The following is a 57,532-nucleotide window of genomic DNA, read 5'->3' as shown; positions in this document are numbered from 1 at the left end:
GGCCGGAGCCATCTTGCCTCGGCGCAAGAAGACTCGTGGGAAGAAGACATCACACAGTGCGGTCAGCGACGTGAAGTCGAGAGCGCGTGCCGGTTGATCGCGCACCCAGAGTGTCGTGGTCGAGTCGGGATGCTCGCCCGACTCCAGATCGGGGATTGCACCTTCGACAAAGCGCATCTCGTAGTTCTGTGCCCAGGCGATGAACTCGGGGAACGGCAGCAGCGCAACGTCTTCGGCCGACGGAACCTTCGGCATCGTGATCTCGGTCGACGACCAGGTTTCACGCCTGGTACCGAACACTGCCGTCGCGGTAGTGGCGACGGTCCCGTCCTGAGACAGTTCGATGGACCAGTGCTGCGTCGAGCGGTTGGTACGCACCGGCCGGGCGGAGATCTCGAAGGCGCCCTCGGTGATCGGACCGGCAAAGTTGACGGTCAACGACAGCGGATCGCCGAGGCGTTCGGGGTGCTTCAGTACAGATTCGAGCAACGTGGCAGCGGTGACGCCGCCGAACGGCCCGACCATGTTGTTGTACGCCGGATTGGTTTCGCCGGTCGACAAGCCGGCCGTGAGTGGCGTCAATCCGACAGCGGTGTCGAACGGATGGGGTGGTGCAACGGTCTCGGTCATCGCAGAACTCCTGGTGGTGGAATCAATTCGGCTCTATGTATGACAACATACATAGAGCCGAATTCGTCGCGACGATCAGGATCCTGCACGTGCGAGGATTGCCTCGGCCAACTCTTCGGCTCGCTCCTCCGGAATCCAGTGACTTCCGCCGTCGAGCACGACGAACTTGTAGGGAGCGTCCACGAATTCACCACAGCGTTCTGCGCCTGCGCGGCCGAGCGCTGTGTCGCCGGTGCTCCAGACATACGTGGTCGGCACTGTGGTGCGATCGATGTCGCCGAAGTCGCGAGTCATCGCGCGGTACCAGTTCAAGGCGCCGGTGAGCGCGCCCTCCCCGCTCAGGACACGAATGTGCTCGTCGGCGAATTCAGGATCGATCTGGCCGTCGAACATGGCGCGCAGCCGGCGGAAGTTGTCCTCCGACAACACTTCCTCGGCTTTGCCCTCCTGTCGGAGAAGTCCGATGTACGACGAGCGTTGCTTCTGGTCCTCGTCCTCGCGGAGTGCCCAACCGAAGGCGGTGGGGTGGGGGACCGAGATCGCCGTCAGGCTGCGGATCCGGTTCGGATGGCGACCGGCGACCTGCCAGGCGACCGCCGAACCCCAGTCGTGGCCGACCAGATGCGCGTCGGACAGGCCGAGTGCGTCGAGCAATCCGACGACGTCGGCTACCAGATGCTCGATCTTGTAGGCATCCACCCCTTCGGGGCGCGCGCCGGCGGAGTATCCGCGCTGATTCGGTGCGATCACACGGTATCCCGCCGCGGTGAGCAGTGGTGTGACCTTGCCCCAGGATGCGGCGCTCTCCGGGAAGCCGTGCAGCGCTACCAGCGGAATGCCGTCGTCCGGGCCCGAGATCAGTACGTCGAAGGTGAGGTCGCCAACGGGGATTTCGTATGTACTCGTGGAAGACATGACTCTCACCGTACGTCGAAAAGGTGAACCCGAGGTCAGTTTCGAGGTGGATTCCAGGTGGCCATTCCGAGCATGATGACTCGCAGTTGCTTCTCGGCTCGTGTGATGACGGCGGCTTCGTCGCGATACCCGGCCGTCCCGGCGTCCAGCAGTTCGACGACAGCGCTGAACATCGTCGAGACGATCAGGTCGGCAGCCATTTCCAGATCGTCCGACGACCAGCTTTCCAGTCCGGCAATTCTGGAGAGGTCGATGGTCAGTTCGCTGACGAACAACCGCATTTCAGTGGCTATCGCACGTCGTACCTCACTGACGCCGCTGTAGCGTTCGCGGCAGAGGAACCGAAACTGTCGCTCGTGTGTATGCACTTGTCGCACAAGGATGCCCAGTGACGTAGCGGCGTCCTTGGTGCTGGGATTACGCCTTGCGTCGCGCAGCATCTGGCGCAACATGCGCATGCTCTCTTCGACGAGGACGACACCGACGTCCTCCAGTGAAGCGAAGTGGCGGTAGAACGCCGTCGGAACGATCCCGGCTTCCCTGGCTACCTCTCGCAAGCTGATTCCGGCGAAGCCGCGATCGGCCGAGAGGTCCATGGCAGTGTCCAGGAGCGCTTGGCGTGTGCGTTCCTTCTTTGCGGCACGACTTTCCGGCTCCCTGTTGTCGGGTTCCCTGCGCTCTGGGTTCACCGGTCCGGCCTTCGTCACGACGTCGAGTGTAGGTACAGGCATTCCGGCTCCTTTCGGCAACTCGTGTAACTCGGATCACATTCTTGTTGACATGTACTTGTGTGCACCTGTCACACTATCTTCGGTGAACATTTGTACACTGAATTCACGCAGTCGGGGGAAGCTAGCCCAGCAATCGGTACACCCGGCAATCGAAGTACGAGGAGGGTCATGACAATCGCATCTGCTCCTGAGAACACGACACCGAAGTCCACACCTCGGCGCGGACTGTCCTTGGTGGGACTGATCGAAGCCATGGCTGCTCCACATCAGATCGATCGGTACCTCGAGTTGGTCAACCCGATGGCGACCGTTCGTGACATCCGCGCGCAGGTTGTCGCCGTCGACCATCCGACCGCTGACTCCGTCACTCTGACGCTGCGCCCGACTCGCCAGTGGCGCGGTTTTCAGGCGGGCCAGTTCGTGCAGTTGGGCGTGGTGATCGACGGTGTTCGTCACACTCGCTGCTACTCGCCGGCCGGCGGCGCGTCTACGCGCAACGGGCTGATCGAGCTCACCGTGAAAGCGCATCCCGGTGGCCTGGTGTCGCAGTATCTGTACGCCAACGCGGCGCCCGGACTCGTTGTCAGCCTCTCGCAGGCAGACGGTGTGTTCTCCCTTCCCGTCGACCGCCCGCGTCGGGTGTTGTTGATCAGTGGCGGCAGTGGAATCACCCCGGTCATGTCGATGCTTCGGACGCTGGTGGAGGAGGAGCACTCGGGCGAGATCGTGTTCGTGCACTACGCGAACACCGATGCCGACGTGGCATACACGCGCGCGCTGAAGACAATCGCCGAGCAGAACCCGAACGTGAAACTGGTACTCGTGTACACCGAAAGCGGTGGAGGTGACCTCGAAGGTTTCTTCGATCGCGGGCACCTCGACGCCGTGGCTCCGTGGATCGCCGATCCGGACACGATCGACGCCCAGGCTTATCTCTGCGGGCCTCCCGGTCTGATGCGGGGAGTGCGTGAGGTGTTCCGTGAGGTCGACGTCGAGCACTTGCTCAATACCGAGGAGTTCGCGCCGGCGGTGGCCGAGCCGGGTGAGGCCGGCGGCGAGGTGTCATTCACCAAAAGTGGGGTGGCGGCCGAGAACTCCGGCGAAACACTTCTCGAACAAGCAGAAGCTGCGGGCCTCAATCCCGAATACGGATGCCGGATGGGAATCTGCTTCTCCTGCACCTCCGTCAAGAAGGCGGGTCGTACCCGAAACGTGCGCACCGGTGAGACAGACGACGAGCCGGACAAGAAGATCCAGCTGTGCGTCAGCGCTCCCGTCGGCGACGTCACCGTCGACATCTGAAGTCCCATTTTTCACACGACTGTCTGGAGACCGACATGTTTGGACTTTCACTTCCCACCCTCCCGTTCCTCGGCAACGGTTCCGATGCGAAGGACGACGCTCCCGTCGTCCTGACGTACGAGCAGGTCGAGGAGATCGGCCGCGAGTTGGACGCATTGCGTGATCGCACCGTCGCTTCGCTTGGGGCCGAAGACCGGGAGTACATCTACAAGATCATCAAGGCTCAGCGCGGGTTCGAGGTCGCAGGTCGCGGCTTGATGTACCTCGGATTCCTACCGCCGGTGTGGCTCGCGGCAGTCGGTGCGCTGAGTGTGTCGAAGATTCTCGACAACATGGAGATCGGCCACAACGTCATGCACGGTCAATATGACTGGATGCGGGAACCCGGGCTCAATTCCGAAGTCTTCGAATGGGATACGGTGTGCCCGGCCGACCAGTGGCGACACTCGCACAACTACATGCATCACACGTACACCAATATTCTCGGCAAAGACCGTGACATCGGATACGGCATCCTGCGTATCGACGACGCGCAGAAGTGGAACCCCTATTACCTCGGTAATCCGGTCTGGGCCTTTGCCTTGATGATGCTCTTCGAGTGGGGTGTGATGATGCACGATCTCGAGATCGAGAACGTCATCCAGGGCAAACGCAAGTGGCACGACGTCAAGCCGCTTCTGAAGGGCTGGTGGAACAAGGTGGGCAAGCAGGTCCTCAAGGACTACGTCATCTTCCCGGTTCTGACGGGGCCGCTGTTCGTGACCACTCTCGCGGGGAACGTCACCGCCAACCTGGTCCGAAACGTGTGGACGTACTCGATCATCTTCTGTGGCCATTTCCCCACCGGCGTACAGAGCTTCACCGAGGACGAGACGGCCGACGAGACTCGTGGTCAGTGGTACGTGCGTCAGATGCTCGGCAGCGCCAACATCGAGGGAAGCCCGCTCTTCCACATCATGTCCGGCAACCTCTCGCACCAGATCGAGCACCATCTGTTCCCGGACCTGCCTGCGCATCGTTATCCGGAACTCGCTCCCCAGGTGAAAGAATTGTGTGGGAAGTACGGTTTGCCGTACAACACCGGTGGGTTCTTCAAGCAGATCGGTTCGGTATGGGGCAAGATCTTCAAGCTCGCTCTTCCGCCCGGTTTGGTCAAGTCGAAGACCCCTCCCGGTGTTATCGTCGAGCGCCAGCGAACTGCAGCCTGAGAGGCACACACTGATGGTCGGGAAATTCGAACGCCGCAAGGACACGGTCCAGGAACTGACCGAAAGTGCAGCCAACCACGTGGGCTCCATCGCGATGATCATCGCCGGGGCTGTTCGAGACGTGACGCGCGAGATCGGTGACTGGGTGTCCGACGGAATCGAGATGCGTGAAGCAGCGAAAAAGGCTGCGGCTGACGATCGTTCGGAGTCCGTGACCATCGAGCACGACGAGACCGATCCACCGGAAGATTGGCGTTGATTCCAACTCTTCGATCGCCGAGACAGTAAGGCCGACGGCCGGATCGCCCAACCGCGAGCCGTTTCGCCTGAACGACCACGTTGCCCTCCGTCACAGATGACGGAGGGCAACGTGGGTTTCGTGGACTGTTTCGGCGGCCGAAGACGCGGATCGAACACCGATCACGAGTGAGGTCCTAAGCAGCGCTTCCGAGGCTCGCCGAGTCGAAGCTGCCGAGCCCGGTGCTACCGAGACCGCTGCTACCGACCCCGCCCAATGCGAGCGCATTGCTGCTACCCGCGCTCAGTAGCTGGACGATGATGTTGATGACGATGGGGTCGCCGGTGAGCGGAATTGTAGGCACAGGGGGACCTGCTTTCTGTTTCGAGATGTGGTGAGCAAGGTGAGCGGCGACGGGTTCGTCGACGTGGTCAGGCGGGCTGTTTCAGCCACTTCCGGTGCTGCCGAGCGACACGATAGAGCCGTTGCCGAAGCCGAGTGCTCGGGAGAGTGAGCCGAAGTCGATGACCAGGCTGCCCAGGGTGTGCTGGTTTATCACAGTGGTTCCTGTCTGTGCCGCGACTTTGTGATGCGAGCGGGTAAGTCGATCAGGGAGCAGGCGTCGTGGGAGTTTCGCCGCCGCCGCCGCCAATCGGAGAGTTGTTGGTGTAGAGGAAACTGCTGCCGGCGTTGAACATCTGTAGGACGGTGTTCATGACGACGGCCAAAGCGCCTGTGGTTGGTGCGGCGATCATGTGCTTGCTCCTGGTTTCAGCGGTGGCGACGCTCTCGCACAGGGCCCGAGATTCGTCCTAGGAGACGCCGCCGCCATCCGTCGAGCCCGTGCCGGTGCTGCCCGCGTTGAAGAGCTGCAGGATGGTGTCGAAGAAGGCACCGAGGAGAGCGTTATCCTGGCCGTTGATCATGTGTTTCCCCTTAATTGTTACTGGTTTGCGCGGTGATTCGCACCACACTTTTATAGCCCGGTTCGAAGCGGAAAAGTGGGGTCCAGGCGCCACACGTGGACAGCTAATAGCGAGGATGTGAGTGTTCACATTTTCGCTGGACGATTGTCCACATCAGTGCTTGCGAAAGTCAGAGAGATCATGGCAGCGCGCAGTTTGAGCAGTTCAGAGGGCAGGGCCGGATCCAATCCGGTCAGGGTTGCGATGCGCTTGATTCGATTGTCGACGGTGTTGGTGTGCAGGCCGAGCGCCGACGCGGTGCGCTGACGATGCTGGCCGTTGGCGAGGTGTATGGACAATGTCTGCAGCAGTTCCGGATTGCCGTCGAGTGGCCTTAGAAGATTGATCAAGCTGTCGCGGCCTGCGCCACCCCGAGTGAGTTGATACTCGAGCGCGAGGTCTTCCATTCGGTACGACCGCGCCGGCAGTCGCAGGCGCCGCACGAGTTGCGCCAATTCGTGAGTGGTTGCTTGGGCGGCGGCGATATCTCGTACCGCGGCGTTCTCGGCGATTGCTGTGATCTCCACCCCGACCGTTGCGCGTGCACGTTGGATGACCTCGCACACTGTTCCCCAGTCGGGTGTGCCCTCGATCAGGACCAGACCACGTTGCGGTGCAGGAGCTTCGAGCAGCGCCGACCCGAAGTGGGCCGCGATTTTCGATTGAGCGACGGAGAGGTCACGGTAGGCCTGTATGCGCTGGTGGTTGCCGTTGCGTGCTCCCGGGCGGATGGGCGGCAAGTTCACCAGGAGCCGCAGGACGAGATAGCGGGGTGCGAGTTCAACGCCCATCTGCAACGCAAGCTGGGTGGGATCGTCGCCGTCCAGCATGGCTTTCACGAGAGCGCCGGCGGAGTATTCCCCGAGTTGGGAGCCAGCTGGGAGAGCCGAGAGATAGCTGATCGAGATGAACGAGTGAAGCCGCTGCGCGAGTGCGAACAAGAACTCGTTGAGATCCCCGAGATTGGCGGAGTCCTCGGCGTCGGCCCGGCTGAGGATGAGGGTGCGAAAAGTGCTGATGCCCTCGTTGGTCAAGTTGAGGATCGCGCTGAGTGGCACGCCTTTCAATGCTTGTTGGACGGTCATCGTGTGAATGCCGTCCAACTCTTGGTCGGTGGGAAGTTTGCGGTGATCCAGCAGCTGGATCCCCACTTGGAGCCCCTGCACGATCACCGCAATCAGTTCCCGACGAACTGCCTCCGTTTGGAGGGAAGTCAACGTCGGGTTGGCACGGGACAGGTGATCTACGAGATCGCTTGCCAGTGGGATGACGTCGTAGACCGCTGTGGAGGCGGGCTTGCCTCCCAACATGAGCGGTCCCGGGTTGTTCAGCAGCGCTGGGGACATGGGTGGCCTCCTCTAGACAGGTGCGTCGCCTGGCACAGGCACCCGGAGGCTCGGCGCGTTACGAAGCGGGGTACACGCTGAGGCTTTGTTCGGGGGCATACTCGCCGCTGAAATTTGCGGATCGAATTGCGCCAGGCGTTGTGATTTCTACCACATGAACGATCGTCCAACTGTGAAATGGACAAATGTGAAGATAAGTCCATATGCCCCACGCGCTGCGGACCTAAACAATCGTCCACTTACGGTGTTTTTCGACGTCAGAGCGGAAAACGGATTCGGAGGACACCACGAGTTCCGTCTGGGATCATTGCCGGCGCCTACGGTGCTCGTCGCGGGCGATTTGCTCAGATCAAGCTCGAGGGCCCTGGGTCCCCGAGGACCCAGGGCCCTCGAGGCCTAGGTATTGATTCGACCGGTCCGATGTACGGGAACCGGTTCAGGGTGAAATCACCCCTTTTTGTACTGCTGTCTGTATTGCGGAAATCTCTAGATGACGCCCAGCGAAATCATGGCGTCGGCCACCTTCACGAAGCCGGCAATGTTCGCGCCGTGCACGTAGTCGCCCGGCTTTCCGTACTCGGCAGCGGTGTTGATGGTGCGCTTGTGAATGCCGCGCATGATTCCGGCGAGACGCTCGTCGGTGTACTCGAAGCTCCAGGAATCACGCGAAGCATTCTGCTGCATTTCGAGGGCGGAGGTTGCGACGCCACCGGCGTTGGCCGCCTTGCCGGGCGCGAAGGCTACGTTCGCGTCACGGAAGAGCTGGATGCCGCCGGGGGTGGTGGGCATGTTCGCGCCTTCGGCAACGGCCTGAACGCCGTTGGCGATCAAGGTCTTTGCGGCATCTTCGTCGAGCTCGTTCTGAGTCGCGCAGGGGAGTGCGACGTCGCACGGCACGTCCCAGATGGAACCATCGGCGATGAACTCGGCATGCGGAACTGCGTCGGCGTACTCGCTGATGCGGCCGCGGCGAACTTCCTTGATCTCCTTGAGGAGGTCGAGATCGATGCCCTTCTTGTCCACGATGTATCCCGAGGAATCCGAGCAGGCGATCGCGACGCCGCCGAGCTGGTGGATCTTCTGGATTGCGTAGATGGCGACATTGCCGGATCCGGAGATCACGACGTTCTTGCCTTCGAGGCCTTCACCCTTTGCCTTGAGCATTTCGGCGACGAAGTACGCGACGCCGTAGCCGGTGGCCTCGGTGCGAACCTGCGATCCGCCCCAGGTGATGCCCTTGCCGGTGAGGACGCCCGACTCGTACGTGTTGGTCAGCCGCTTGTACTGACCGAACAGGTAGCCGATCTCGCGACCGCCGACGCCGATGTCGCCAGCCGGAACGTCGGTGTATTCACCGATGTGACGCTGCAGTTCGGTCATGAAGGACTGACAGAAGCGCATGACCTCTGCGTCGGAGCGGCCCTTGGGATCGAAGTCCGAGCCACCCTTGCCGCCGCCGATGGGCAGGCCGGTGAGTGAGTTCTTGAAGATCTGCTCGAAGCCGAGGAACTTCACGATGCCCAGGTTGACGCTGGGGTGGAAGCGCAGGCCGCCCTTGTAGGGGCCGAGTGCACTGTTGTACTGCACGCGGAAGCCACGGTTGACGTGAACGTTGCCCTGGTCGTCGGTCCACGGCACGCGGAAGATGATCTGGCGTTCCGGCTCGCAAAGCCGCTCGATGAGTCCGGCGTCGGCGTAGCGGGGGTGGCGTTCGAGCACTACGTGAAGAGACTCGAAGACCTCTGCGGCGGCCTGATGGAACTCGGGCTCTCCTGCATTGCGAACCAAAACCTGATCGTAAATCTGCGCTACGCGGTCACGTACGGACACCGCTCACCTACCTCGTTGTGAGAACTCTTTTACATTTCCGTTACATACTAGGCGCCTTTATTGCTGTATCGGACAACTGTCCTGTGAAGGTGAAATCGGACACAGCTGTCACTTGTGTCAGTTGAAAGGGCGATTTATAACAATTTGCTCAGCTTTCACTCTCTTAACACAGTCCAAATGGTTTGCTTCTGCGGTCGGGGATCACTGTGCCTGTGGTCCGAACGGGAGTCGAAATGATCAGAGGGGCTGCACGTGCGTAAAAAACACTCCATGTCGGCGATGTTGTCGATAGGCGTCGTCACGATTGCCGCGACGATTGCCGCAGCACCGTCTGCGTCGGCGATCGGCGGACCGTGTGGGTCGGGAGGAAGTGGTTCCGCCGGATCGATGACGGGTTCGCTCGGTTCGCTGACCGGATCACTTGGCAGTGGTTCCGCCGGTACCGGCTCCCTCGCCAACGCGTTGCCGTGGATCACCGGCGCGCCCAACGGTGCTCTGCCGGTGTTGACCGGCCGCACAAAAGCGATCGAAATGGTCACTGGCCCAGGCAGTCCCAACAACACTATCGAGCGGTTCAACGTGTCGGGAACCGACCTCGGAATCATGTGGGACAACGGTCTTTCGGGGCCGGATCACGACGTACTGATGGCATTCGGCGATACGGTTGGCGACTGCGACACCCCGGGTGACGACTGGCGCAGCAACGTGTTGTTCCGCAGCAACGACACCGCCATTGCCGACGGGATGAAGATCGACAGTTCTCCTTTGGACGGCCCCAATCATTCCAAGGAGATCATTCCGGGATTCGGCATTCCGGGTGAGTTCACCACCATCCCGACCGCTGGAATCTCTTACGGTGGTGTGCAGTACATCAGATTCATGTCCGTTCGGTCGTGGGACGAACCCGGAGCCTGGACCACCAACTACTCGGCTCTGGCTTTCTCCACGGACAACGGTGAGAACTGGGAACTCGATCCGGCGACAGTTCGCGCCAATACCGAAGGACTTGGCATTCCGGGGATTCCGGCAGTATCGCCGATCAATTCCAACTTCCAGCAGAGCGCCTTCCTCGACGGTCGGGACGGCTACATTTACGAATACGGAACTCCCTCAGGTCGTTTCGGTAAGGCGGTCCTGGCGCGAGTGGCCGGCGCCGACATCAGAAACCTCGGCGCCTACGAATACTGGGACGGCTCCGGTTGGAGTCCGCGAGATACCGATGCCGTTCAGGTCATCAAGGCACCGGTCAGTGAACTTGCCGTGCAGTGGAACGACTACCTGAACAAGTACGTTGCCATGTACACCAGTGCCGAGGGCAACCTGGTGATCCGTCAGGCCGACCAACCGCAAGGCCCGTGGAGTGGTACGCAGACCCTGTTGAGTGGAATCACGTTGCCCGCGTTGTACGGCGGATTCATGCACCCGTGGGCGAGCGGACAGTTCCTCGAATTCGTCGCCACCACGTGGGACCGTTACAACGTCATCTACATGCGGACCGATTTGAACGGACTCCAGATGGCGTCATCGGATTCGCGCGATCGTCCTGACCCCGCGACCACCGGTGAGGCTCGCGTCCTCGAAGTCACGATGCCGGAAGACCGCTAGCCCGAGCAAGATTCGACAACTGTGGCCTGCAACTCGATCGAGTTGCAGGCCACAGTTTTGTGAGCGTTGATTTCGGTGATGCTCAGAGAATGAAGAGCATTTCCTGATACGTCGGGAGTGGCCAGTGATCGTCGGCGACGATGGTTTCGAGGAAGTCGGCCGCTGCACGTACCTCTGCCATTGCGGGCAGGAGTGCGTCCTGTGCGTGCTTGGCCTGATCGAATGGCGACTCGCCGGCGTCGGTGTCGATTGCTGCGCGCAGGGCCGCGAGCGCTGTGCGCAGAGCCGCAACGGGCGCCGACACTTCTTCGAGCGGAGCTGAATCCGGTTCGAGGCCGGCGGACTTCAGTGCGACGAAGTTCTGCGCAACTTCCGTCTGGTGGCGCACTGCAGCCGGAAGGATCAGCGTCGTACCGATTTCGGCGGCCAGGCGTGCCTCGACGCCGATGCTCAGTGCGTACTGTTCGAGGCCGACCTCGTAGCGACTGTGCATCTCTCGGTGGTTGAAGACCTTGTACTTCTCGAAGAGTTCCATCGAGGACTCGGTGATCAGTTCAGGAAGGGCGTCCAGCGTCGTGCGAAGGTTCGGCAGACCGCGAGACTCGGCCTCGATCTGCCAGTTCTCCGAGTAGCCGTCGCCGTTGAAGACAACCGCACCGTGGTTGGTGATGATCTCGGTGAGCAGATTCTGGACGGCGGTGTCGAAATCGGCGCCGTCGGCGACCGCGGCCTCCAGTTCGGTGGCCATGTAGTCCAAGGCCTCGGCCATGATCGTGTTGATGGTGACCATCGGGCCGTTGACTGTTTGCAGCGATCCTGGTGCGCGGAACTCGAAACGGTTGCCGGTGAAGGCAAATGGGCTCGTGCGGTTGCGGTCGCCCGGATCGGTCGGCAGGACGGGAAGGGTGTCGGCTCCGATCATCATGGTGCCCTTGTCCTTCGACGATATTGCCGCGCCCTTGGCGATCTGCTCGAAGACGTCGGCCAGTTGATCGCCGAGGAAGATCGAGATGATTGCCGGGGGAGCCTCGTTGGCACCGAGACGGTGATCGTTGGTTGCCGATGCGACCGACGCGCGCAGGAGGCCGGCGTATTTGTGGACGGCCCGGATGACTGCGGCGCAGAATACGAGGAACTGGGCGTTGTCATGCGGATTGTCGCCGGGGACAAGCAAACTGCCGAGTTCGGAGTTGCCCAGCGAGAAGTTGACGTGCTTGCCGGAGCCGTTGACACCGTCGAACGGCTTCTCGTGGAACAGACATTCCATGCCGTGCTTCTTGGCGATGGTCTTGAAGGTGGTCATCAGCAACTGCTGGTGGTCGGCGGCGATGTTGCCTCGCTCGAACATCGGGGCGATTTCGAACTGGCCGGGGGCAACCTCGTTGTGCCGTGTCTTGGCGGGGATCCCGAGTTTGAACAGTTCCCGCTCGGTGTCCATCATGAATCCGAGCACACGTTCCGGGATCGCCCCGAAGTAGTGGTCGTCGAACTCCTGGCCCTTGGGCGGCTTTGCGCCGAAGAGTGTTCGGCCGGCGTTGAGGAGGTCGGGGCGTGCGAGGAAGAAGTGTCGATCGATCAGGAAGTACTCCTGCTCGGGACCGCAGAACGACACGATGTGCTCGGGGTCGTCGTGGCCGAACAACTTCAGGATTCGTTCGGCGTGGAAACCCATTGCCTGTTGTGAACGCAGCAGGGGAGTCTTGTGGTCGAGCGCTTCGCCGGTCATCGAAACGAACACGGTCGGGATACACAGTGTGTTGCCGTTGGGGTTTTCGAGAACGTAGGCCGGGCTCGTGACATCCCAGCCGGTGTATCCGCGAGCCTCGAATGTGTTGCGCAGCCCGCCGTTCGGGAAACTCGAAGCGTCGGGTTCACCTTGGATCAAGGTCTTGCCGGCGAACTCCGCCAATGCACTGCCGTCGCCGACCGGCTCGAGGAAGCTGTCGTGCTTCTCGGCCGTCAACCCGGTCAGTGGATAGAAGACGTGGGCGTAGTGGGTTGCGCCTTTCTCCAACGCCCAGTCCTTCATCGCCGACGCGACCGCATCGGCGACCATGGGATCAAGCGGTTTGCCTTGCTCGATCGTCGCCATCACCGACTTGTAGACGAGCTTGGGCAGTCGCTTCTGCATGACCACCTTGTTGAAGACGTTGGCACCGAACACCTCGCCGGGTGTCTCGTCGGTGGTGAAACTGACCACCGGAGGTGTGTAGGCCTCGACGTCCTTGATCGCTTGCAAGCGAACTGCATTTCCACTCATGTGCTTACCCCTCGCCCGGGCCCAGGGCTGCGCTGCTGATTGCGAGCCCGACTTCGGCAAACCCTACGAACCTCCGGTATCGGGGGTGTTTCGTAGATATTGCGCCTGTCCGCAAACTTCGAGTCACAACGGAAATGTCGATCTGTCGGAGGTCTACGGCAGACTTCGAGCCGACGGGCTATTGCAGGACAGTCGAATCGGAGAGTCTTTGTGATCAGGGTGTTGGTGCCAACAACGGTGGAGCAGGGCGATCTCGCGGAAGTGCTTCGGTTGTATGACGAACTTGTCACCGAGACCCGAAAAGAGGTCGGCTGCATCAATTACGAGTTACTGCAGCGCACCGACAATCCCTGCGAGCTCGTGTTGGCGGAGGAATGGGAATCGCAGGAGCACCTCGACGCCCACACTCATACCGAGCACTTCGTCAGGTTGGTTGAGGCGCTGGACAAGCTCGAGACGGCAGCGCCGGCGCAGATCTTCACGAAGGTTCTGTAGCGGCGGAGTCCGGTCTCAGTGCTCGCTCAGGCGTCGAACGAACATTCCGGAGAGCCTCGAGCGTCAACTAGGCGAGCCGTTCCGACACACGCGGAAACTGGTTTGCATCGACACGCCAGAATCATCGTAGGTCCGTCGAGTCCGATGTAGGACAGCGCCTTCGGGCTCCAGCCGGGCCTTGTGCCGGTGTCGGCCGACCTGCACGGGCGCTCTATACGGTCACGTCGGAGTAGGGCATATGCTCTGACACCCAAGGAAATACGACTTCCATGAGTAGCAGCACCACCGCGACCAAGAGAACGATCGCCAGCAGGGCCTTCACTGGTCGGGGGCCGGGGAGCGCGCCCCAGAGGTAGCCGTACATTCATTGCTCCTGGAATGCCGCGGGAATGGTGCCCGAAGTCTTCGAGATTGTTTCGACGAGAACCGCGTGGACGATCAAGCGTTCGCTGTTCGAGTAGAGCGGATGGCACGTGGTCAGTGTCAACATACTTTCCAGCGTGGCGTCGGGCTCGGCCCAAGGGCTTCCGGGCAGCGGGTTGACGACCGCAACATCCCCGGGCACGGTGATGTGCCGCCCGAGGAGATGGGCGTAGTCGCCTTCGGAAACCCGATCGGCTTGCTCGGGATTCAAGCAGGCTTTCGCCGCAGCGCGACGTTCGGGCGAGGCCTGGTCGAGTGGGAGTAACCGGTACGTCATCCACTGGGACTCGGTCTCCACGACGACGGCATCGCATGCATCGAGTCGATCCAGGTGTTGGAAGACTGCGCCGGAACCATTGCGGTGCCCGGCGAGCGCGAAGTTTCCGGCTTCGCCGGGCATCTGCGAGTCCGGGTAGTGGCCGGGGCCGGCCCGCAGGTCCTCGTTGCGTGTGCCCTCGACGATTGCGTACGCGGCGCCGAGTGTGGGGAAATGCACGCGCGCGAATCCCTCGCCGAGCACAGGGATCAGCGGGGACACCGGCTGACCGTCGATCGCTCCTGGGGCTTCGGGGTCTTCGGCCCAGGATTCCTCCAGACTGTTGTTGAGCTCGTCCTGGAGCCGCCCTGAGACGATATTGGTCCAGAACGCCTCATAGATGACGAACAGCAGGACGACGACCCCGGCCGTGAGGAGCAGTTCGCCGATTACCTGGCCTGTGCCCGGCCGCCGATGCCCTCGAACTTTGGTATCGCTCACGGACCGGGGTCTCCTCTTCACAGATCTACCGAGCTAGCTGATGTGTCGAATTGGTGCCGTATCGAACTAGCTGCCCGCGTTGATCGTGGCGCTTCCGGTACCGCCGAGGAGATCGTAAAGGAGTACGGACAGGCGACCGAGGCCGTCGATCGCGGCAGAACCAGTGGTCTCGATGCCTTCGATGACGATCGGGAACGGGAGGAATGACATGGTGTTTCTCCTTCGAGGGGTGGGCCACGGGGGCGGCCGCGAGATAGATACGTCGTGACGGTGAAACAGGGCGGGGGCGACCAGGCGTAGGTCGCCACCCGCCCTGTTTCGGTATTCCTGGTTGGGAGTTACTCCCGGCCGGGTGCACGCTTGCGGTTACGCAGGGTGAGCCATGCGCCACCGCCGATCAGCGCCAGCGCCAGACCGGCGAGCCAGATGACGTTCGCGCCGGTTACCGGCAGGGACGATGACTGGTCCGGTTTGGCCTGAGCAGGATTTCCCGGAGCAGGCGTGCCCGGAGCACCGTTGTGTCCACCACCGTTATTGCCGGGAGTGTTGTTGCCGGGAGTCGACACGTCGGTGCCTGGTCCTCCGGGTACCTCAGAGCCCGGCCACGTCGGGATTTCCCCCGGCGGCAGCGGGATCGGGATCGGGATGATGATCAGCCCATTGCTGCTGGTTTTGTTCTCGAGTCCCAGGACCACCGACTTGTTTGCTTCGCCGGTGAGCTTGACGGAAGTTGCGGTCGGGTCGCCGTCGATATTCGAGACGTCCGCCTTGCCTTCCTTGACGCCCCAGATCACTTCACCCCACTTGACGTTGGTGACGTCAGTGTGAGCACCGGTTTCTGTGAAAGTGATGTCGGTGTTCAGCGGGAACTGGACCCGGCCGTCGATGACGGCTGCGTCGCACTGGGCGGTCGGAGTGACCGAAGCGCCCGGTCTGACATCGAGAACACAAGACCGCGCCTCATTGTCGATGTCCGTCCACGTAGCCGTGACCTGGAAGATCGTGGATCCGTCCTTTGCCACCTGGCCGCCCTTGGGGCCGGTCACGATCTTGTCGATATCCACCTCGGTGGTCGGGATCGGGCGGTTGTGGATCTCCACCACAGCCTTCTCACCGGCTACCGCCTTGACGGTGTCGCGGTATTCGGCGTCACCGGCATCCGCGGACACGTAGTAATACGGCCGCGCCCAGTCGATACCGGCCAGGGGCTTGGGGTCGACCTCGGAGAAGGTGATCACGGTGTTCCGCGGCACAACCTCGTCGGACGTCCAGCTCCAGTCGTTTCCGGCATCGAGGGTGATGGTCTGGCCCACTGCCGGGAAATCGGTTCCGGCGGGGAGCGCCGGATCGATTCTGTCGATACGGACTTCGAACTTCGTGCTGTCAGGCAGGTCGGCCTCGGGGGCGCGGACGGGGTTGCCGTCAGCGTCGAGGATGAACTTCGTGAATTCGACCGATCCGAATTTCCACAGCGCCTCGTTCGACAGCGTGATCAGTCGACCGTCGGTCGGGTCGTCGGAGACTATGCCCGTCGCGGTGCCGTCGAGGTTCGAATGCAGCCACGATTCGCCTTCCGGGCTGGTTCCCCAGGAGATGGTGCCCCACTCGACTCCGTCGACATCGGGACGGCCGGTCTCGGTGAAGGTCACCTCGGTGCCGACGGGGAGGTCGACGCCGAGCGGTGTGGTCTGTCCCTGCTTGACGCTCAGCACCTGGGTGCGGTACTCCACACCGTCGCGCCAACGCGCCTCGACCGTGAACTCCACGTCGTCGCCGATGGCCTCGGCGGCCTCACCGCCGACCTGCTTTGCGATGCGCAGAGTGCCGTCGTTGACGTCGACGAAGTTCGACACCTCGATCTTGCGCAGATCCTTGCCGATGGTCACCACGGCTGCGTTGTCCGGATTGATCCTGACATTCCCGGAGTATGCGGGCACGCCATAGGCGAGACCGTCACCGTTTGCCGGAACCAGCTCTGTCAGTGTGACTTCGGTGCCACCGGGCAGGTTCTCGCCGAACGGAACCGCCGTGCCGTCGGACGGAAGAGACAGTGTCTTGCTCTGCGGTTTGTCGTCCGTATCGAGCCAGGTGGCAATCACGTCGAAGCTCGCCGGTACGGCCTTGTCGAACGCCTTCGGGCCCGTGAGTTTCTTGCTCACTTCGAAGGTGCCTTGCGTGATCTTGGCCTCGTTGGTGACGGAGACCGTGTTCGCCGACGCATCGGCGCCGATGGTGAGCATTTTCGGGTTGATCACCGGCTCCGACCAGGTCACGAGGTCGGTGTTCATCGGTTGTACCTCGGTGAAGGTGACTTTCGCTCCGATGGGCAATTTGCCCAGGTCGTAGTGCTGACCGTCCTTCAGAGTGAATTGACGCAACTCGTTGCCGGCGGCGTCGTCACCAAAGGCGATCTCTGCGTTGACGACGAAAGCCTCGAGTCCCGTGCGCGCTCCGTCACCGATGACGGACTTGGTGATCCGCGCCGATCCCAGACTCGCTTTGTTGAGCAGTGTGACACCGACATTGCTCTTCGGTGTGATGGTCACCAGCGCCTCGGTGCGGTCCCCGTTGAGCGTCACACCCTCTGACGGGCGGAACGTCCCTCTCTCGAAATACACACCGTCAACGGTGGGGAGGTTGATCTCGGACAGTCGGATCTGCCAGCCGGTTCCGCGGGGGTTGATCCCACTGACCGGTGTCCCGTCAGCCTTCACCTTGATCTCGTAGGAGCTCACCGGGGCGTCGGTCGCTGGGATTTGCCCGGGGGCGAACTCCTCGACTTTCACGGTGAACTCGGTGTCTTGCGGGAATTTCTCGGAGAAGGGAGCGATCTCCTTCAGCAGCGAGAACGAGCCCCGCGACACACCTTGACCGGTGCCGCCACCGCCCCATTCCTGCTTGACGCTCTGCGACAGCGTCTGCTTGCCGGCATAGGTGAGGGTGTTGGCGTATTCCGTGTCGCGCTGGTCGAGTCCGCCGCTGCTGGTGCACAGGGTGTAGCTGACGAGGTACTTCGTCTGACGGCTGTAACCGTCCGCGTCACGCGGGAGAGTGAGATCGAAACCGCCGTCGGCGCGCGCCACCGAGGTGGCATCGGTGATATCGCGTTTCTTGTTGCCGTCGAAGAAGTCTTGCGCGACGACCTTGAGATTGAGGTTGCTCTTGAGATCGCCGCCGATTTCACACACCGTCATGTTCGGAGAGAACCTGTCGTTGATGACCGCCGGTTCCGTAAGGCCCTCGAGATCGTGTCCGGAGATTTCCACGGTCCAATTGAGGGTGGTGCCTGCCGGCTGCTCCACGCCGCCGACAGTCTGCGACGTGGTGTTGATCGCGCCGTTCTTGCCGCTCGTGAACCCAGGCCCCTCAGTCTTTCCCGTGATCGACGTCTTGTTGACGACCGCCGAGTTGGTGAGATGGTCCTCGGAGTCTGGCACCTCGGTGGTGGTCAGGCAGGTCCGGTACGTGACGTAGTAATACTGCTCTTCGTTGAACGTGTCCGGGTTATCCACAGTGATCGCCGCGGTGAAGGTACTCGCGCCGACTACTGCGTCGATGGGAGCAATGGTGAATCCTGCGGCAGGAGTGCGGTAGTTGGGTTCGTTCTCCCGACCTGGGAGGTAGTCAGACTTCTCGATGACTACCTGCACGCCCGAGGCACAGACCGCATGGGGGCCGCCGAAGGTGTCGGTGATGTCGATCTTGTGGTTGTTGGCGGCAATGTCGGTGCCCGGAACCACAATCGTCCAGACGGCTTCCATATTGCGCTTACCGCCGTCGAGGTAGCCACCCTTCCAGGGCTCGGTCTGCGGCGCATAGTCCTGTCCCACGCCATCCGAAGCCACCGTGTTGTCACCGATCGTCACGGAGTTGGTGTACTGAGTCCCCTTGAGATCCACCACGCCGCTGGTCGTGCATGAGGTGTACTCGATGCGGTAGAGCTTGTTGCCCTCGAAGGGCGCGCCGTTGTTGATGTTGATGGTGACCTGATCACCCGCGTCGGCTTGAGCGACGGTGACGCCGCCGGGGGTCTCTTTGAGATCGCCCGGGCGACCGGACCACAGCTTCGCGTTGAGCAGGCTGCCTGCACACACCTTCATGTTGTCGGAGAGCTCGTCGCTCAGGGTCACCGAACCGGTGTTGCCTGCGTCCAACTTGGCCAGATCGGCGCCGGGGATGTCGATGGTCCACCGCACTGACTGCTTGTTGTCCTGGAGTTTGCCGGACTTCGTCGACTCGCCGATTACGCGGCCGTCGGTGATGCCGCCCGTGCCGGGCAGGTCGACCGGCGTGACCTTGTTGTTGATCGTGAAATCCACAGTCTCTGACGTGGTGTACTCGACTGCCTTCGTGTAGACGAAGAAATCGCCCTTCACCTCGTCCGGCCGATCCGCCACAGCGTCGGAGAGCACGCAGGTCATGAGATTGGTGGAAGCAGCCAGATCGCATGTGCCCCAAACCGTCCCATCGTCGCCCTCCAGCGCGATCGTCGGGTTGGACTGAAGCTTCAGCTCGCCAGGGAATTCAATGGTGAACTGGTCGCCCGGCTGCGGACTCGCGCTTGACGCGTCCCAAGTGCCCTTCACGGTGACGGAGTCCCCGACCGTAATCTGCTGGTCGTTCTTTCCCTCGACCTGGACGTCGGTGATTTTCACATCGATGCCGGGATTGACTCCGGGTGCGGCCAGTCGCTGCGCCGCCACAGAAGTCGTAGACGGGGGCGCCGTGGATGTGATCGGCGGTTTCGCAGAAGTGGGTGACTCCGACGTGGAAGTAGGCGGCGCCGTCGTTTTCAGTGGCGCCTCCGTCGTAGTCGCGGGCGGCTTCGTTGTGGTCGGAACTGTGGTGGTCGGAACTGTGGTGGTCGGAACTGTGGTGGTCGAGGTCCCGATGTCATCTGCCGAGGCAACTTGGACGAATGAGAACGACGATATGACCAGCGCCAGGACCGCAACAATCATCCCCAACGCCGCCCACCGAGACACCACCCCCTCCCCGGCACGACGCGGGAAGACACGGTTACGCATGACGAACACCTTTCGTTCAGAACACATGATTTAGGCCCCGTTTCCGGGGCCGGCGAATAGCGAAACGGGACCTTGGAGCAGCTCTGGAGCCTGAATGCGAGCGTTGGTGATTCTCAGGCGACCTACTGCGGAGCCGAACAGTTGGTAATCGGGCCTCGGCTGGCGCAAAGGCAGACTGACGACCCACTGCGGGTGGGGCCGGGAAATTCCAACTGAATTCGGCCGCCGGCATTCCCTAACGCGACGACTTACGGGGCTCTAAAGGCCGCGGCTGAGGTTTTTTCCTGCGCAATTCATCGCAGTCCGGGTATGAGCGCCATCCCGGATAGCAATAGCACCAGCGCGATGGCTCCGAAGGGGAGTCTTCGTACTGCGTACAACGCGGCCGTGACGGTTTTCATGAAATTCCTTTCTCTGACAAAATTTGAAGAAACTTGCCCGGGGCGGTTCGCGAGAATGTGCAAAAGACGAGCAAACTACGCAGAAGGCGCAAACCGGACGATGCGCAATCAGGAACCTAACATGATCAAATCGCGTAGCTGGACATGCCCTGGACGTCCGTCCATGCACGAAAAACTCCATGTACCTGGCTATATATGGTTAATTCGAAATCTTCCCAAGTTAACTGGCTGGTTCGTCACAATTCGATATCAACCATCAGTTGCATGCCCGTCCTGGCCCTCGTCGACGACCGATGAGCGACCGAGTCGGTTCGGTGCTGCTGTACCGATTGAGCCTTTATGCAGTTCACTGGCCTTTATCTGCTGTCGCAACGACGGGTTGTTCAGCGAATTATCTGTGCGCACACAGTCGGCATAAATGCAAATCTTTTTTCTTCTGGTAGTGCGAGGGTGAATTAGGGGGTGAATTTAGTTGCGAGTCATCGAAACCTGGAATCCCTGAAAGGATCCAGAGATGGGGGTCACATTAGATTCGTTTTTCTTAGCAGATTGGATTCCGGCCTGAGTTAACCGTCGATAATGCTTCGGGGGCCGACATGGCATTTCGAGACAAAGAATCGCCCAGCTTTTCGTAGAAAGCCTTCGGTACGGTTACCTCAGTCCAGCTGATCACGCGCCGCAGCGACTTTTGGCGACGCTCTTGTGCGCACGGATGAGGCACTGCCTGGGATGTGTGTGGATCTCGGAAAATGCCACGTCGGAGGCTTCTTCGAAGATCTGGAGACCTCGCAAGTTCAGGTCGTTCTCGCGCATTTCGGCACGATGGAATGGCTTACTTTTCAAGCGCTTTCGATGCCCGGAGTCAAATGGTGACGGTCGTTGCGTAGTCGCTGACGGCGGATGCGGCCGGTTCGGTCGGTGCGCAGTCGCCACATCCGAGCAACCGCACCGAGTAGCCGCGAGGTCCCAGAGCCGGCGCCTCTCGGGGCTCCCTGGAAACTTCGCGAAATTAGAACTTCGAATCGAGTTCTCGCTCAACCATTCTGACGCAGCTTGTGTCAATGGTGCTACGCCCACGGCCGCCAGCAAGGTCCGACTACTCCGGCTGCTGTTACGCCCTGGGATCCGGAGCCCAGAGATTCTGTGACACTGTGCGGCGGCTCTGCTTAGCGTGTTGCATGCGACTCAGTTGGCAGTGGTGGATTCTTGGCTACCGGCTCGTTGTCGTAGAACTTCGTGAGACGACCTTGTCGCAGGGGAAGGGCTACAACGATTGGTCGGGTCCGGTCAACGAGGCGGGACCGGTAGTCGGTTGGTGTGCGCCGGTGAACCGCTCGACGACGGATACAACGACGATTGCGAGTGCCAGGATTCCAACGGTCCGGGCGAGTGACTTCAGGGTCTTCGGAAGTGCCTTCTTCATGCGAGGCAGATTACTGCGGACGGCACGTAATTTGTGGGCTAGGTTTCGGTCCGTATCGGACTGCTCTGCCCAGTGGCCGCTCGTCCACGCAGTGTGACTATCCGTGAATCAAATCTTGTGGTGCCCCCGGCAGGATTCGAACCTGCGACCAAGAGATTAGAAGGCTCTTGCTCTATCCCCTGAGCTACGGAGGCGCGTGGAACATCATACTCGAGGGTTCGGGATGTGACGCGCGCCGCCCAACTCCGACGCGTTGTCGTAGTCGGTTCGCGAAGGTCCTACCCTTGAGGTATGGCTACACCCGACCTCGCGCCGACAGATTCCCCACCGGAGTCCACACAGCACAGCGGTGCACCCGCTTCTTCGACCGCGATATTCGTGGTCAGTGGACTCATCGCAGGGCTCACCGCAGCCATCGTGGTGGGATTCTCCGCGTCGCAGGCACTGACTCTTCTGGGTATCCCGGATCCAGGCCCGATCACCACGTACGGCCTGCCCGCGATGCGCGCACTGGGGGAGATCGCCGCAGTCATCGCGATCGGGTCACTGCTTCTGGCCGCGTTCTTCGTGCCGCCGCAGAAGTCGGGTGTCCTCGACGTCGACGGCTATCGGGCAGTCCGAACTGCATCGCACGCCGCGATCGTGTGGGCGATCTGTTCGTTCATGATGGTGCCTCTGACGCTCTCTGACACGTCGGGTCAGCCGTTTGCCGAAGCGATCAAACCGGCGAACCTGTGGTCGGGACTCGATCAGGTCGAGATCGCCGGCGCTTGGCGTTGGACGGCGATCATCGCGGTTGTTCTGGCGATCCTGGCCCGACTGACACTGCGCTGGTGGTGGACTCCGCTCCTGCTGCTGGTCGGTCTCCTCGGACTGATGCCGCTTGCTCTCACCGGTCACTCGTCTTCGGGCGGCTCGCATGACATCGCTACCAATAGTCTGATCCTGCACCTCGTGGCGGCTTCGCTCTGGGCCGGCGGGTTGTTCGCGCTACTGGCACACGCGCGCCGCGGCGGCGATTACACCGACGTAGCAGCCCGACGCTTTTCGACGGTCGCATCCATCTGCTTCGTCGTCATGGGATTCAGCGGCGTCATCAATGCGATTGTCCGTCTGCCTCTCGACGACGTGTTCACCACGACCTACGGACGATTGATCGTCGCCAAAACAGTTGCACTGATCATCCTCGGGTTCTTCGGTTGGGCTCAGCGGAGTCGGGCGCTACCGGCGCTGGCGGAGAACCCGAAGAGTCGCTCTGCCCTGATTCGATTTGCCGGCGCCGAAACGATCGTGATGGCGGCGACCATCGGTCTCGCGATCGGCCTCGGTCGTACCCCGCCGCCTCCGCCGCTGTCGATTCCCTCGATCCCCGAGGTCGAACTCGGTTACAACCTTCCGGACCCGCCGTCGTTCATGGCGTTCGTGACGGACTGGCGATTCGACCTCATGTTCGGCACCGCCGCAATTGCTGCGGCGATTCTGTACGGCATCGGCCTGCGCAAGCTGGCCAAGCGTGGAGACTCCTGGCCCGTCGGCCGAACCATCGCCTGGATGAGCGGTTGCGCGGTGCTCCTGATCGCCACGTCGTCCGGTGTCGGCAAGTACGCGCCGGCAGTCTTCAGCGTTCACATGGGCGCACATATGGCGCTGTCGATGTTGGGCCCAGTCCTGCTGGTTCTGGGTGCGCCGATCACTTTGGCTCTGCGGGCGCTCGATCCGGCGGGCAAGGACGGCGTGCCAGGCATTCGCGAGTGGATTCTGACCGCGCTGCACAGCCCGTTCTCACGATTCATCACCCACCCGATCGTTGCGGCAGTTCTCTTCGTCGGCGGTTTCTACGCGCTGTATCTCGGCGGAATCTACGGCGCGACCGTCGACTCGCACAGCGCTCACCTGCTGATGAACCTGCACTTCATCCTCAGCGGCTATCTCTTCTACTGGGTGGCGATCGGAATAGACCCGTCACCACGCCAATTGCAGCCGGTGACCAAGCTGGCGATGGTCTTCGGCTCACTTCCGTTCCACGCGTTTTTCGGCGTGGCATTGATGAGCACCACCGCCGTCATGGGCGGCGCGTACTTCCGCTCGCTCGGACTCGGTTGGAACAACGACCTGATCGGCGATCAGCAGCTGGGCGGCAGCATCGCGTGGGCGACCGGCGAGATCCCACTCATGGTGGTCATGCTCGCGCTGCTGGTTCAGTGGTCGCGCAGTGACGGAAGGACCGCGCGCCGAACGGACCGTGCGGCCGAGCGTGACCACGACGCCGACCTCGCTGCTCACAACGCCATGTTCGCCGAATTGGCCAGGCGGGACCGCGAGGGGTGGAAACCGCGTGAGGCTGCTGACGCGGAGACTGCAAGCGAGGACTCTGCGGACGAGACACCCAGCGAGAAGAAATCCGACGAATCCTCCACTAGCACTTAGTTCCGACACTGCCCGGGCCGTTTGGCTCGGGCAGTGCTGTTTCTCCACAGCTGTCCCGCCGATGCACAGGTGGAAATCGAAATCCCGAGCCAGGCGTTTGCCGTTCCACAATCGAAACTGCCGACGCAATGATCGGCCCCGCGGCAGTTGGCGGGTTCTGGAGTTCGAAGGGGGATCGGACATGTACGAAACGCATGCAACGGTTGTCGGAACCGTCATCACCAATCCGGTGAAGCGGCAGACAACCAATGGCGAAGAGGTGCTGAGCTTTCGGATGGCGAGCAACACGCGTCGCAAAGACGCGGTGACCGGAGAGTGGACGGACGGAGCGACCCTCTATCTCACGGTCAGTTGCTGGCGGCGGTTGGTCACCGGCGTCGGCGCATCCATCATGAAGGGTGATCCGGTCATGGTGGCGGGGGAGTTGCGCACCAACGAGTACACGACCAAAGAGGGTGTGCCTCGTTCCGATCTCGAGTTGCGGGCGACGGCAGTTGGCGCGGACCTTGCTCGTTGCATCTCGAAGATCGAGCGTGCCGAGAGTCGTGCCCCGCGTCCACTCGCTCGAGAAGTTCGGTGAGAGTTGCTCGCTCCGATTCGTCGAGGTCGTCGAACACATCCGAGGATTCGCGTCGTTGAGCTTTCGCGACGTCGGCAGCGAGGGTAGCGCCGGCGTCGGTGAGCTCGAGTAACACGGCTCGCCGATCGTTCGGATCGGGAGTGCGGCGCACCCATCCGGCCTCTTCGAGGGAATCCACGACGTCGGTCGCCGACCGCGGAACGATGCGCAATCGCTCGGCAAGAAACCCGAGTCGAACCGGCTCGCCCACTCGGGTCAGTACTCGCAGCGCTCGGCTTTGCGACGGCGAGAGGCCGAATGGTTCCAGCGCTGCCACTTGGCGTCGCCGGATGAGCCGTGCCACGGACATCACGACGTCGGTGAGTTCGCGCTCTCGGGAATGCATGGCGTCAGTCTAGCGTTGTTGGTGTCAGCCTCATAGTGAGGTAACCTCATCAATATGAAACTAGGGTGAGAAAGCCTCCAGGAGGTAGAACGTGAAACCAGATCACATGCGAAACATCGAACGATCCGCTGTCGAGATCACTCCGGCGGACTCTGTACCGGCAAAGCGCGTACTCGGACTGTTCGCGCCGTATCGAACTCAGATCGCCATCGTCACCGCGGTCATCACACTCAGCGCGATCGTGGCGTTGGGCAGTCCGCTGCTCCTACGCGAAATGCTCGACAAGGCGATCCCGGACAAGAACCTCGGACTCGTCAGCGTTCTGGCCATCGGCATGATCGCCATTGCCGTGATCACGAGCTGTCTCGGCGTGGCGCAGACTTGGATGTCCAACAGCATCGGCCAGAAACTGATGCACCAACTGCGTGTGCGGGTCTACTCGCATCTGCAGAATCAGTCGCTCGGATTCTTCGCTCGAACCCGAACCGGAGAAGTTCAGTCGCGCATTGCCAACGACATCGGCGGTATGCAGTCGGTGGTCACCAACACGGCAACGTCCATCGCGCAGAATGCAACGACCGTGGCAGCCACCATTGTTGCTCTGTTCCTTCTGGATTGGCGGCTTGCCATCTTCTCGCTGGCGATCTTGCCGGTGTTCATCCGTATCGCACGCAAGATCGGTGACGAGCGCCGCAAGATCTCGGGTAAGCGGCAGAAGCTACTCAGTGATCTGTCGGTGCAGGTGGAGGAATCTCTCTCCGTCAGTGGCATTCTCCTCGGCAAGACGACCGGCGCGAAGTCGGCTCTGACGGATCGATTCACCGAGCGTTCAGCGGAAGTCGCGGACGTCGAACTCCGGGCCATGATGGCCGGCAAGTGGCGCATGGCGACCATGTCGATCACCTTCGCAGCCATGCCCGCACTGGTCTACTGGTTCGCCGGTTTCACTCTCGATCACGGCAACACCATCACCGTCGGCACCCTCGTCGCATTCACCACACTGCAGACCCAATTGTTCCGCCCCACCATGATGCTGCTCAACACGGGCGTCGAGGTGCAGAGTTCGATGGCACTGTTCAGTCGCGTGTTCGAGTACCTGGATCTGCCGATCGACATTGCGGATCCGGAAGAGTCGAAGAGCTTCGACCGCACCAAGATGTCCGGCGAACTTCGGTTCGACCACGTCGACTTCTCGTATCCAGGAACCGACAGCAAGACTCTCGACAACATCGACCTCGCGGTCCCGGCCGGCGGAACCTTGGCGCTGGTCGGCTCCACAGGTTCGGGCAAGACCACCCTCGGATACTTGGCCGCACGTCTGTACGACCCGACTGCGGGATCGGTGAGAATCGACGACATCGATCTGCGGGACCTCGATCTCGCGACGGTCTCCGATCTGGTGGGCGTGGTGTCGCAGGAGACGTACCTCTTCCATACGACGATTCGTGAGAACCTTCGGTTCGCGAAACCCGATGCCACCGACGCCGAGATCGAGCAAGCAGCGCGCATCGCGCAAATCCACGAGTTCATCTCCGGTCTCGACGACGGGTACGACACCATGGTCGGCGAGCGCGGCTACCGATTCTCCGGTGGTGAGAAACAGCGCATCGCGATCGCGCGCACAGTTCTGCGGAATCCGCCGATCCTGGTCCTCGACGAGGCGACGAGCGCCTTGGACAATCGCACTGAACGTGCGCTGCAGGACGCGCTCGACGAGCTGATGGTCGGACGCACCACTCTTGTTGTAGCGCACCGACTCTCCACGGTTCGAGATGCGGATCTCATCGCGGTCCTCGACCAGGGCGTGGTTGTGGAAAAGGGCACCCACGACGAACTTGTGCAACAAGGTGGGCGATACGCACAGTTGCTTGCGGCCTCGGGTAGCGACGCCGTCGAACTCCCGTCGGAACTGCAGACCGTGTGAGTGTAAGAAATGTCGGCCATTTCACTTCCGCAAGTTTCTAGAACGTGTTCTACTTTATTGAAGGTTGGCGGGCTATCAATGGAGGCGGAAGATCATGGGTCAGGTTCTGGACAACATCTCACAGTTCGCCGACGAGATCCGCGCCGACGGAGTCGAGGGCGACAAGCTGATGCGCTTGACGGACGGCAGCGCGAAGCGTTTGCGCGACTCCGGCGTCATCCGGATGTTSCAGCCGAAGGARTTCGGAGGCCTCGAGGCRCATCCGCGTGAATTCGCCGAGACGGCAATGGCTATCGGTGCGATGGAYGGTGCCACGGGYTGGGTCAGCGGCATCGTCGGTGTTCATCCGTGGGAGCTTGCGTTCTTCGACCGCAAGGCTCAGGAAGAGGTGTGGGGAACCGATCCYGATACGTGGATGGCGTCRCCGTATGCGCCGATGGGYGTGGCGAGGCCGGTCGAGGGTGGSTACATCCTCAACGGTCGCTGGTCGTTCTCCTCCGGTACCGATCACTGTGACTGGATCATGATCGGCGCGATGGTCGGTGACGAGTCCGGYAAGCCGTTGATGCCGCCGAAGCACCTGCACGTACTGCTGCCGCGCTCCGATTACGACATCGACCAGGACAGCTGGAATGTCGTGGGCCTGCGCGGWACSGGGTCGAAGGACCTGATCGTCAAGGACGCGTTCCTGCCCACCTACCGCACGATCGACGCCGGAAAGGTSTACGACGGGACGGCGTGGAAGGAAGCGGGCCGTACGGAGACGTTGTACAAGTTCCCGTTCTCCTGCATTTTCCCGTTGGGGATCACYTCGTCGTTGATCGGTATCGCTGAGGGTGCGTTGGCGTGCAACATGGCGGCGCAGCGTGAGCGYGTGACGGTCAGTGGYGTTCCGATCAAGGAAGATCCGTACGTGCTGTTCGCGATCGGTGAGGCTGCGGCCGAGATCGCTGCTTCTCGGGCTGCGATCTTGGAGACGGTSGATCGTTTCTGGGACATGACCGAGAAGGGGCAGGAAGTTTCGTTCGAGCTTCGTGCGATCGGTCGGCGCACGCAGACTGCTGCGGCGTGGCGGGCGGTGCGGGCGGTGGACGAGATCTTTGCTCGTTCCGGTGGTGGCGCGTTGCAGTTGAACACGCCGATGCAGCGGTTCTGGCGTGATGCGCATGCCGGTCTCGCGCACGCGATCCATGTGCCTGGTTCCATTTTCCACGCGTCGACGCTCTCGCAGCTCGGTGGCGAACCGCAGGGCATCCACCGCTCGATGATCTAGTCCCACAATCACTCTCGAAGCAAGGACGGTTAGGCATGACTGAAATTCGGGGCCTGGGGTATCTCAGGATCCAAACGCAGGACGTGGCTCGCTGGCGCGAGCTCGTGGTCGACGGACTCGGCCTCGCGGTCGGTAGTGGCCCGGAAGCCGACGGCCTCTACTTGCGCCTGGACGAGCGTCGTGCGCGACTGATCGTCCTGCCCGGTGAGACGGACAAGGCTCTCGCAGTGGGTTGGGAAGTGCGAGATCAGTTCGCGCTCCAGCGTGTTCGTGAAGAGGTCGAGAAGGCCGGAGTCGAGGTCGAGGTTCTTTCCGAGGTCGACGCCAGCTACCGCGATGCCGAGCAGGTCATCGCATTCGACGATCCCAACGGCAACCGCGTCGAGGTTTTCTTCGGACCGGTACTCGACCACAGCCCGTTGGTCACCCCGCACGGCGGCCGCTTTGTCACCGGTGATCAGGGACTCGGCCATGTGGTGCTTCCGGTTACGCGTTTCGACGAGGCGTACACCTTCTACACCGAGGTGCTCGGATTCCTTCCGCGCGGTTCCATCCGTCTCGGCGGAATCGATGCGCCGCCGCCGGCTCGCCGCGTTCGCTTCATGGGTGTAAATCAGCGCCACCACAGCCTGGCGCTGTGCCCGGCGCCGCCGGTTGACGAACCCGGTCTCGTGCATCTGATGATGGAAGCCGAGACTCTCGACGCCGTCGGTCAGGCTCTCGATCGTGTTGCCAAGCTCGGCTTCTCGATCTCCTCGACGTTGGGTCGCCACACGAACGACAAGATGGTCTCGTTCTACGTGCGCGCACCCGGTGGTTGGGATCTCGAGTTCGGTTGCGAAGGCACGCTTGTCGACGAAACCTTCTACACCGCTGAGGAAATCACGGCGGACAGCTACTGGGGCCATGACTGGTCCGACAGTGAACCGCTGGCCGCGTTCACTCCCAAGAGCTAGTTCTGACGCAACGAAAAAGCTCGGTCCCGACGCCTGTCGGGACCGAGCTTTTTCGTGTGCTCGATCAGGAAGCTGCTGCTGCCAAACCGGTTTCGAGGTCGGCGAGGATGTCGTCGATTCCTTCGATACCGACCGCGAGGCGGACGAGCCCCGGGGTGACGCCCGAAGCGAGCTGCTCCTCGGGGGTGAGCTGCGAGTGCGTCGTCGACGCGGGGTGGATGACGAGTGAGCGAACGTCACCGATGTTGGCGACGTGGCTGTGCAGCGTCAGTGCGTTGACGAACTTCTTGCCTGCGTCGACTCCACCGGCGAGCTCGAACGCGACGATGGCGCCGGTTCCCTTGGGAGCCAGCTGCTTTCCACGCTCGTGCCAGGGTGAGGATTCCAGTCCGGCGTACGCGACCGACGTGACTTCGGCGCGGCCCTCGAGGAATTTCGCGACCTTCTGGGCGTTGGACACGTGGCGCTCGATGCGCAGGCTCAGTGTCTCGATGCCCTGCGAGATGAGGAAGGCGTTGAACGGTGCGATGGCGGAGCCGAGGTCGCGCAGCAGTTGGACGCGTGCCTTGAGGGCGTAGGCGGGTGCGCCGAGGTCTGCGAAGGTGACGCCGTGGTAGCTGGGGTCAGGGGTCGTGAAGTTGGTGTGGCGTCCCTGGGTCCAGTTGAAGGTGCCGCCGTCGACGATGACGCCGGCGATCGCGGTGCCGTGTCCACCAAGGTATTTGGTGGCGGAGTGGACGACGATGTCGGCGCCGTGCTTCAGCGGCTGAATGAGGTACGGAGTTGCAACCGTGTTGTCCACGATCAGCGGGATGCCGTGCTCATGGGCGACTGCGCTGATGCCGGGGATGTCGAACACGTCGTTCTTGGGGTTGGAGATGGTTTCGCCGTAGAACGCCTTGGTGTTCGGACGGATTGCCTCACGCCAGTGATCGAGGTTGTCCGGGTCCTCGACGAAGTCGACGGTGATGCCGAGCTTGGGCAGCGTGTAGTGGAAGAGGTTGTACGTGCCGCCGTACAGGCGAGGGCTGGAGACGATGTGGTCCCCGGCCTCGGCGAGGTTGAGGATCGCGAAGGACTCGGCGGCCTGACCGGACGCAACCAGCAGAGCCGCGACTCCGCCTTCGAGAGCGGCGATGCGCTGCTCGACGACGTCCTGCGTCGGGTTCATGATGCGGGTGTAGATGTTGCCCGGCTCGGCGAGGCCGAAGAGCGCCGCCGCATGGTCGGTGTTGTCGAAGACGTAGCTGGTGGTCTGGTAGATCGGAAGCGCTCGAGCGTTGGTAGCGCTGTCCGGGCCCTGTCCGGCGTGGACCTGCTTGGTTTCGAACGACCAATCTGCGGTCGGATCGGTGTCGACGGGGGTGTTCTCGCTCATGAATTCATACTCCGTGGTGAAGGTGGGTTGGTGCGGGTCAGGCGGTTTCGACGACTGTATGCACTGGGACGGGATTTCGGGTGAGATCGAGTACGGGGCAGTGGGCGTCGACCGTCTCCTGCAACGCCAGGTATCGCTCGCGAGTTTCCGGACCGGTCAGGGTCACCACGACGCGAACCTCGGAGAATCCCGGGCGGACGGCATCGTCGAATCCGAAGAATCCACGAACGTCGAGGTCGCCTTCTGCCCTGGCCGAGATGTCGTCGAGCGCGATACCGAGCTTGTCCGCCCACACACGGTAGGTGACCACCTGGCAGGAGAGCAGGGATGCGAGGTAGTACTCGACGGGATTGGCTGCGGTGTTCTCGCCGCCGAGGGCCGGCGGCTCGTCGACCTCGACGGTGTACTTACCGAGAGAAATGGTGCTGGCAACGGCGTCGTGCGCCTGAGCGGATGCCTTGAAGACGACGTGCGCTTTGCTTGCGTCCTTGTCGATGGCGTCGGCATTGGCTGCTACGACGGAACTCAGGTGCGAGATCGAAGCGGTGGTCATGACAGAAATGTCCCCTGATCTGGGTGTACATACGAGTATCGACGTGAGCGGCGCTCACGTCGTAGGTCCGATCAGTAGATCGGACACCCGGATGTACAGACGTGCGCAAAATCGACATGGCGTCGCCGCGTCAGCAGCGTGCCCGTCTCGTATGCGCCAATTCCAGTCACGGAAGAGACTGTAACCGGTTCACACCCTTTCCGACCAGCCCTATAGGAAATCCGTCTCGGATCGTGGTCGCTCATGTGGGCGGCAGTCCGCTCCACTGCGGCGTCCGACGGCTCGCAAAAGCGTCGAGTCCTTCGGCGATGTCCGGCGATCGGAGCACCGCGTCCTTGGCGTCGTCGGTGATGGTCCATCCGGCAGTATCGGCCTCGGCGTAAAGAGCGTCGATTGCCTTCAGGCTCAGGCTTACCGAGGTCGGAGAGGACTCGCAGATCTCGGCCGCCATCACCAGAGCCTCGTCGAGCGCCTTACCCGGGGCAGTCACTGCATTGACGACGCCGAGATCTTTGGCCCGATCGGGATCGAGAGTGCGCCCGGTGATCAGGAGTTCGCGAGCGACATTGATCGGAAGGGCACGTGGCGCCCGAAAGAGCGCACCGGACGTCGCAACCAGACCGCGTTTGGTTTCGGGCAGACCGAATTGTGCTGTGGCGGAGGCGACGATCAGATCGCAGGCCAATGCGATTTCGAATCCGCCACCCAGCGCGTACCCCTCGACCGCGGCAATCAAAGGCTTGTTTCGCTGACGCCGAATGACGCCGTACTCACCGCCGCGAGGCATGCGAAGGTCGGCTCGCTCTCGGATATCGGTTCCGGCGCAAAAGATGTTGGGGGTTCCGGTGATGATGCCGACCCACAGCGCAGGGTCGTCGTCGAGAAGGTTCAGTGCGGCTTCGATGCCCTCGGCAGTTTCACGATTGATCGCATTACGACGTTCTTCGCGTTCGATCCTGACGATGAGAACGCGGTCGTGGCGTTCTGTGGAAACAGGCGACATAATTGGACTGTAGTCCATCTATCGAAGGGGTGGTGCGCCAACTGGCGAGACCGACATTGGACACATTCCGGACTGTGGCGAAGACTGTGTCCTGAGGCGGAGAAAGGCAGGTCGACGTGATTTCCAAACGAGAACAGAACAAGCGCGATACCAACGACAGGTTGCTCTTAGCTGCTCGAATTCTGTTCTCGGCAAAGGGTTTCGCCAGCACGACCGTCGACGACATCGCCGAGCGAGCCGAGGTGTCGCGAGCCACCTTCTTCAATTACTTCCAGGGCAAGGACTCGGTTCTCGAGGCGCTGCACAGTGATCATCTCGATCAGCTTGCGGCACTGGTGGATCAGCTCATGGAATCTCCGATGCCGACCTCTGATCGGATCTCCCGGATTTTTCAGGACTTTGCGCAACAAGCGATCATGCATCCGCGCTATCTGCGCATGGTGACAGCAGAACTCGAGCGCGACTTCGCCTCCTCCGGAGCGGGGGCGGCACACGATCATCGGTTCCATGTGGAACTTCTGCGGATCGTCACTGCCGGTATCGAAGCCGGCGAAGTGAGATCGGACTACCCGCCGCTGTTTCTCGCGCAGATCATCGGCGGTACGTACGGAGCGTTGGTTCGCTTCTGGCGGCAAGACGCCGATTACGACGTGGTCGGCGAATTCGATCGCGGTGCCAGGTACGTCGCGGAAGGCATCGCTGCTCGCTGAGCCGACTCAGGACGTGGTGCCGGCTCAGGGTGTGGGCACTACCAGGGGCAGCATCTGCTGGACGCTCTCCGAAAGATAGTTCGCGGCAGTCTGATCACCGGACAGGTGGCGAAGAAGACTCTGCTGGAACAGGCCGTCGAAGATCGCGTACATCGCCGGCGAGGTGACCGAGGGCTCCACGTCGAGAAGCTCGGCATAGCGAGAGACGATGCGCCAGATCATGTTTTCGAGACTCTCGTCGATCGCGGCCACGTCGGTTCGGAACGACTCCTCGAACATCGACTGCGCGCGCAGGTCGTACCAGAGGCGGTGCATCGTCGGCTCGTCGATCATGGTCTCGGCGAGCAGCGCGCCGAAACCCGTTTTCAGTTCCTCCGGCGTCTGAGCGGTGGCGACGATGCCGTCGTAGCGGGTGACGCAGCGTGCCTTGTAGTGGCGCACGCAGTGGGTGATGAGATCGACCTTGTCGCTGAAGTAGTAGTGCAGGACGCCGTGGGAGAACTCCGAATTCTGGGCGATTTCGCGCAGGCTCGTGCGTGCGTAGCCCAGTTCGGCCAGCGTTTGCAGTGCGGCCTCGGCCAGTTGATCACGTCGCTCGGAGAATTTGTCGACCTGACGACGTGACACCTTGTCGGCGTTGGACCGCTTCTCCGAAGAGACAGGAACCGCCTTTTTCCCTGCCTCACTAGGCTTCTCGACTGTCGTGGTCACGATGGCACGTCCTGTTCCCTGCGGTTTCCACAGCGGCACGATCGCCGCGTCCGAATCAGTGTAACCCCTGGTCTTTGACGAGCGTGTAACAAAATCTTGACAGTCGTCAAGATTTCTCTTGACACTCGTCCAAAGTTGAATACTCTGTGACTCACACCACTTGGCAGCGTCGCTGTGAACGGTGGCATCGCGAGAGTCGTTTCAGTCATGGAGGCAGTCGAAAATGAGCGTGTTTGATCTCGAGGGACGAAAAGCACTGGTCACAGGTGGTGCCAAGGGGCTCGGAGCCGGAATGGCTGAGGCGTTGGCGAAGGCGGGGGCGTCGGTGATGATCGGCGATGTTCTCGAAGACGAAGGTCGTGCCACCGCAGAGGCCGTTGGTTCGGGCGGAGTCAAAACCGGCTTCGTAAAGCTGGACGTCACCGACGACGCCAACTGGGAAGAGGCAGTCGCCGCCACCGCGGAGACTCTCGGCGGCTTCGACATCCTCGTCAACAACGCAGGCATCGAGATTTCTTCGCTGGTGGTCGACCTCGATCCGGGCGACATCCGCCGTATGTGTGAGGTCAACATCCTCGGCACGGCGCTCGGAACCAAACACGGACTGCGCAGCATGCGTCCGGGTGGCGTAGCCGGAACCGGCGGCTCCATCATCAACATCTCTTCAGTGGCCGCAACCATTCCGTTTCCCGGGATCAGTGGATACTCCGCGACCAAGTCCGCGGTCGATCGCTTCACCAGAGTTGCCGCCGCCGAGTCGGGCAAGCTCGGCTACGGAGTCCGTGTCAACTGCATCTACCCGGGCCTCGTCGCCACGGAGATGGGTCTCGGACTCGCGGCGGACATGGAGAAGCTCGGCCTCTGGCCCAGTGCCGAAGCGGCAGTCGGCGACGTCATCGGTCTCACCCCGCTCGGCCGCCTCGGTGAAGTGAACGACATGGCTGACGCCGTGGTGTTCTTGTCCTCCGACGCCGCGCGATTCATCACCGGAATCGGCCTACCGGTCGACGGTGGCATGGGCATGTAACTGCCCTCCCCATTCGTACGTACATCCTTCTCACGTCTTCGAAAGGTTCCACGAACATGTCCGAAAAGAAGCCCGTCATCGTTTACGGCGTCTCCGGGTACACCGGCCGTCTGGTGTGTGAATACCTGCGCGAGTTCAACATCCCGTTCATCGCGGCCGGCCGCGATGCCGCTCGCATCCAAGAGGTCCTCGACAAGATCCCCGGTTTGGACACCGTCGATCACGAGGTCGTCGAGGTCGAGCACACGGTCGAGGCTCTCACCGAATTGTTCACCGGTGCACAGGTTGTCAGCAACATGGTCGGACCTTTCATCAAGCTTGGCGGCACCGTCGTCGAGGCTGCGTTGAATGCCGGTTGCCACTACATGGACACCACCGGTGAGCAGGACTGGGTACTCGACGTCCAGGAGAAGTTCGGCGACAAGTACCAGGAGAAGGGCCTGCTTCTCTCGCCCGGTATCGCGCAGATGTACACCACCGGTGAGATCGCGGCCAACATCGCACTGGAAACGCCGGGTCTCGATACGCTCGACATTCTCGTGCTGTGGAAGGGATTTCCCACCTATGCCTCCACTCAGACGATCTTCACCATCCTGAAAGCGAACTGGTACTACCTCGAGCAGAACAAGTACGTGCAGTGGGCGCCCGGCCAGACTTTCGACGTCGTCGTTCCCGGCCAGCACGAAACTGCGCTTGCATTGCCGTGGGGCGGAACTTGCCACCCCGTGTGGTTCAAGAACGATCCGCGAGTTTCCAACGTCAAGGCTGCGGGCGGGGTGTTCGACCGCACCGTGATGGAAGGTGTTGTCGCGACACAGAAGATCGTGGAGGAGCAGATCAAGACCCTGCCCGCCGACGAGCAGGAAGCCGCCTTGGCCGAGATCGCCGGTTCGGTTCAGGCGGGTATGCCCCCTCGTGAAAATCCGCGCATCAACACCTCACTCGACTCCGTCTACGCGTCGGGTCCGCTGGGTCGCTCGCACGTCGTGATTCACGGAAACTGCAACTACAAGCAGACGGGCCTCCTGCACGCCTATGCAGCGCATTCGTTGCTTCAGCAGGCGCCCAAGCGGACCGGGCTTGCCTCGGCCTGCCAGGCGTTCGGCCATCGCGAACTGCTTGGCGCGCTACGTAGTTTCGGGCTGGCTCTGGAGCCGGAAGTAACCATCAACGCCTAGCTCGTCGCCCTCGTTATCATGTTCACGGCTCCCGGCGTGCATCGCGCCGGGAGCCCCGCCCTGGAGGCTCCCCATGCGTTTGACCGACTATCTCGACAAGGGAGCCTCTCTTGGTTCCACCGCACCGTGTTTGACGATGGGGGAGCGCACTCTCTCCTACGGCGAGGTGCAACAGTTCAGCCGACGCTTCGCAGCTTCGCTCGCGGCTTCGGGCATCTCGGCGGGCGAGAAGGTCGCGATTCTGTCCGGCAATGACCCGATCTCGTTCTCCTGCGTATTCGGTATCAGTAGGGCTGGCGCGGTCTGGTGCCCGATCAACCCCCGCAACGAAGCTGCGGAGAACCGAGACCTGTTGGATCTGTTCGATTGTCGCGCTCTGTTCTTCCAGAAGTCCTATGCGCCGCTTGTCGACCAGATCAAGGACGCGCTTCCACAGTTGGTGACGCTCGTCTGTATCGACGGCGAGTGGGATTCGGCACAGTCCCTCGAAAGCTGGCTCGGGGAAGAAGAACTCGACGCCGCGGCGCCCGACGACGTCACCATGCTGGTCGGTACCGGTGGTACGACGGGCCGCCCCAAAGGCGTGATGTTGACCGGGCACAACATCGAGACGATGACCGCAATCACTTTGATGAGTTATCCATTCGAGGGGCGCCCGGTGTATCTGGCGTTGGCGCCGTTGACTCACGCCGCCGGTGTTTTGTGCTTCCCGATCATGGCCCTCGGCGGCGAAGTGGTGATCATGCCGAAGCCCGATCTCGGGTACTTCCTCGCGAACGTTCAGAAGCACAAGGTGACTCACACCTTCCTGCCGCCGACGCTCATCTACATGTTGCTCGAGCACGAGGACCTCGCGGTAACGGATCGTAGCTCGCTGCAGTGTTTCTGGTACGGCGCGGCACCGATCTCCCCGACCAGGCTAGAGGAGGCGATCGACAAGATCGGACCGGTCATGGCTCAGCTGTTCGGGCAGAGTGAAGCCCCCATGATGATCTCGACGATGTCACCGAAGGAGCATTTCGGCCCGGACGGCACTGTCGCAACGTCACGACTTTCGTCGGCGGGTCGACCGTCGCCGCTGGTGACCGTGGGGATCATGGACGACAAAGGCGCGCTGCTCGGACGTGGCGAGCGTGGTGAGGTGGTGATTCGCAGTTCGTTGGTGATGGCGGGTTATTACAAGAACTCCGACGCAACCGCGGAAGCGTCAGCCCACGGCTGGCATCACACCGGCGACATCGGGTACCTGGACGAGGACAATTTCCTGTTCATCGTCGATCGTGCGAAGGACATGATCATCACCGGCGGTTTCAACGTCTATTCGGTCGAGGTGGAGCAGGCACTCATGGCGTATCCGGGGATTCAGGACTGCGGAGTGATCGGGTTGCCGGACGACAAGTGGGGCGAACGTGTTGTGGCAGTGGTGCAGCCACACCTCGGCGCAGACATCGACGGCGCCGAGGTGATGGCTTTCGTGAAGTCTCGCATCGGAAGTGTGAAGACTCCGAAGCAAGTCATCGTCTGGGACGATCTACCTCGCTCCAAGGTCGGCAAAGTTCTCAAGAACGAGATCAAGAGCGAGCTGACTGGCTGAGATCACGACTCGCACACCACGTCTTCGGCGGGCAGTGAGCCGTCGAGCAGGTACGAGTTGACGGCGGCGTTTGCGCAAGTATTCGCGTAGCCCGGGAACACCGCATGAGTGCGGCCTGGAACTGTCACGAGCCGTGAGCCTTTCATCGCTTCGTGCATGCCGAGGCCTTCGTCGTACGTCGTGCGGGTGTCACCGGTTGCCTGGATCTGCAATGCCGGAACGTTGTTGTCGATGTCGATCCGCTTCGGGGCCTCACTGCGCCAGAACGCGCAGGGCATGATCGTGTTGTGCGTGCCGGCGAAGATCGGCTGATCACCACGGTGCTCCTCCAACTTGTTGCGATACCACGCGGGATCGCTCGGCATCGACACGTCTCCGCAGACAATGGCGATTGTTCCGGCATAGTCAGGGCCGGTCCCCAATTCGGTCTGGAACCACGCCTGCATCAGTCCCGTCAGCTGGGGATGGATGTCCTCGACGGTCTTGCCTGCGGCGAGTTCGCGCAACTGAACCAATACCTGCGCGAATGCCTCGCTTTCCTTTTCGGTGTCCCCGGTTCCGTTGACGTACATCAGGAATGGAAGGACGTGATCGTCGACGGCGTAGTCACCGATCTGAATCGGAGTGGTGGCAGCGTCCGAGATCAGCTTCTCGATGAGGGCGCGAACTTCGGCGGGCGTCGATCCGAGTGCATAGGTGGAGTTGTGGTCTGCTGCCCACTGTGAGAATCCGTCGATCGCTTTCTCATTGGCCGGGCCCATGTCCTGGAACATCTCGTATCCGTATTTCTTCGGGTCCGGTGCGCTGTCGAGAACCACACGGTCGATCCTGTCTGGGAACATTTGAGCATAGGTCGCACCAAGGTATGTGCCGTACGACCACCCGAAGTACGACGCCTTCTCCTGGTCGAGGGCACCACGAATCACGTCGAGGTCGCGGGCGATGTTCTGAGTATTGATGTGCGGCAGATAGTCCGGGTACTTGTCCCAGCATGTGTCAGCGGCCTCGCGTGCGAGCGCAACACTTTCGTTCCACCCTTCCTCTGTGGTACCGGGTGAACGCATCCATGTCATCTGCTCGACGCCGCAGTCGATCGGCGTGCTCTTGCCGAGTCCTCGGGTGTCCATGCCGATGACGTCGTATGCCGCTGCGACTTCCGGTGTCATCCCGGCATTCAGAATCTCGGGCAATCCCAGACCGCGGCCGCCCGGGCCGCCAGGGTTGGTGAGCAAGATCCCGCGTCGCTGTGCAGGGTCGGTGGACGCGACCCGCGAGATCGCCACTTCGATCGTCTTGCCGTCAGGTGCGGAATAGTCCAAAGGTACTGTGACCATGGCGCAGTCACTTGCCGTCGATGTTCCGGTGTCTGTGGCGCATGGCCCCCATTCGACATCCTGGTCGTAGAACGCGCCGAGATTCGATTGTGGATCTTCCTGCGGAGCAGCAGGATCCGAGCACGCCGCCAGTGCAGGTACTGCGAGTGCGGCAGCGGCGATTGTGGTAGCCAGCCACTTTCGTGGTCGAGGCGTGCGTGATCTGGGCATGATGGATCCAGTCATTGTCGTGTCGTGTCCTTGTTTCGAGCCCATTTTCGGGCAGCGTTGATCACCCCACTTCCGATGTGGGGATTCAGTGGCGGAGTTTCAGGGTCGAGACTGGCGGGCAGCGAACTCGGCCGCTACAGCCTTCGCGAATCTTTCCTGGGTCGGGGTTCTTCGATCTGCTTGGTGCTCGCGCAGCACCGCTACCAACCGGGTGGGTGAAGGGCGTTCCGGTGCGGCCTGTTCAGGAAGCACTCTCTCGGTGAAATCGCAGAACTGAATGGCAAGGGCCGCAATCGTGTCGGCGTCCGCCGGAGCGTCGGTGAGGGCGTACATGCGAGTAATCAGTTCGATTGCCTGCTCGCGGTTCGGCTTCGCCAACGCCCGGCGGTGTGCGCTCAGGAGTGAATCGCAGACTTCGGGATCACCCCCGGAGACGGTGAGCGCGAGGATCAGGAGTTCGCGCTCGTTGTCGATCCACGCTGTCGGTGCACCGGCAACGACATACTGTGCGAGCACTTCCGAAAACGCGTCGGGTAGTTCGGGATCGGCGTTGCGGCGTAGCGACTCGATGTGAGCACGTTGAACCGCGATCTGTTCGGCCTTGGCTGCCAGTTCCTTGTCGAGTGCGTCGAGTGCGGACCGGGTGTCGTGAGCGTCGCCGTCGAGCAGTTCGGCGATCTTGGCAACAGGAATCCCCAGATCGCGCAGGCGGCGGATGCGGCTCAGTCGTGCCAGGTCCACCGCCCGGTACATGCGGTAGCCGTTGGGTTGGCGTTGTGGTTCTTCGAGAAGCCCGTTCGAGTGGTAGTAGCGCACGGATCTGACGGTGGTGCCGGCCAGATTCGCCAGCTCGCCGATGGTCATCATCGCCTCGCCCTCCCGTTTGTCGATTCGGATTTCGTCTGTGGAAACCATTCTCCAACCCTGACGCGGCGTCAGGGTCAAGGTGCGCACCGGAGAACGTGACCGTTGACACGTTAAGGACATAGACTTAATCTGGATTGTCCGTTACGACATCGTCGATTCCGAGGAAGTGCCTTGATGGCTACCCTTTTGCCTGCGGCAACGATCTTTCCGATCCCCACCGATCCGCTTGCTGCCTATGGTCCACTTGTCGCTCGCCGGAATCCCGAGTCCGTAGTTCCGGCGCCGTACGAACACTTTGCGGTCAAGGCGGTCACGCCGACGATCGGAGCGGAAATCTCCGGCATTCGACTCGGTGGGGACCTGTCTGATGCCGTGATTGCGGAACTTCGCCGCGCTCTCCTCGAATGGAAAGTCCTCTTCTTTCGGGATCAGGACCTCGGCCGAGCAGAACATCGAGCTTTTGCCGAGCGTTGGGGCGATCTCGAACAGCATCCGTTCTTCAAGTACACGCAGCCAGGGCAGACGGACGTCGATGTCACGACGCTGGCCAAGGATGCGATGGTCGGCGGCGTCGAGAACAACTGGCACAACGACGTGACGTGGCACGAGTTTCCTTCGTTTGCCGCCGTACTTCGTGCAGTCGAGGTGCCAGAGGTGGGTGGTGACACGTTGTGGGCTGACACCGCTGCTGCCTACGATCTGCTTCCGGAAGACGTCAGGAAGCGTATCGACCCGCTTGTTGCAGAACATGATTGGATCAACTCGTTCGGTAGGTCGATGCCGGCGGATGCGGTCGAGATGTTGCGTCCGAAGTTCCCTGCGGTGCAGCATCCGGTGGTTCGGGTCATTCCGGAAAGCGGCAGGCGGGTGTTGTTCGTCAACATGACCTTCACGCAACGGATCTTGGGCGTATCCGAAGAGGAATCGAACGAACTTCTCACGATGCTGTATCGCCACGTCAATCGTCCGGAATTCCAGGTCCGACTGAAGTGGGAGCCGAATACTGTTGCCTTCTGGGACAATCGGACCTGCCAGCATTACGCGGCCAGTGACTACTTCCCGGCTCGTCGTGTGATGGATCGAATCTCGATTGTCGGCGATCGGCCAGTGGGCGTCGGGGACTGATACGACGCTCAGCGCCTCACGATGTCTACTACGAATAGTAGTAACGCACCTCACATAGTTTTTCGACGCCTTGTCGATATGATTTCGACAAGGCGTCGATAAAAGTCGGCGTGACTCGCACCGACGACTTTGGAGCTTCCCGAATGTTCCTCGCCCTGCGTGAACTGTGGTTTGCGCGAAACCGATTCCTCTTGATGGGCGCCGTGGTTGCCCTCATCTCGATCTTGATGGTGATCCTGTCCGGCCTCTCGTCCGGCCTGGTCAACGACGGTGTCTCCGCTTTGCAGCGGACGCCGATCCAGGCGTTTGCCTTCGCCCCGGACACCAAAGCCGACTCGGCGTTTTCGCGCTCGGTCGTCACCGAAGAGCAGGCGCAGGCATGGCGCATGCAACCCGATGTCCAAGACGCCGAGCTCTTCGGCAACATGATCGTCAATGCAAAAACTCGCAGTGGCACGCCTGTCGATCTCACGCTCTTCGGTATCGAACCTGGCTCCTTCCTCGAGCCCGTCACCGCCGACGGGAGGGGACTGCAAGCCGACACGGACATCATCGTCAGCTCTACCTTCCGTGATGATGGTGTTGCGATCGGTGACACGGTGATACTCGATCGACTCGGTACGGAGCTGACAGTTGTCGGATTCACCGAAGACAAGCGCACTTTCGGGCACGTAGACGTCGCCTACCTGCCCCTGCGTACCTGGCAGGAGGTTCACGCCGGTGCCAAGATCGGCGAAACCGCCAACGCCAGTGCCTATTCCGAAGCGAGTGTCGTTGCGATTCGGGGCCTGGACGATGTAGTGCCGGACCTCGTGTCGGGAGATGTGGCGGCGGGAACGTCTGCAAAGACGCTCGAGGAATCTTTCGACTCCTCACCGGGCTTCTCCGCGGAAATGATGACAATGTCGATGATCAAGGCGTTTCTGTACGCGATCTCCGCACTGGTCGTCGGCGCATTCTTCAGTATCTGGACAGTTCAGCGTGGTCGCGAACTCGCAGTGTTGCGTGCGATGGGAGCCTCCACCGGCTTTCTGCTTCGCGACGGCATGGCACAGGCACTGGTAGTGCTGCTTGGTTCCATCGGCATCGGTGTGTTGCTGGGCTTGGGGCTCGGCTCGGGACTCGAAGGCGGTGGGATGCCGTTCGCTCTGGAGTCCGGCCCTGTCGTCAACGGCGCAGTGCTCTTGGCGGTACTCGGGCTGATCGGCGCAGCCGTTTCCATCGTCCGCGTTACGCGTGTCAACCCGCTCACCGCATTGGGGGAAAACCGATGACCACAGTCGAAAAAACCACTACCGGACTGGTATTGACCGCTGTCAGTCTTCGATTCGGTGACGGTGACTCCACAGTGCTCGCCCTCGACAACGTGGACCTCGAGGTCGCGGGCGGCGAACTCGTCGCGATCGTCGGACCGTCAGGGGCTGGAAAGTCGAGCTTGCTCGCTGTGGCCGGCGGACTCGGTCGGCCGTCGAGTGGAACGATTGTCATCGACGGCGTCGACGTGTCGGCGATGCCGGCCCGTGCATTGGCCAAACTTCGACGAGACAAGGTCGGCTTCGTCTTTCAATCCGGCAATCTGATTCCAGCGCTGACGGCGCGCGATCAGCTTCGGCTGATTCCCAAGCTCACGGGGCGGCCGGGGCGCGATCCCGAGGAATTGCTCGACTCGGTCGGTATGAGCCACCGTGCGGATCGTCGACCTGGTCAACTCTCCGGCGGCGAACGACAGCGCGTCGGTATCGCTCGGGCATTGATGAGCAATCCCTCGCTACTGCTCGTCGACGAACCGACGGCTGCTCTCGACCGAAAACGTAGCCATGAGGTGGTTGAACTGCTCTCGCGCGAAACTCACGAGGCCGGCGTCGCTACGATCATGGTGACCCACGATCACGACGTGCTCGGGCACTGCGACCGCATCCTCGAAATGGTTGACGGTCGATTGCGTCAGAGCGAGTAAGCCCGCAAGGGGACTGGAGGAGATTCGGTGCCGAGGATCGATGCCCCCACTGTGGTCGAGCATCGTGCTGCTCAGCGGCGTGCCCTCCTCGACGCTGCACACGCTCTTCTGTCCGAGACCCCGGACCGGCCGCCGGGGCTCGGTGAGGTGGCAGCGAAGGCCGGGCTCGCCAGGTCGAGTGCCTACCACTACTTCCGGTCCCGAGAAGATCTCCTCAGTGCCGTCGTCGAAGACATGTTCCCGCGCTGGAACGACAAGATCGTCGAGGCGATGGCAGGCGCAGACGATCCGGTATGGGCGTACGTCGAGGCAAACCTCCAGCTGGTTGCCGACGGGGAGCATGCGATAGTCGGAGCGCTGGCGACGCTGACCCCGCAAACGTTTCGAGATTCGCGGATCATGGAAATGCACGACAGTCTTGTGCTTCCGCTTGTCGAGGCCCTTCGCCTCCGTGGCGTGTCGGACCCGAAGCTCACCGCCAAGTTGATCAACTCGCTGGTGCATACGGGTACTGAACTGATCGAATCCGGTTGCAGCATGGACGAAGTCAGGTCCGCCGTGCGTGAGGTCCTCGCGTGACGGGCAGCCTCAGGCCGTAATCAGATCCATCCGAAGGTACTCGGTGATGCGGAGCAGTCTCGGGGGTTGGGACACATCTGAGGAAAGTGCTTGAAATGCTTCGTCTTTCGTGACGAGGCGCGGGGCGCCAAGGCGCACCTCCGTCTCGTCGACCGACAGTCGAGCGCTTCCCGCTTTCAAGACGTTCTGCACCCAGTCCGAGCCTGATCCKTACACCAGAATGAAGACATAGCCACCCTCGACCGGATAGGCGTCGAGAGGTGTCCGGTAGGTCGTGCCGGATGTGCGTCCGACGTGTGTCAGTACCGGCCATTTCCCGCTCGAGATCGCACGAGGATTGAACACTCGCTTGTTGACATGTCCCCACCATCTCGGCATCGGCATTGCGGTCTCCCTTCGCGAGCGCCTTACGAACGTAAGGCTGACTTACACCTGTAAGGGTGACTTACGGATGTAAGGTTGTCAACGTATTCGTTCCTCGGAGGGGAGTCTGTGTGTCACGGCAACCGCGACAGTCGCTGAACAGGACTCGCGTGATCGAGGGTGCGATCCGCGTTGCCGACGCGGGTGGTGTCGAGGCCGTCACGATGCGACGGGTGGCCCAGGAGTTGGGCATCGAGGCGATGTCGCTCTACCACCACGTTCCCAACAAAGATGCGATTCTCGACGGCGTCGTCGATGCGGTCTTCGAGGCGATCGACCTACCCGACGGCGAGTGTGCGGATTGGCGAGATGCAATCCGTGGACGCGCCTTTTCCGCTCGCACAGTCCTGTCGCAGCACCGTTGGGCTCTCGGTTTGCTGGATTCGCGACGCAACCCTGGCTCGGCGACCCTGCGTCATCTCGACGCTGTGCTCGGAGTCCTCCGGAAGGCCGGGTTCACGCTGCCGATGGCCGCCCACGGAGCCTCGCTGATCGACAGTTACATCGGCGGATATGTTCTCCAGGAGGCGAATCTACCGATGAGCGCACCCGGCGACGTCGAAGAAGTTGCGAGTGACATCCTCGAGCACCTTCCGGCTGAAGAGTTGCCCTTCCTTCACGAGATGATCGTCGATCACGGTCTGAGTCCGGCTTACGACCACACGAGTGAGTTCGCCTACGGTCTCGATCTCATCCTCGATGCGCTGGAGGCGCGCCGATGCTAGCGCCGAACCGGCACGTGCTTGGTGACTATCCGGTGGATCAGGCGAGCAGCGGTCCGGGCAGTGCGATTGTCGATGTCGAGGCTCGGGTTCAGTTCGGCGACATCGAGAACCGCGAGCTTTCCGCTGGATGTGACTCGATCACATACGTATTGGATTGTTTCCAGACTGACGCCGTAGGCCGCGGGTGCGCTGACGCCCGGCGCCACGGCGGCGGGAAGCACGTCGAGGTCGATGGTCAGGTAGACCAGATCGACGTCGTCGAGGAAGTCTGCGAGGAACTGATCCACGACGCCTCGAGCGATCACTCCGCATTCTTCGTCGAGCAGATAGCGAACGCCAAGGCGGTGAGCCGTGTCGAACAGAGCAGTGGTGTTGCTCGGTTGGCTGATTCCGATCACGCTGTACTGATGTGAGGTGCCTGCCGCGGCTTCGTCCTCGGCGATCTGACGAAAGGGCGTGCCGGAACTGGGGATCGGGTCGCCACGAAGGTCGAAGTGCGCATCCAAGTTGAGGATTCCGAGTTTGGCTCCGGCGGTTCGCAACTCGGAGCCCGCGACGCCGAGGTATGTACCGTAGGCGATTTCGTGTCCTCCCCCGAGAACCACGGGGAAGTGTCCCGAATCGAGCGCGGCACTGACGGCGTTCCCGAGTGCGGCCTGACCGGCCTCGAGTTCTTCACCCGACACGGCAACGGTTCCCGCGTCCTGAATCTGCAGTGGTTCGGCCAGCGCCATGGAGGCCAACCCCGCTCGCAATGCGTCCGGGCCATCCGCGGCGCCGCGGCGGCCCTTGTTGCGGCGGACTCCTTCGTCGCTGGAGAATCCGATCAGAACACAGTCGCCGGGAGCTGTTTCGGCTGAATACGGTTGCACGGCATGATGCCACCGCAGATGCTCGGCAGTGGTGCCGTCGGAGCGCCCGGTCCACGGCTTGGGTTCGATGTCGACTGCGATCTGATGTGCCACGACGGCCTCCCGGTGAGTGTATTTCAGTAGCTTGTGGCGAGTGCGCCGTTTTTCCAGACCTCGCGCACCAGAGGGACGCCCGGGCGGTAGGCGAGGTGGAGGTACGACGGTGCATCGAGCGCGATGGCGTCGGCACGTGTTCCGAGAGAAAGGGTTCCGACGTCGGTGCGCTGCAGCGCCCGAGCGCCACCTGCAGTGGCTGCCCAGACTGCCTCAGCGGGCGTCATGTGCATGTCTCGCACCGCAATTGCGATGCAGAACGGAAGGCTCGTGGTGTAACAGGTACCGGGATTGCAGTCGGCGCCCAGAGCTACGGTGACTCCGGCGTCGAGCAGTGCGCGTGCGTCGGGGTACTTGTTGCGGGTGGAGAAGTCGGCGCCGGGCAACAGTGTTGCGACGGTGGAACTCTGAGCCAGGGCGTCGATGTCCTCGGCGGTGACGTACGTGACGTGGTCGACGGACGCTGCTCCCATCTCGACGGCGAGCTGAACTCCTGGCCCTTCGCCGAGCTGATTGCCGTGGACGCGGGGGATCAGTCCGGCGGCTACGCCTGCGCTCAGGACTGCATGAGCCTGTTCGCGGTTGAATGCTCCTCGCTCGCAGAAGACATCGATCCACTTTGCGTGTGGCGCACAGGCAGGGATCATCTCGTCGCACGCCATGGCGACGTAATCATCGGCGCGGCCGGCATATTCGGGTGGTGGAACATGGGCGGCCAGCAGTGTGACCTCGTCGGTGAACTGTCCGGCGATCAGTGCGCTGCGTAGTTCGCTCTCGGTGTTCTGCCCGTACCCGGTCTTGCATTCGACGGTTGTGCTGCCCGAGCGCAGGGATTCGTCGAGTAGGCGCCGAACATTGGCCTGCAATTGTTCGTCGGTGGCCGAGCGCGTCGCTTCGATGGTGTTGCGAATGCCGCCGGCGGCGTACTTCTCGCCCGCCATGCGAGCTGCGAATTCCTCGGCCCGCTCGCCACCGAACACCAGGTGCGAGTGACTCTCCACGAAACCGGGGAGCAGGGCCCGACCGCCGATATCCTGACCGATATCGGCAGCCGGGGCGTCGGCGGAATCGCCGACCCAAGCAACAACGCCGTCGTCGAAAACGATTGCCGCGTCGTGTCGTACGCCGAGCTTGCCCTCACCCAGAGTCGGGTCATTGGTGACGAGGGTTCCGATGTTGGTCAGAACTGTGGTTCGAGAACCATTCGTGGTCAATGTAATTCCTAACTCAGTGTGAGGTGGTGGAGCTGTTTCAGTTCTCGGTCATCGGGATACGGACGCCGCGCGTGGCCGCCGTGTCGATGGCGTGGTCGTATCCTGCATCCGCATGCCGGATGACGCCCATCCCGGGATCGTTGGTGAGAACCGCTTCGAGCTTCTTGGCTGCGAGTTCGGTGCCGTCGGCGATGCACACCTGTCCCGCGTGGATGGAGCGTCCCATACCGACGCCGCCGCCTTGGTGAAGTGAAACCCACGAAGCGCCGGACGCGGTGTTGACCAGGGCGTTGAGCAGCGGCCAGTCGGCGATCGCGTCGGACCCGTCGATCATCGATTCGGTTTCGCGGTACGGCGAGGCGACCGATCCCGAGTCGAGGTGATCGCGGCCGATGGCGATCGGCGCGGACAGTTCGCCCGAGGCGACCATCTCGTTGAACTTGAGGCCCGCGAGGTGGCGCTCACCGTATCCGAGCCAGCAGATGCGGGCCGGAAGGCCCTCGAAGGCAACCTTTTCGCCTGCCATGGTGATCCAGCGACGCAGGTGCTCGTTCTCGGGGAAGAGTTCGAGGATGGCCTTGTCGGTGGCCTCGATGTCCTTGGGATCACCGGAGAGAGCTGCCCAGCGGAAGGGGCCGAGACCTTCTTCGAAGAGCGGGCGGATGTAGGCCGGAACGAATCCGGGGAAGTCGAAAGCGCGGTCGTAGCCGGCCTTGCGGGCCTCGTCACGGATGGAGTTGCCGTAGTCGAACACCTCGGCGCCGGCGTCCATGAATCCGACCATGGCCTTGACGTGCGCGGCCATCGCGTTGCGGGAATCTTCGGTGAACTTCTGCGGATCCTTCTCCGACATGATCTTCATGTCGGGGAAGTCGATCCCGATCGGCAGGTAGGCGAGGGGATCGTGCGCCGAGGTCTGGTCGGTCACGATGTCGATGGGGGCCTTCATCTCCAGTAGCGCCGGGAAGATCTCTGCCGCATTGCCTTCGAGGCCGATGGAGAGCGGCTTCTTGGCGTCGCGTGCCGCTGTCGCCAGTTCGAGCGCGTGCTCGATGCTGTCGGCCTTGGTGTCGAGGTACTTGTGGGCGATACGACGGTCGATGCGGGTGATGTCGCAGTCGACGCAGATCGCGACGCCGTCGTTCATGGTGACGGCGAGAGGCTGGGCGCCGCCCATTCCGCCGAGACCTGCAGTGAGCGTGATCGTTCCGGCGAGCGATCCGTTGTAGCGCTTCTTCGCAATGGCGCCGAAGGTCTCGTAGGTGCCCTGCAGGATTCCCTGGGTGCCGATGTAAATCCAGGAGCCTGCGGTCATCTGGCCGTACATGGTCAGGCCGAGGTCTTCGAGACGGCGGAACTCTTCCCAGTTCGCCCAGTCACCGACGAGGTTGGAGTTGGCGATCAGCACTCGCGGTGCCCACTCGTTGGTGCGGAAGACACCGACCGGCTTGCCGGACTGCACGAGCATGGTCTCGTCGTTCTTCAGCGTCTTCAGCGTGGCGACCATGGCGTCGAATGCCGCCCAACTACGTGCTGCGCGACCGGTTCCGCCGTAGACGACGAGGCTGTCCGGGTGCTCGGCAACATCGGGGTCGAGGTTGTTCATGAGCATGCGCAGGGCGCCCTCCTGCTGCCAACCGAGCGTCGTGAGCTCGGGGCCGCGGGGAGCACGGACGGGGCGCGGCTCGTGGCCGGGGGTGCTGATTTCCATGGTGTTCTCCTTGCTTAACTGAAGTTCGAAAGATGTTGGGGGATCAGACGCGAGAGTCGGTCATCGCGGTGTGATCGGGGTAGATCATCGACGAAGGTGGATTGCTGGTGCGCTTGGCGAGCGGGTAGTAGATCAGCCCGGTGAACACGATGCCGACGATCCAGGAGATGTCGGCGCCGCCGAGCATGTCCGTCACGGGGCCGGTGTACATCTTCTGGGCGAGGAACGGGATCTGGGCGAGAACGCCGGCGGCGTAGCAAGCCAATGCGGTGAAGTTCCATGCTCCGTATCGACCGTTGACGTCGTAGAGCGCCGGAATGTCGATGCGCTCCTTGGAGATCAGGTAGTAGTCGATCAGATTGATCGCACTCCACGGCGTGAACACCATCAGCAACACCAGGACGAAGTTCTTGAAGTTGTCCAGGAAGTCGGCGCTGGCGGCGATGGCGATCAACACCGAGACAGCGGTGAAACCGAGAATGTAGAGGGTACGGGCGGTGCTCGAGATTCGTGACTGGCCGTTGAAGGCTGTGACGGTGGTCAGGATCGACATGAATCCGCCGTACGCGTTGAGCACGTTCACCGTCAGCTTGCCGACCAGGATGACGAAGTAGATCAGGAAGGCGATGGCAGCGGGTCCGGCGAGATCTCCCATGAAGCCGACCTGGTTACCCAGGAACGCGTCGCCGGCGCAGGCCGCGACGAGGGCGCCGAAGGTCATGGACCACTGTGATCCGATGACGCTACCGAGGAACGTCGACCAGAAGGTAGTGCTCTCGGAGGTGCTGCGCGGCAGGTAACGCGAGTAGTCGGCGACGTACGGGCCGAACGTGAGCTGCCAACCGGCGCCCAGCGAGATCGCGAGCAGGAAGGTGACGATGTCGAAGCCCTTGATACCGACGTACGAGGCGACGTCGTACTCGAGGAACAGTCGAACGGCCAGGTATGAGAATCCGACGATGCCCACGACGGTGGCGATCCTGCCGACGATGTGGATCAGCTTGTAGCCGGTGACCGCGACGAATGCGGTGAGGAGACCGAAGACGACGATGCCGACGGTGGGGCTGTCGATGTGCAGGATCTTGTTGACGGCTTGGCCGGCCAACACGGTGCCGGTGGCAGCGAAGCCGAGGTACATCAGGATGACGAGAACTAGCGGTACGACGGCTCCCTTGACGCCGAACTGGGCGCGACTCGAGATCATCTGGGGGAGGCCCATGCGCGGGCCCTGTGCGGAGTGAAGCGCCATGACAGCGCCACCGAAGATGTTGCCGATCAGAAGTCCGACGATTGCCCAGATGGCGTCCGCGCCGAATACGACGGCGAGAGCACCGTCGACGATTGCCGTGATCTGCATGTTGGCGCCGAACCAGAGAGTGAACTGGCTGCGCGGGGTGCCGTGTCGTTCTGCATCCGGGACGACGTCGATAGTGCGTCGTTCCGGGGTGAGGATGACCTCGGCCGGTCCATCGTGAGTCATAGGCCTGTCTTTCTGCTGCGAGCCCGTCGAGCGACGGAATCGACGTCGGGGTATTGCCCACCTTCTTCGTGCTTGGTGCTTTGCGCCTGGTGCTCTGTGCGCTGGGTCACTGTCACTGCGGATAAATGTATATGCCTGTATATACAGGCGTCAATACCTGAAACCCGATTTCGCGTAAATGCTGTGTAACACCGCTCGAGAATCAGAAACCCTTACCAGGGTTGAGGATTCCGAGTGGATCGAACGCGGCCTTGATCGATCGGTGCAGTTGCATGCTGTCCTCACCGAGCTCGAGAGAGAGCCAGCGACGCTTCAGAACGCCGACGCCGTGCTCTCCGGTCAGAGTTCCGCCGAGTTCGAGAGCACGCCGGAAGACCTCGTCCGCGGCGGTCCACACGGCTTCGGGGGCCGAGCCGTCGGCAGTGCGGTCGAAGACGAAGGTCGGATGGACGTTGCCGTCACCCGCGTGCGCGACGGTCATGATCTTGACCGAGTGCTCGGCGGCCGCCCGGTCGATACTTTCGAGCATGTCGGGCAGTTTCGACCGCGGGACCCCGACGTCTTCCACCAGACATTGCCCGAGTCGTTCGGATGCCGGATAGGCGAGTCGGCGAATCTCGAGTAGCTGTGCGGCTTCTGCTGCGTCCTGTGAGACGGCGACAAAATCGGCGCCAGCCCTCTCGAAGTGTTTCTGCATCGCCGCGGCTGCTGCGTCGGCGTCGACCCCATCGGCCTGTGCGATCAGCATCGCGGCGGTGTTGTCTTCCAACCCGATTCGTTTCCAGTCGTCGACTGCGCGAAGGGTTGCTCGATCGATCAGCTCCAGCAGGCTCGGCCCGATTCCGTCGCGAACGACCGCGGCAACCGCGTCCGCTGCGGAGCGGAGAGAATCGAAACTGCCGACGACGGTGACCGGTGCTCTCTTGGGCTTGGGCTGCAACTTGAGCGTGGCACTCGTGACGACTCCGAGTGTTCCTTCCGAACCGACGAGAAGACTGGTCAAGTCGTATCCCGCAACACCTTTGACGGTCCTTCGGCCTGTCCGCACGATCCGACCGTCGGCGAGCACAACCTCGAGACCCAGGACTGAATCGCGGGTGACGCCGTACTTCACGCAACGCAGTCCACCGGCGTTGGTGGCGATGTTTCCGCCGATCGTGGAGATCTCGAAGCTGCTCGGATCGGGGGCGTACATCAGCCCGTGCTCGTCTGCTGCTCGGCTGATGTCAGCGTTGATCACCCCGGCTTCCACGACAGCCAGCTGATCGTCCGGATTGACCTCGAGAATCGAGCGCATGCGAGTGGTCGAGATGACCAGGCAGCCCTCGACGGCTGCCCCGCCACCCGCCAAACCGGTTCCCGCACCGCGGGTTACCACCGGGACACGGTGAGCAGTAGCCCATTTCAGAGCCTCGGAAATGTCGGCCGCAGTTTCAGCGAGCATGACGGCTGCCGGATGGCCGGGTTCGGCGAGATGGGCCTCGTCGCGACGGTACGAGTCCATTACCGCCGGGTCGGTGATCAGGCGACTCGAACCGATCGACCGAGCGAGTTCGTGGACGGACATTCTTTTCTCCAGTCGGTCAAAGGTTGTGTGCGAGAGCGTCCACAGCCGCGATCACGGCGTCTTCTGCGGCCCGCTCGCCGACGGTGACCCGCACTCCCTCGCCGGGGAACATCCGGACCGAGACACCCTGGGCGACGCAAGCCGCTTCTAGTGCAGAAGCTCTCTCGCCGAGAGGGATCCAGACGAAGTTCGCTCCGCTGGGGACGGACTCGACGCCGCGCACAGCGAGTTGCTCACGTAGGTGAGCGCGACCCGCGGTTACCGTTTCGACTATCGAATCGGTGTGCGCCGGATCGGTCAACGCTGCGCAGGCCGCGGCCTCGGCAACGGCGCTGAGCCCGAAGGGCGGTGCCGCGCTGGAAAGATCCGCTGCGATCGCCGGATTGGTGATGGCATAGCCGGCACGAAGGCCGGCCAATCCGTAAGCCTTGGAGAAGGTTCGGAATACGACGATGTTGGGAAAGGCTCGAAGCAGGTCGACGCCGTCGACATCGCTGGTCGCGAACTCCCGGTAAGCCTCGTCCAGAAGGATGAGGACGTCACCCGGGATCGAGCGGGCGAACGAGACGAACTCGGCGGTCGAGAACTCGCTTCCGGTCGGATTGTTGGGGTTGCAGACGAGTACCGCGCGGGTCTGCGGAGTCACGGCTGCCGCCATTGCACTCAGATCGTGCCGGTGTTCGGAATCGAGTGCGACGGGTACACCGCTCGCCCCGGCGATTCCGATCAGTATCGGGTACGCCTCGTAGCTGCGCCACGGGTAGACGACTTCGGTGCCCGGGCCCGTGTATGCGGTCAGTACCTGCTGGAGCAGTGCCAACGACCCGGCGCCGACCAATACCTGGTCGTCGCCGACACCCAGGCGGTCGCTCAACCGGGCGATCAGCGTGTCGCCGAACAGCGACGGATACAAGTGCGAGTGTGAGGCCGCGAGATTGACGGCCTCGAGAATTGCCGCCGAGGGTGCAACCGTCGACTCGTTGCTCGACGCCCGCCACCGAACCTGCTCGAGGCCGGCGGCTTTGGAGTACCGAGGGAGTGCTTCGATTTCGGGTCGGGGGCGAGGCCGCAGCGCTCCGGGCGCGCTCATGCCAGGGCGCCGATCGCGTTCTCCGCGGCCGCAACGAGTGCACCCGATGCCGCCAAGTCCACCGCGGCCTCGATCTCGGGGGACAGGAAGCGATCGGTGCCCGGCCCCTGCACCTTCTCGCGGAGGGCCCGAAGGACGGCTCCGGTGGCTGGTGAGGGTTCGAGTGGGGAGCGCAAATCGATTCCTCGTGCTGCAGTGAGTATCTCGATCGCGAGAACGCGGGTGAGACCGTCGATGGACCGGCGGAGCTTACGTGCACCCGACCATCCCATGGAGACGTGATCTTCCTGCATGGCCGAGGAGGGAATCGAATCGACGCTGGCGGGGCTTGCGAGTCGCTTGAGTTCGGACACGACGGCAGCTTGTGTGTACTGCGCGATCATCAGTCCGCTGTCGACTCCGGGGTCGTCGGCAAGGAAGGGAGTCAGACCGTGGTTGCGTGCTACGTCGAGGAAGCGGTCGGTGCGGCGTTCGCTGATCCCCGCGACATCCGCGGTCACGATGGCGAGGAAGTCCAAGACGTAGGCCACGGGAGCTCCGTGGAAGTTTCCGTTGGATCGAACCCGTCCGTCGAGGGTGACAACGGGATTGTCGACAGCACTGGCCAATTCGCGCCCGGCGACGAGGCGGGCGTGATCGACGGTGTCGCGTGCGCCGCCGGCGACCTGCGGTGCGCACCGCAGTGAGTACGCGTCTTGAACCCTGGTGCAGTCAGGGCCCGCATGGCTGGCGACGATCGGGGAATCGGCAAGCAGACGCACCATGTTCGACGCGGCCGCGCCCTGGCCGGGGTGGGGGCGAAGCGTTTGGAGGTCCGCGGCGAACACCTGATCGGTGCCGAGCAAGCCCTCGACGCTCATGGAGGCAGCGATGTCGGCCAACTTGAGCAGATGATCGAGATCGGTGATCGCAAGGGCCAGTTGGCCGAGCATCCCGTCGGTACCGTTGATCAGTGCGAGGCCTTCTTTCTCGGCCAGAACCACCGGTTCGAGGCCATGGGCAGCCAATGCTGTTGCCGCATCGGTGAGTTCACCGTCGGCGGTGCGGACGGAACCTTCGCCGATGATTGCCATCGCCACATGAGCCAGTGGTGCCAGATCTCCCGAGCATCCGAGGCTGCCGTATTCGTGCACCACCGGGGTGATGCCTGCGGTGAGTAGGTCGGCGTACGCCTGTGCGACCACGGGGCGCACTCCGGTCCTTCCGGTGGCGAGCGTCGACAGGCGCAGAAGCATCAAGGCCCGGATCACTTCGCGTTCGACTTCCGGTCCCGAACCTGCCGCGTGTGAGCGGATCAGGCTGCGCTGCAACTGCGTCCGCAGATGCGCCGGAATGTGCCGGGTGGCAAGTGCGCCGAATCCGGTGGAAACCCCGTAGACCGGCGTGGGATCTGCGGCCAGGGCCTCGATGCGTGCACGACTTTCGGCGATCGCGGTCAGTGATTCCGCGGTCAATGCGACGCCGTAACCGTTGCGCGCGACGTCGACGACGTCGGCGATGGTGACAGCCCCGATTCCGACCTCAATGGTTCGGGTGGCTGTATGGGTGGCAGGGGTGGCGTTCATGGGACTCCAATGATGATGCGGTGGTGATTCAGCAAGTCTTGTATACGAGACTCTAGTCTTGAATATGAGACGAAAACAAGGCCCGAAAAGTACGGAACGGAGAAATTCGCTACATGTCTGCGGGCGGGGTCTCCACCATTCGATCTCCGAGATCGGCGGAGAACTCAGCGCTGACGGCGCGCACTCGGTCGGCGATCAGGGCACTCTCCTCGGCCGATTTGGAGCCGGAGAGGAAGGTGACGCCGAGAGCTGCGACCGGACGACCGTCCCGCGTGATCACGGGGCTGGCGATGCAATTGATCCCGGATGTCGTCGCATTCTCTTCGACCGCATATCCGCTCTCACGTGCTGCGGCGAGCAGTTCTCGCAGTTCGGCGAGCGTCGACGGTCCCGTTCCGGTCCGCGTCGGCCAGGTGTATCCCTCGTAGAGCGCGCTGATCTGTTCCACGTCCAGACGGCTCAGAATCGCGCGCCCGACTGCGGTGAGATGCGCTGGAAGGCGAGTCCCGATTTCGGTCACCAATCGCACGCCCGGCTTCAGTGGTTCACGTTTGTCGAGGTAGATGACGTCAGACCCCTGTAGTACCGCCAGATGGGACGTCTCATCCGTCGACTGAGTGAGTGCCAGCATGAATCGTTGGCCCTCACGGTGAAGTGGGCCTGAGCGCATGTACGACGCACCGACTTCGAACGCCGAGACACCCAGGGTCCAGGCGCGTTGATCAGCCCAGTACGAGACGAACCGTCGATCCCGCATGACATTGAGGAGGTGATGCGTCGTACTCTTCGGCAGCTCGAGGGCGCTCGAGATTTCGGCCGTCGCCAGCGGCACACCCCGGCGGGCCAGGAGATCGAGCACGTCGAGCACGCGCTCAGCAGATTTCACGCGGCTCGTCGTCATGTGGGGTGTGTCCTTACGAGTAGGTAGGAAATCCGGAGCGGGGAACCCACATTGTCTCGGATACGAGACTGAATCGCCAAGCGCTCGGGGTGGTCAGGGAGTCTGGCTACCGAGTTCCGCGGACAACCGGGCGCAGTGCTCCACCAAGACGCGACCGTGGCTGGCGCAGACCTCGTCCGTCAGACGGAATGTCGGGCCGACGACGCTGAGCGCTCCGGCTATCTGACCGACTGCGTTGTAGATCGGCGCGGCAACTCCGGTCGAGTGATCCTCGATGGTGTCGTGCGCAATGGCGTACCCGCTCTCACCTACCTTGCCGCTCAACGCTGCGCCGACGGCGGTGCCGTCCAGGGGAACACTCTGTCCCACCCACCCCATGTGGCGGATCGCGTGCGTGCCCTCGATCTGATCGAGATACAGCGCAGTGTCTTTCGGTCCCATCGTCGACAGGTAGGTCGATTCCCTCGTGGTTTCGGCGATGGCCTTCATCGCGGGCCGGGCTCTCGGCAACAGTTGATTGTCGCCGAGAGCGCGAGCTCCGATCTGCAGTAGCCGCGGGCCGACGCGATAGACGTTGTCCTCGCCGCGAACGACGAACTCGGTTTGTTCGAGGCTTCTGATCAGGCGAAGGGCGGTACTGGTTGCCAGATCGGTTGCCTTGGCGGCGTCGCCGAGCGTCAATCCGCCGTGCTCGACGATCGCACCGAGAAGTTCGAACGTGCGATTCGCGCTGCGGGTCACGTCGCCGGGGGCCATGTCCTACTCCAAGTGCCGAGGGATGTCTGCGCTGAATCTATCGCGAGCCCGGCAGTACCTCACCGTGGTGCTCGTCCAGCAGGGGACTGCGGCGGACATCGGGGCGTTGGCTCTCACCGAACACGACGGGTTGTCGTACGTAGGAGATCTTTCCTGCTACCGGGTGCTCGAACGATTCGACGACTCCGCGATACTCGGCCTGTGCGGAGGTGAGTGCCTGCTGGACGTCCCAGATCTCCGAGCCGGCGAGGCCCGCGTCGCCGAGAATGCCGACCACGTCGGCGACGGTCTTTCCGGCAGCCCAGTTTTCGATCTCCTTGCGCAGTGCCGGCTCGTTCTCGGTCCGGGCGGTGTCGTCGGCAAATCGAGGATCTGCGATCAGGTCGATGCGATTCATCGTCTGCGCCAATTTCTCGAAGCCGGATTGGCTCGCAACCGCGAGGACAAAGAGTCCGTCGTCGGCCCGATAGGTGTCGAATGGTGTCGACACCGGATGACGGTTACCGACGCGTGGGGGAGTGAGCCCGGTGGATTGCAGTTGGCTGTGTGCTGTCGGCAGCATGGCGAGCATGCTGTCGAACATCGCGACGTCCAGATGCTGCCCGAGCCCGGTCGCCCGAGCGCCCAGCAGGGCGGTACTGATTCCCCAGGCGGCGAACAGCCCGGCGACCAGGTCTCCGAACGACTCACCCAACCGTGTCGGCCCGGATTCCTCCGAACCGGTGATGCTCATGATTCCCGAAAGAGCCTGGACTACAAGGTCGTAGGCGGCGGCGCCGGACATGGGACCGTCCTGTCCGAAACCGGAGATGGACGCGTACACGATCCGCGGATTGCGAGCCCGCGCAGCCTCGTAGTCGATTCCCAGGCGCTTGGTGACGCCCGGGCGAAAGTTTTCCACGACGACGTCGGCGGTCTCGATGAGCGTCAGCAGCGCCTCACGGTCCTCGTCGTCCTTGAGGTTGAGTGCCACCGAACGCTTGCCACGATTGAGCACGTTGAAGTAGATGCTCTCGCCGTCGCGGAACGGGCCGAGGTGCCGAGAGTCTTCACCGTGTTCGGATTCGATCTTGACGACGTCCGCACCGGCGTCCGAAAGCAGTGCGGTGCAGTAGGGTCCGGCGAGGACGCGCGAGAGGTCGATGACCCGGATGCCGTCGAGTGGTGGAAGTGCAGACATGTCCGTGCCTTTCAGAAATCGGTGGAACGCGGCGACGGAGCGTTGCCGGCAATGGTGAGCAATTGGATCTGTGAGGTGCCCTCGAAGATGCGGAGAATGCGGCAATCGCGGTACAGGCGTTCGATTTCCGATTCGCGCATGAATCCCGCGCCGCCGTGGATCTGCACGGTTTGATCGACGATCGAGAAGCAGGCCTCGGTGGCGACGTACTTCGAAATCGATGCGGCGCGGCGGATGTCCTGACCGGCGTCCTTGACGTCGGCGGCCCAGTCTGCGGTGACACGTGATGCGACCAGTTGCGCGTCGCAGCCACCGAGGAGGAGCTGAATTGCCTGGAAGTCGAAGATAGGCGTGCCGAACTGCTTTCGCTCGGTGGCGTACTCACGTCCCAGTTCCCAAGCGCGCAAAGCGATGCCGTTCGCCATTGCCGCCACGTCGATGCGCGCACGGTTCAGTGCGGTCAAGGCGATGTTGCCGCCGCGACCTTCGGTGCCGATCACCGAGTCGAGCGGCAGCACGACATCGTCGAGGTAGACGGTGTATGTCGGAGCCGAACGAATTCCCATCTTGTCCTGCGGCTCCGAGTAACTGATTCCCGGAGTGCCCTTGGGGACGACGAAGGCGGTGA

Annotated in this window: 50 protein-coding genes, 1 tRNA gene and 1 pseudogene (2 of these 52 only partly in view); 19 read left to right on the top strand and 33 right to left on the bottom strand. The window is 62.0% G+C overall.

Annotated features, from left to right (window positions below; translation table 11 throughout):
* The 3 genes from AC1DVN_RS02730 to AC1DVN_RS02720 all read right to left on the bottom strand — a co-directional run.
* A protein-coding gene (locus AC1DVN_RS02730; protein WP_283384927.1) for an acyl-CoA thioesterase crosses the window boundary here: on the bottom strand, positions 1–630 show its 5' portion. The gene continues 192 nt to the left of window position 1, outside the view; the window shows 630 of its 822 coding nt (coding positions 1–630); its start codon is at positions 628–630; its stop codon lies beyond the left edge, outside the window.
* A 75-nt stretch (positions 631–705) separates the two neighbouring features.
* The gene (locus AC1DVN_RS02725; RefSeq protein WP_477993347.1) at positions 706–1,545 is read right to left on the bottom strand and encodes an alpha/beta fold hydrolase; all 840 of its coding nucleotides are present in this window, start codon (positions 1,543–1,545) and stop codon (positions 706–708) included.
* Between the two features lie 35 nt (positions 1,546–1,580).
* Positions 1,581–2,276: a TetR family transcriptional regulator gene (locus AC1DVN_RS02720; RefSeq protein WP_003945327.1), complete on the bottom strand. Its 696-nt coding sequence runs from the start codon at positions 2,274–2,276 to the stop codon at positions 1,581–1,583.
* A 168-nt stretch (positions 2,277–2,444) separates the two neighbouring features.
* Here AC1DVN_RS02720 and AC1DVN_RS02715 point away from each other — a divergent pair, with 168 nt between their 5' ends.
* From AC1DVN_RS02715 to AC1DVN_RS02705, 3 genes are read left to right on the top strand one after another with little or no spacing between them, the layout of a single operon-like run.
* The gene (locus AC1DVN_RS02715; RefSeq protein ID WP_021344756.1) at positions 2,445–3,578 is read left to right on the top strand and encodes a ferredoxin reductase; all 1,134 of its coding nucleotides are present in this window, start codon (positions 2,445–2,447) and stop codon (positions 3,576–3,578) included.
* A 35-nt stretch (positions 3,579–3,613) separates the two neighbouring features.
* Positions 3,614–4,786, top strand: a complete 1,173-nt coding sequence (locus AC1DVN_RS02710) for a fatty acid desaturase family protein (protein WP_477993345.1) — start codon at positions 3,614–3,616, stop codon at positions 4,784–4,786.
* Between the two features lie 13 nt (positions 4,787–4,799).
* Complete coding sequence (locus AC1DVN_RS02705) at positions 4,800–5,045, top strand: hypothetical protein (protein WP_019749125.1); 246 nt, start codon at positions 4,800–4,802, stop codon at positions 5,043–5,045.
* A 175-nt stretch (positions 5,046–5,220) separates the two neighbouring features.
* On the opposite strand, the gene AC1DVN_RS02700 is transcribed toward AC1DVN_RS02705, so the two are convergent.
* From AC1DVN_RS02700 to gdhA, 4 genes are all read right to left on the bottom strand, one after another.
* Complete coding sequence (locus AC1DVN_RS02700) at positions 5,221–5,388, bottom strand: hypothetical protein (RefSeq protein ID WP_003945367.1); 168 nt, start codon at positions 5,386–5,388, stop codon at positions 5,221–5,223.
* A 244-nt stretch (positions 5,389–5,632) separates the two neighbouring features.
* On the bottom strand, positions 5,633–5,779 hold the full coding sequence (locus AC1DVN_RS02695) for a hypothetical protein (RefSeq protein WP_167333749.1): 147 nt from the start codon (positions 5,777–5,779) through the stop codon (positions 5,633–5,635).
* A 296-nt stretch (positions 5,780–6,075) separates the two neighbouring features.
* Positions 6,076–7,335: a PucR family transcriptional regulator gene (locus AC1DVN_RS02690; RefSeq protein WP_046378785.1), complete on the bottom strand. Its 1,260-nt coding sequence runs from the start codon at positions 7,333–7,335 to the stop codon at positions 6,076–6,078.
* A gap of 486 nt (positions 7,336–7,821) precedes the next feature.
* The gene (gene gdhA, locus AC1DVN_RS02685) at positions 7,822–9,165 is read right to left on the bottom strand and encodes an NADP-specific glutamate dehydrogenase (RefSeq protein WP_003945368.1); all 1,344 of its coding nucleotides are present in this window, start codon (positions 9,163–9,165) and stop codon (positions 7,822–7,824) included.
* Between the two features lie 270 nt (positions 9,166–9,435).
* Between gdhA and AC1DVN_RS02680 the strand changes: the two genes are divergently transcribed.
* Positions 9,436–10,770 carry a DUF4185 domain-containing protein gene (locus AC1DVN_RS02680; protein ID WP_021344745.1) on the top strand — a complete coding sequence of 445 codons (1,335 nt, stop codon included), beginning with the start codon at positions 9,436–9,438 and terminating at the stop codon, positions 10,768–10,770.
* Positions 10,771–10,852: 82 nt separating this feature from the next.
* On the opposite strand, the gene AC1DVN_RS02675 is transcribed toward AC1DVN_RS02680, so the two are convergent.
* On the bottom strand, positions 10,853–13,030 hold the full coding sequence (locus AC1DVN_RS02675; protein WP_477993342.1) for a glutamine synthetase III family protein: 2,178 nt from the start codon (positions 13,028–13,030) through the stop codon (positions 10,853–10,855).
* A gap of 225 nt (positions 13,031–13,255) precedes the next feature.
* Here AC1DVN_RS02675 and AC1DVN_RS02670 point away from each other — a divergent pair, with 225 nt between their 5' ends.
* Positions 13,256–13,525 carry a putative quinol monooxygenase gene (locus AC1DVN_RS02670; RefSeq protein ID WP_223257903.1) on the top strand — a complete coding sequence of 90 codons (270 nt, stop codon included), beginning with the start codon at positions 13,256–13,258 and terminating at the stop codon, positions 13,523–13,525.
* 364 nt (positions 13,526–13,889) lie between these two features.
* Here AC1DVN_RS02670 and AC1DVN_RS02665 read toward each other — a convergent pair whose 3' ends face one another.
* The 6 genes from AC1DVN_RS02665 to AC1DVN_RS02640 form a co-directional block, all read right to left on the bottom strand.
* Positions 13,890–14,705 (bottom strand): class E sortase, encoded by an 816-nt coding sequence (locus AC1DVN_RS02665; protein WP_019749117.1) that lies wholly within the window; start codon positions 14,703–14,705, stop codon positions 13,890–13,892.
* Positions 14,706–14,771: 66 nt separating this feature from the next.
* Entirely contained in the window at positions 14,772–14,915 is a 144-nt protein-coding gene (locus AC1DVN_RS02660) for a hypothetical protein (protein WP_003945342.1), read from the bottom strand.
* Positions 14,916–15,043: 128 nt separating this feature from the next.
* Positions 15,044–19,666, bottom strand: coding sequence for a DUF5979 domain-containing protein (locus AC1DVN_RS02655; RefSeq protein WP_477993389.1), 4,623 nt, complete (start codon positions 19,664–19,666; stop codon positions 15,044–15,046).
* 1,136 nt (positions 19,667–20,802) lie between these two features.
* Positions 20,803–20,946 (bottom strand): hypothetical protein, encoded by a 144-nt coding sequence (locus tag AC1DVN_RS02650; RefSeq protein WP_283568322.1) that lies wholly within the window; start codon positions 20,944–20,946, stop codon positions 20,803–20,805.
* 451 nt (positions 20,947–21,397) lie between these two features.
* Positions 21,398–21,556 (bottom strand): hypothetical protein, encoded by a 159-nt coding sequence (locus tag AC1DVN_RS02645; protein WP_003945304.1) that lies wholly within the window; start codon positions 21,554–21,556, stop codon positions 21,398–21,400.
* 118 nt (positions 21,557–21,674) lie between these two features.
* Positions 21,675–21,750, bottom strand: a tRNA-Arg gene (locus AC1DVN_RS02640).
* 97 nt (positions 21,751–21,847) lie between these two features.
* On the opposite strand from AC1DVN_RS02640, the gene AC1DVN_RS02635 reads away from it, so the two are divergent.
* Positions 21,848–23,983, top strand: coding sequence for a bifunctional copper resistance protein CopD/cytochrome c oxidase assembly protein (locus AC1DVN_RS02635; RefSeq protein ID WP_020908246.1), 2,136 nt, complete (start codon positions 21,848–21,850; stop codon positions 23,981–23,983).
* Between the two features lie 181 nt (positions 23,984–24,164).
* On the top strand, positions 24,165–24,563 hold the full coding sequence (gene ssb, locus AC1DVN_RS02630; protein WP_477993339.1) for a single-stranded DNA-binding protein: 399 nt from the start codon (positions 24,165–24,167) through the stop codon (positions 24,561–24,563).
* Positions 24,564–24,663: 100 nt separating this feature from the next.
* On the opposite strand, the pseudogene AC1DVN_RS02625 reads toward ssb, so the two are convergent.
* A pseudogene (locus AC1DVN_RS02625) lies at positions 24,664–24,912 on the bottom strand (MarR family winged helix-turn-helix transcriptional regulator); the annotation flags it as partial.
* Between the two features lie 142 nt (positions 24,913–25,054).
* Here AC1DVN_RS02625 and AC1DVN_RS02620 point away from each other — a divergent pair.
* From AC1DVN_RS02620 to bphC, 3 genes are all read left to right on the top strand, one after another.
* On the top strand, positions 25,055–26,872 hold the full coding sequence (locus AC1DVN_RS02620; RefSeq protein ID WP_053061983.1) for an ABC transporter ATP-binding protein: 1,818 nt from the start codon (positions 25,055–25,057) through the stop codon (positions 26,870–26,872).
* Between the two features lie 94 nt (positions 26,873–26,966).
* Positions 26,967–28,145, top strand: a complete 1,179-nt coding sequence (locus tag AC1DVN_RS02615; RefSeq protein WP_477993337.1) for an acyl-CoA dehydrogenase family protein — start codon at positions 26,967–26,969, stop codon at positions 28,143–28,145.
* Positions 28,146–28,180: 35 nt separating this feature from the next.
* A complete protein-coding gene (bphC, locus tag AC1DVN_RS02610; RefSeq protein ID WP_020909199.1) occupies positions 28,181–29,101 on the top strand; it encodes a biphenyl-2,3-diol 1,2-dioxygenase in 921 nt (306 codons plus the stop codon).
* A gap of 64 nt (positions 29,102–29,165) precedes the next feature.
* Here bphC and AC1DVN_RS02605 read toward each other — a convergent pair whose 3' ends face one another.
* The 3 genes from AC1DVN_RS02605 to AC1DVN_RS02595 all read right to left on the bottom strand — a co-directional run bounded on the left by AC1DVN_RS02605 (position 29,166) and on the right by AC1DVN_RS02595 (position 32,035).
* Positions 29,166–30,479 (bottom strand): bifunctional o-acetylhomoserine/o-acetylserine sulfhydrylase, encoded by a 1,314-nt coding sequence (locus AC1DVN_RS02605; RefSeq protein WP_477993335.1) that lies wholly within the window; start codon positions 30,477–30,479, stop codon positions 29,166–29,168.
* Between the two features lie 37 nt (positions 30,480–30,516).
* Positions 30,517–31,032, bottom strand: coding sequence for an OsmC family protein (locus tag AC1DVN_RS02600; protein WP_182263089.1), 516 nt, complete (start codon positions 31,030–31,032; stop codon positions 30,517–30,519).
* Positions 31,033–31,273: 241 nt separating this feature from the next.
* Positions 31,274–32,035 carry an enoyl-CoA hydratase-related protein gene (locus AC1DVN_RS02595; RefSeq protein WP_069145572.1) on the bottom strand — a complete coding sequence of 254 codons (762 nt, stop codon included), beginning with the start codon at positions 32,033–32,035 and terminating at the stop codon, positions 31,274–31,276.
* A gap of 116 nt (positions 32,036–32,151) precedes the next feature.
* Between AC1DVN_RS02595 and AC1DVN_RS02590 the strand changes: the two genes are divergently transcribed.
* Positions 32,152–32,745, top strand: coding sequence for a TetR/AcrR family transcriptional regulator (locus AC1DVN_RS02590; RefSeq protein ID WP_428690989.1), 594 nt, complete (start codon positions 32,152–32,154; stop codon positions 32,743–32,745).
* 24 nt (positions 32,746–32,769) lie between these two features.
* On the opposite strand, the gene AC1DVN_RS02585 is transcribed toward AC1DVN_RS02590, so the two are convergent.
* Positions 32,770–33,372, bottom strand: a complete 603-nt coding sequence (locus AC1DVN_RS02585) for a TetR/AcrR family transcriptional regulator (RefSeq protein WP_020909198.1) — start codon at positions 33,370–33,372, stop codon at positions 32,770–32,772.
* 307 nt (positions 33,373–33,679) lie between these two features.
* Between AC1DVN_RS02585 and AC1DVN_RS02580 the strand changes: the two genes are divergently transcribed.
* From AC1DVN_RS02580 to AC1DVN_RS02570, 3 genes are all read left to right on the top strand, one after another.
* Complete coding sequence (locus tag AC1DVN_RS02580) at positions 33,680–34,483, top strand: SDR family NAD(P)-dependent oxidoreductase (RefSeq protein WP_019745372.1); 804 nt, start codon at positions 33,680–33,682, stop codon at positions 34,481–34,483.
* 56 nt (positions 34,484–34,539) lie between these two features.
* A complete protein-coding gene (locus AC1DVN_RS02575) occupies positions 34,540–35,661 on the top strand; it encodes a DUF5938 domain-containing protein (protein ID WP_019745371.1) in 1,122 nt (373 codons plus the stop codon).
* A gap of 73 nt (positions 35,662–35,734) precedes the next feature.
* Complete coding sequence (locus AC1DVN_RS02570; protein ID WP_477993332.1) at positions 35,735–37,255, top strand: AMP-binding protein; 1,521 nt, start codon at positions 35,735–35,737, stop codon at positions 37,253–37,255.
* A gap of 2 nt (positions 37,256–37,257) precedes the next feature.
* On the opposite strand, the gene AC1DVN_RS02565 is transcribed toward AC1DVN_RS02570, so the two are convergent.
* Together AC1DVN_RS02565 and AC1DVN_RS02560 are read right to left on the bottom strand one after the other, a co-directional pair.
* Entirely contained in the window at positions 37,258–38,799 is a 1,542-nt protein-coding gene (locus AC1DVN_RS02565; RefSeq protein WP_477993330.1) for an alpha/beta fold hydrolase, read from the bottom strand.
* 99 nt (positions 38,800–38,898) lie between these two features.
* A complete protein-coding gene (locus AC1DVN_RS02560) occupies positions 38,899–39,714 on the bottom strand; it encodes a MerR family transcriptional regulator (protein ID WP_279219484.1) in 816 nt (271 codons plus the stop codon).
* A gap of 126 nt (positions 39,715–39,840) precedes the next feature.
* Here AC1DVN_RS02560 and AC1DVN_RS02555 point away from each other — a divergent pair, with 126 nt between their 5' ends.
* From AC1DVN_RS02555 to AC1DVN_RS02540, 4 genes are all read left to right on the top strand, one after another.
* A complete protein-coding gene (locus tag AC1DVN_RS02555) occupies positions 39,841–40,791 on the top strand; it encodes a TauD/TfdA dioxygenase family protein (RefSeq protein ID WP_205906865.1) in 951 nt (316 codons plus the stop codon).
* Between the two features lie 143 nt (positions 40,792–40,934).
* On the top strand, positions 40,935–42,065 hold the full coding sequence (locus tag AC1DVN_RS02550) for an ABC transporter permease (protein ID WP_477993386.1): 1,131 nt from the start codon (positions 40,935–40,937) through the stop codon (positions 42,063–42,065).
* Complete coding sequence (locus AC1DVN_RS02545; protein WP_021331951.1) at positions 42,062–42,748, top strand: ABC transporter ATP-binding protein; 687 nt, start codon at positions 42,062–42,064, stop codon at positions 42,746–42,748. Before AC1DVN_RS02550 ends, AC1DVN_RS02545 begins: the two co-directional genes overlap by 4 nt.
* Positions 42,749–42,775: 27 nt before the next feature.
* Complete coding sequence (locus AC1DVN_RS02540) at positions 42,776–43,327, top strand: TetR/AcrR family transcriptional regulator (RefSeq protein WP_021331952.1); 552 nt, start codon at positions 42,776–42,778, stop codon at positions 43,325–43,327.
* A gap of 9 nt (positions 43,328–43,336) precedes the next feature.
* Here AC1DVN_RS02540 and AC1DVN_RS02535 read toward each other — a convergent pair whose 3' ends face one another.
* Positions 43,337–43,711, bottom strand: coding sequence for a nitroreductase family deazaflavin-dependent oxidoreductase (locus tag AC1DVN_RS02535; RefSeq protein WP_477993327.1), 375 nt, complete (start codon positions 43,709–43,711; stop codon positions 43,337–43,339).
* A 110-nt stretch (positions 43,712–43,821) separates the two neighbouring features.
* Between AC1DVN_RS02535 and AC1DVN_RS02530 the strand changes: the two genes are divergently transcribed.
* Positions 43,822–44,475 (top strand): TetR/AcrR family transcriptional regulator, encoded by a 654-nt coding sequence (locus AC1DVN_RS02530; protein ID WP_477993325.1) that lies wholly within the window; start codon positions 43,822–43,824, stop codon positions 44,473–44,475.
* Here the strand turns inward: AC1DVN_RS02530 and hutG are convergent.
* The 11 genes from hutG to AC1DVN_RS02475 form a co-directional block, all read right to left on the bottom strand.
* Positions 44,472–45,440 (bottom strand): formimidoylglutamase, encoded by a 969-nt coding sequence (gene hutG, locus AC1DVN_RS02525; RefSeq protein ID WP_021331955.1) that lies wholly within the window; start codon positions 45,438–45,440, stop codon positions 44,472–44,474. The two genes, AC1DVN_RS02530 and hutG, sit on opposite strands and share 4 nt — an antisense overlap.
* A 23-nt stretch (positions 45,441–45,463) precedes the next feature.
* Positions 45,464–46,654 carry an imidazolonepropionase gene (hutI, locus tag AC1DVN_RS02520; RefSeq protein WP_029256288.1) on the bottom strand — a complete coding sequence of 397 codons (1,191 nt, stop codon included), beginning with the start codon at positions 46,652–46,654 and terminating at the stop codon, positions 45,464–45,466.
* Between the two features lie 37 nt (positions 46,655–46,691).
* Positions 46,692–48,365: a urocanate hydratase gene (hutU, locus tag AC1DVN_RS02515; protein ID WP_019745352.1), complete on the bottom strand. Its 1,674-nt coding sequence runs from the start codon at positions 48,363–48,365 to the stop codon at positions 46,692–46,694.
* 43 nt (positions 48,366–48,408) lie between these two features.
* Positions 48,409–49,845 carry a purine-cytosine permease family protein gene (locus tag AC1DVN_RS02510; RefSeq protein WP_020909179.1) on the bottom strand — a complete coding sequence of 479 codons (1,437 nt, stop codon included), beginning with the start codon at positions 49,843–49,845 and terminating at the stop codon, positions 48,409–48,411.
* A gap of 202 nt (positions 49,846–50,047) precedes the next feature.
* The gene (locus tag AC1DVN_RS02505) at positions 50,048–51,412 is read right to left on the bottom strand and encodes an FAD-binding oxidoreductase (protein ID WP_197940930.1); all 1,365 of its coding nucleotides are present in this window, start codon (positions 51,410–51,412) and stop codon (positions 50,048–50,050) included.
* A 16-nt stretch (positions 51,413–51,428) separates the two neighbouring features.
* Positions 51,429–52,502 carry a histidinol-phosphate transaminase gene (locus AC1DVN_RS02500; RefSeq protein ID WP_046379311.1) on the bottom strand — a complete coding sequence of 358 codons (1,074 nt, stop codon included), beginning with the start codon at positions 52,500–52,502 and terminating at the stop codon, positions 51,429–51,431.
* Positions 52,499–54,067, bottom strand: coding sequence for a histidine ammonia-lyase (gene hutH, locus AC1DVN_RS02495; RefSeq protein WP_097386854.1), 1,569 nt, complete (start codon positions 54,065–54,067; stop codon positions 52,499–52,501). Before hutH ends, AC1DVN_RS02500 begins: the two co-directional genes overlap by 4 nt.
* 109 nt (positions 54,068–54,176) lie before the next feature.
* Positions 54,177–54,968 carry an IclR family transcriptional regulator gene (locus AC1DVN_RS02490; RefSeq protein ID WP_141488365.1) on the bottom strand — a complete coding sequence of 264 codons (792 nt, stop codon included), beginning with the start codon at positions 54,966–54,968 and terminating at the stop codon, positions 54,177–54,179.
* A 93-nt stretch (positions 54,969–55,061) separates the two neighbouring features.
* On the bottom strand, positions 55,062–55,724 hold the full coding sequence (locus AC1DVN_RS02485; RefSeq protein ID WP_019745346.1) for an IclR family transcriptional regulator: 663 nt from the start codon (positions 55,722–55,724) through the stop codon (positions 55,062–55,064).
* A gap of 37 nt (positions 55,725–55,761) precedes the next feature.
* Positions 55,762–56,904: a CaiB/BaiF CoA transferase family protein gene (locus AC1DVN_RS02480; RefSeq protein WP_069145585.1), complete on the bottom strand. Its 1,143-nt coding sequence runs from the start codon at positions 56,902–56,904 to the stop codon at positions 55,762–55,764.
* A gap of 11 nt (positions 56,905–56,915) precedes the next feature.
* Positions 56,916–57,532, bottom strand: the 3' portion of a protein-coding gene (locus AC1DVN_RS02475; RefSeq protein ID WP_019745344.1) for an acyl-CoA dehydrogenase family protein. It continues 553 nt past the right edge of the window; the window shows 617 of its 1,170 coding nt (coding positions 554–1,170); its start codon lies off the right edge, out of view; the stop codon is at positions 56,916–56,918.

It is taken from the genome of Rhodococcus sp. P4_E4 (assembly GCF_056401575.1).
The sequence above is the reverse complement of the archived record's forward strand: the minus strand, read 5'-3'. Positions and strand labels throughout refer to the sequence as shown.

What these genes read in the sequence shown, in the direction of transcription:
- AC1DVN_RS02725 (WP_477993347.1), bottom strand. Translation starts at nt 1,545, where the DNA reads ATGTCTTCCACGAGTACATACGAAATCCCCGTTGGCGACCTCACCTTC.
- AC1DVN_RS02720 (WP_003945327.1), bottom strand. Translation starts at nt 2,276, where the DNA reads ATGCCTGTACCTACACTCGACGTCGTGACGAAGGCCGGACCGGTGAAC.
- AC1DVN_RS02715 (WP_021344756.1), top strand. Translation starts at nt 2,445, where the DNA reads ATGACAATCGCATCTGCTCCTGAGAACACGACACCGAAGTCCACACCT.
- AC1DVN_RS02710 (WP_477993345.1), top strand. Translation starts at nt 3,614, where the DNA reads ATGTTTGGACTTTCACTTCCCACCCTCCCGTTCCTCGGCAACGGTTCC.
- AC1DVN_RS02705 (WP_019749125.1), top strand. Translation starts at nt 4,800, where the DNA reads ATGGTCGGGAAATTCGAACGCCGCAAGGACACGGTCCAGGAACTGACC.
- AC1DVN_RS02695 (WP_167333749.1), bottom strand. Translation starts at nt 5,779, where the DNA reads ATGATCGCCGCACCAACCACAGGCGCTTTGGCCGTCGTCATGAACACC.
- AC1DVN_RS02690 (WP_046378785.1), bottom strand. Translation starts at nt 7,335, where the DNA reads ATGTCCCCAGCGCTGCTGAACAACCCGGGACCGCTCATGTTGGGAGGC.
- AC1DVN_RS02680 (WP_021344745.1), top strand. Translation starts at nt 9,436, where the DNA reads ATGTCGGCGATGTTGTCGATAGGCGTCGTCACGATTGCCGCGACGATT.
- AC1DVN_RS02675 (WP_477993342.1), bottom strand. Translation starts at nt 13,030, where the DNA reads ATGAGTGGAAATGCAGTTCGCTTGCAAGCGATCAAGGACGTCGAGGCC.
- AC1DVN_RS02660 (WP_003945342.1), bottom strand. Translation starts at nt 14,915, where the DNA reads ATGTCATTCCTCCCGTTCCCGATCGTCATCGAAGGCATCGAGACCACT.
- AC1DVN_RS02655 (WP_477993389.1), bottom strand. Translation starts at nt 19,666, where the DNA reads ATGATTGTTGCGGTCCTGGCGCTGGTCATATCGTCGTTCTCATTCGTC.
- AC1DVN_RS02650 (WP_283568322.1), bottom strand. Translation starts at nt 20,946, where the DNA reads ATGCGCGAGAACGACCTGAACTTGCGAGGTCTCCAGATCTTCGAAGAA.
- AC1DVN_RS02645 (WP_003945304.1), bottom strand. Translation starts at nt 21,556, where the DNA reads ATGAAGAAGGCACTTCCGAAGACCCTGAAGTCACTCGCCCGGACCGTT.
- AC1DVN_RS02635 (WP_020908246.1), top strand. Translation starts at nt 21,848, where the DNA reads ATGGCTACACCCGACCTCGCGCCGACAGATTCCCCACCGGAGTCCACA.
- ssb (WP_477993339.1), top strand. Translation starts at nt 24,165, where the DNA reads ATGTACGAAACGCATGCAACGGTTGTCGGAACCGTCATCACCAATCCG.
- AC1DVN_RS02620 (WP_053061983.1), top strand. Translation starts at nt 25,055, where the DNA reads ATGCGAAACATCGAACGATCCGCTGTCGAGATCACTCCGGCGGACTCT.
- bphC (WP_020909199.1), top strand. Translation starts at nt 28,181, where the DNA reads ATGACTGAAATTCGGGGCCTGGGGTATCTCAGGATCCAAACGCAGGAC.
- AC1DVN_RS02605 (WP_477993335.1), bottom strand. Translation starts at nt 30,479, where the DNA reads ATGAGCGAGAACACCCCCGTCGACACCGATCCGACCGCAGATTGGTCG.
- AC1DVN_RS02600 (WP_182263089.1), bottom strand. Translation starts at nt 31,032, where the DNA reads ATGACCACCGCTTCGATCTCGCACCTGAGTTCCGTCGTAGCAGCCAAT.
- AC1DVN_RS02595 (WP_069145572.1), bottom strand. Translation starts at nt 32,035, where the DNA reads ATGTCGCCTGTTTCCACAGAACGCCACGACCGCGTTCTCATCGTCAGG.
- AC1DVN_RS02580 (WP_019745372.1), top strand. Translation starts at nt 33,680, where the DNA reads ATGAGCGTGTTTGATCTCGAGGGACGAAAAGCACTGGTCACAGGTGGT.
- AC1DVN_RS02575 (WP_019745371.1), top strand. Translation starts at nt 34,540, where the DNA reads ATGTCCGAAAAGAAGCCCGTCATCGTTTACGGCGTCTCCGGGTACACC.
- AC1DVN_RS02570 (WP_477993332.1), top strand. Translation starts at nt 35,735, where the DNA reads ATGCGTTTGACCGACTATCTCGACAAGGGAGCCTCTCTTGGTTCCACC.
- AC1DVN_RS02565 (WP_477993330.1), bottom strand. Translation starts at nt 38,799, where the DNA reads ATGCCCAGATCACGCACGCCTCGACCACGAAAGTGGCTGGCTACCACA.
- AC1DVN_RS02560 (WP_279219484.1), bottom strand. Translation starts at nt 39,714, where the DNA reads ATGGTTTCCACAGACGAAATCCGAATCGACAAACGGGAGGGCGAGGCG.
- AC1DVN_RS02555 (WP_205906865.1), top strand. Translation starts at nt 39,841, where the DNA reads ATGGCTACCCTTTTGCCTGCGGCAACGATCTTTCCGATCCCCACCGAT.
- AC1DVN_RS02550 (WP_477993386.1), top strand. Translation starts at nt 40,935, where the DNA reads ATGTTCCTCGCCCTGCGTGAACTGTGGTTTGCGCGAAACCGATTCCTC.
- AC1DVN_RS02545 (WP_021331951.1), top strand. Translation starts at nt 42,062, where the DNA reads ATGACCACAGTCGAAAAAACCACTACCGGACTGGTATTGACCGCTGTC.
- hutU (WP_019745352.1), bottom strand. Translation starts at nt 48,365, where the DNA reads ATGGAAATCAGCACCCCCGGCCACGAGCCGCGCCCCGTCCGTGCTCCC.
- AC1DVN_RS02510 (WP_020909179.1), bottom strand. Translation starts at nt 49,845, where the DNA reads ATGACTCACGATGGACCGGCCGAGGTCATCCTCACCCCGGAACGACGC.
- AC1DVN_RS02505 (WP_197940930.1), bottom strand. Translation starts at nt 51,412, where the DNA reads ATGTCCGTCCACGAACTCGCTCGGTCGATCGGTTCGAGTCGCCTGATC.
- AC1DVN_RS02500 (WP_046379311.1), bottom strand. Translation starts at nt 52,502, where the DNA reads ATGAGCGCGCCCGGAGCGCTGCGGCCTCGCCCCCGACCCGAAATCGAA.
- hutH (WP_097386854.1), bottom strand. Translation starts at nt 54,067, where the DNA reads ATGAACGCCACCCCTGCCACCCATACAGCCACCCGAACCATTGAGGTC.
- AC1DVN_RS02490 (WP_141488365.1), bottom strand. Translation starts at nt 54,968, where the DNA reads ATGACGACGAGCCGCGTGAAATCTGCTGAGCGCGTGCTCGACGTGCTC.
- AC1DVN_RS02485 (WP_019745346.1), bottom strand. Translation starts at nt 55,724, where the DNA reads ATGGCCCCCGGCGACGTGACCCGCAGCGCGAATCGCACGTTCGAACTT.
- AC1DVN_RS02480 (WP_069145585.1), bottom strand. Translation starts at nt 56,904, where the DNA reads ATGTCTGCACTTCCACCACTCGACGGCATCCGGGTCATCGACCTCTCG.